Origin of the sequence: Pararhizobium polonicum, from assembly GCF_001687365.1 — a bacterium.
GTDB lineage: Bacteria > Pseudomonadota > Alphaproteobacteria > Rhizobiales > Rhizobiaceae > Pararhizobium > Pararhizobium polonicum.
The window spans coordinates 57,672-113,863 of the sequence record NZ_LGLV01000007.1 but is presented as its reverse complement, the minus strand read 5'-3'; the positions used below and the strand labels follow the sequence as shown (position 1 = coordinate 113,863).

Annotated in this window: 59 protein-coding genes (2 of these 59 cut by a window edge); 19 read left to right on the top strand and 40 right to left on the bottom strand. The window is 61.5% G+C overall.

The annotated features are described in order from the left end of the window. Positions 1-255: the end of a molybdenum ABC transporter ATP-binding protein gene (gene modC / locus ADU59_RS11410; protein WP_068954252.1), read on the top strand. Its footprint begins 813 nt before the window's first position; only the last 255 of its 1,068 coding nucleotides appear in the window; its start codon lies off the left edge, out of view; it ends in the stop codon at positions 253-255. Here the strand turns inward: modC and ADU59_RS11405 are convergent. From ADU59_RS11405 to ADU59_RS11370, 8 genes are all read right to left on the bottom strand, one after another. Beyond that, positions 230-625: a winged helix-turn-helix domain-containing protein gene (locus ADU59_RS11405; RefSeq protein ID WP_068954251.1), complete on the bottom strand. Its 396-nt coding sequence runs from the start codon at positions 623-625 to the stop codon at positions 230-232. The genes modC and ADU59_RS11405 overlap by 26 nt on opposite strands. 122 nt (positions 626-747) lie before the next feature. Then, positions 748-1,485: an SDR family oxidoreductase gene (locus tag ADU59_RS11400; protein WP_068954250.1), complete on the bottom strand. Its 738-nt coding sequence runs from the start codon at positions 1,483-1,485 to the stop codon at positions 748-750. A gap of 125 nt (positions 1,486-1,610) precedes the next feature. Beyond that, positions 1,611-2,678 (bottom strand): ABC transporter ATP-binding protein, encoded by a 1,068-nt coding sequence (locus ADU59_RS11395; RefSeq protein WP_068954249.1) that lies wholly within the window; start codon positions 2,676-2,678, stop codon positions 1,611-1,613. Beyond that, positions 2,675-3,502 (bottom strand): carbohydrate ABC transporter permease, encoded by an 828-nt coding sequence (locus ADU59_RS11390; RefSeq protein WP_068954248.1) that lies wholly within the window; start codon positions 3,500-3,502, stop codon positions 2,675-2,677. The genes ADU59_RS11395 and ADU59_RS11390 overlap by 4 nt, the downstream gene beginning before the upstream one ends. Continuing rightward, positions 3,499-4,401 (bottom strand): carbohydrate ABC transporter permease, encoded by a 903-nt coding sequence (locus ADU59_RS11385; RefSeq protein ID WP_068954247.1) that lies wholly within the window; start codon positions 4,399-4,401, stop codon positions 3,499-3,501. Before ADU59_RS11385 ends, ADU59_RS11390 begins: the two co-directional genes overlap by 4 nt. Positions 4,402-4,540: 139 nt before the next feature. Then, on the bottom strand, positions 4,541-5,773 hold the full coding sequence (locus ADU59_RS11380) for an ABC transporter substrate-binding protein (RefSeq protein WP_068954246.1): 1,233 nt from the start codon (positions 5,771-5,773) through the stop codon (positions 4,541-4,543). Between the two features lie 77 nt (positions 5,774-5,850). Beyond that, the gene (locus tag ADU59_RS11375; protein WP_068954245.1) at positions 5,851-6,753 is read right to left on the bottom strand and encodes a sugar phosphate isomerase/epimerase family protein; all 903 of its coding nucleotides are present in this window, start codon (positions 6,751-6,753) and stop codon (positions 5,851-5,853) included. A gap of 13 nt (positions 6,754-6,766) precedes the next feature. Next, positions 6,767-7,792 carry a Gfo/Idh/MocA family protein gene (locus tag ADU59_RS11370; RefSeq protein ID WP_274534645.1) on the bottom strand — a complete coding sequence of 342 codons (1,026 nt, stop codon included), beginning with the start codon at positions 7,790-7,792 and terminating at the stop codon, positions 6,767-6,769. 137 nt (positions 7,793-7,929) lie between these two features. Here ADU59_RS11370 and ADU59_RS11365 point away from each other — a divergent pair, with 137 nt between their 5' ends. Both ADU59_RS11365 and ADU59_RS11360 read left to right on the top strand, forming a co-directional pair. Next, on the top strand, positions 7,930-8,967 hold the full coding sequence (locus ADU59_RS11365; RefSeq protein WP_068954243.1) for a LacI family DNA-binding transcriptional regulator: 1,038 nt from the start codon (positions 7,930-7,932) through the stop codon (positions 8,965-8,967). A 113-nt stretch (positions 8,968-9,080) separates the two neighbouring features. Next, positions 9,081-10,412 carry an NAD(P)/FAD-dependent oxidoreductase gene (locus tag ADU59_RS11360; protein WP_068954242.1) on the top strand — a complete coding sequence of 444 codons (1,332 nt, stop codon included), beginning with the start codon at positions 9,081-9,083 and terminating at the stop codon, positions 10,410-10,412. A 9-nt stretch (positions 10,413-10,421) separates the two neighbouring features. On the opposite strand, the gene dhaK is transcribed toward ADU59_RS11360, so the two are convergent. The 18 genes from dhaK to ADU59_RS11270 form a co-directional block, all read right to left on the bottom strand. Beyond that, a complete protein-coding gene (gene dhaK / locus ADU59_RS11355; protein ID WP_068954241.1) occupies positions 10,422-11,417 on the bottom strand; it encodes a dihydroxyacetone kinase subunit DhaK in 996 nt (331 codons plus the stop codon). Between the two features lie 81 nt (positions 11,418-11,498). Then, entirely contained in the window at positions 11,499-11,909 is a 411-nt protein-coding gene (locus ADU59_RS11350) for a hypothetical protein (RefSeq protein ID WP_068954240.1), read from the bottom strand. A gap of 1 nt (position 11,910) precedes the next feature. Further along, positions 11,911-13,497: a putative PEP-binding protein gene (locus ADU59_RS11345; RefSeq protein ID WP_068954239.1), complete on the bottom strand. Its 1,587-nt coding sequence runs from the start codon at positions 13,495-13,497 to the stop codon at positions 11,911-11,913. After that, the gene (locus tag ADU59_RS11340; RefSeq protein WP_083198231.1) at positions 13,481-13,825 is read right to left on the bottom strand and encodes an HPr family phosphocarrier protein; all 345 of its coding nucleotides are present in this window, start codon (positions 13,823-13,825) and stop codon (positions 13,481-13,483) included. Before ADU59_RS11340 ends, ADU59_RS11345 begins: the two co-directional genes overlap by 17 nt. Next, positions 13,822-14,223, bottom strand: coding sequence for a dihydroxyacetone kinase phosphoryl donor subunit DhaM (dhaM, locus tag ADU59_RS11335; protein WP_068954238.1), 402 nt, complete (start codon positions 14,221-14,223; stop codon positions 13,822-13,824). The genes ADU59_RS11340 and dhaM overlap by 4 nt, the downstream gene beginning before the upstream one ends. Next, positions 14,220-14,858, bottom strand: coding sequence for a dihydroxyacetone kinase subunit DhaL (gene dhaL / locus ADU59_RS11330; RefSeq protein WP_068954237.1), 639 nt, complete (start codon positions 14,856-14,858; stop codon positions 14,220-14,222). The genes dhaM and dhaL overlap by 4 nt, the downstream gene beginning before the upstream one ends. Beyond that, complete coding sequence (locus ADU59_RS11325) at positions 14,855-16,501, bottom strand: dihydroxyacetone kinase subunit DhaK (protein ID WP_068954236.1); 1,647 nt, start codon at positions 16,499-16,501, stop codon at positions 14,855-14,857. The genes dhaL and ADU59_RS11325 overlap by 4 nt, the downstream gene beginning before the upstream one ends. A gap of 73 nt (positions 16,502-16,574) precedes the next feature. Continuing rightward, complete coding sequence (locus tag ADU59_RS11320) at positions 16,575-17,585, bottom strand: ABC transporter ATP-binding protein (RefSeq protein ID WP_068954235.1); 1,011 nt, start codon at positions 17,583-17,585, stop codon at positions 16,575-16,577. Continuing rightward, positions 17,578-18,675 (bottom strand): ABC transporter ATP-binding protein, encoded by a 1,098-nt coding sequence (locus ADU59_RS11315; protein WP_068954234.1) that lies wholly within the window; start codon positions 18,673-18,675, stop codon positions 17,578-17,580. Before ADU59_RS11315 ends, ADU59_RS11320 begins: the two co-directional genes overlap by 8 nt. 3 nt (positions 18,676-18,678) lie before the next feature. After that, a complete protein-coding gene (locus ADU59_RS11310) occupies positions 18,679-18,882 on the bottom strand; it encodes a hypothetical protein (RefSeq protein ID WP_068954233.1) in 204 nt (67 codons plus the stop codon). Further along, on the bottom strand, positions 18,879-19,832 hold the full coding sequence (locus ADU59_RS11305) for a carbohydrate ABC transporter permease (RefSeq protein WP_068954232.1): 954 nt from the start codon (positions 19,830-19,832) through the stop codon (positions 18,879-18,881). The genes ADU59_RS11310 and ADU59_RS11305 overlap by 4 nt, the downstream gene beginning before the upstream one ends. After that, positions 19,829-20,797: a carbohydrate ABC transporter permease gene (locus ADU59_RS11300; protein ID WP_068954231.1), complete on the bottom strand. Its 969-nt coding sequence runs from the start codon at positions 20,795-20,797 to the stop codon at positions 19,829-19,831. The genes ADU59_RS11305 and ADU59_RS11300 overlap by 4 nt, the downstream gene beginning before the upstream one ends. Positions 20,798-20,877: 80 nt before the next feature. Beyond that, a complete protein-coding gene (locus tag ADU59_RS11295) occupies positions 20,878-22,203 on the bottom strand; it encodes an ABC transporter substrate-binding protein (RefSeq protein WP_068954230.1) in 1,326 nt (441 codons plus the stop codon). Positions 22,204-22,634: 431 nt separating this feature from the next. Then, a complete protein-coding gene (gene purU, locus ADU59_RS11290) occupies positions 22,635-23,519 on the bottom strand; it encodes a formyltetrahydrofolate deformylase (RefSeq protein WP_068954229.1) in 885 nt (294 codons plus the stop codon). A 164-nt stretch (positions 23,520-23,683) separates the two neighbouring features. Then, positions 23,684-24,991 carry a type III glutamate--ammonia ligase gene (glnT, locus tag ADU59_RS11285; RefSeq protein ID WP_068954228.1) on the bottom strand — a complete coding sequence of 436 codons (1,308 nt, stop codon included), beginning with the start codon at positions 24,989-24,991 and terminating at the stop codon, positions 23,684-23,686. Positions 24,992-25,187: 196 nt separating this feature from the next. After that, complete coding sequence (locus ADU59_RS11280; RefSeq protein ID WP_068954227.1) at positions 25,188-26,516, bottom strand: FMN-binding glutamate synthase family protein; 1,329 nt, start codon at positions 26,514-26,516, stop codon at positions 25,188-25,190. 14 nt (positions 26,517-26,530) lie between these two features. Continuing rightward, positions 26,531-27,217, bottom strand: a complete 687-nt coding sequence (locus ADU59_RS11275; RefSeq protein ID WP_068954226.1) for a GltB/FmdC/FwdC-like GXGXG domain-containing protein — start codon at positions 27,215-27,217, stop codon at positions 26,531-26,533. A gap of 37 nt (positions 27,218-27,254) precedes the next feature. Continuing rightward, positions 27,255-28,160 (bottom strand): class II glutamine amidotransferase, encoded by a 906-nt coding sequence (locus ADU59_RS11270; RefSeq protein ID WP_068954225.1) that lies wholly within the window; start codon positions 28,158-28,160, stop codon positions 27,255-27,257. A 179-nt stretch (positions 28,161-28,339) separates the two neighbouring features. Between ADU59_RS11270 and ADU59_RS11265 the strand changes: the two genes are divergently transcribed. Together ADU59_RS11265 and ADU59_RS11260 are read left to right on the top strand one after the other, a co-directional pair. Next, positions 28,340-28,582, top strand: a complete 243-nt coding sequence (locus ADU59_RS11265; protein WP_068954224.1) for a type II toxin-antitoxin system Phd/YefM family antitoxin — start codon at positions 28,340-28,342, stop codon at positions 28,580-28,582. 23 nt (positions 28,583-28,605) lie between these two features. Then, positions 28,606-29,028 carry a type II toxin-antitoxin system VapC family toxin gene (locus tag ADU59_RS11260; protein ID WP_068954223.1) on the top strand — a complete coding sequence of 141 codons (423 nt, stop codon included), beginning with the start codon at positions 28,606-28,608 and terminating at the stop codon, positions 29,026-29,028. A gap of 19 nt (positions 29,029-29,047) precedes the next feature. Here the strand turns inward: ADU59_RS11260 and ADU59_RS11255 are convergent, their stop codons facing one another. Together ADU59_RS11255 and ADU59_RS11250 are read right to left on the bottom strand one after the other, a co-directional pair. After that, a complete protein-coding gene (locus ADU59_RS11255) occupies positions 29,048-29,743 on the bottom strand; it encodes a helix-turn-helix domain-containing protein (protein WP_068954222.1) in 696 nt (231 codons plus the stop codon). Between the two features lie 80 nt (positions 29,744-29,823). Then, on the bottom strand, positions 29,824-30,801 hold the full coding sequence (locus ADU59_RS11250; protein ID WP_068954221.1) for a GlxA family transcriptional regulator: 978 nt from the start codon (positions 30,799-30,801) through the stop codon (positions 29,824-29,826). A 91-nt stretch (positions 30,802-30,892) separates the two neighbouring features. Between ADU59_RS11250 and ADU59_RS11245 the strand changes: the two genes are divergently transcribed. The 6 genes from ADU59_RS11245 (at position 30,893) to ADU59_RS30880 (ending at position 36,725) form a co-directional block, all read left to right on the top strand. Then, complete coding sequence (locus ADU59_RS11245; RefSeq protein WP_068954220.1) at positions 30,893-32,143, top strand: sarcosine oxidase subunit beta family protein; 1,251 nt, start codon at positions 30,893-30,895, stop codon at positions 32,141-32,143. A 12-nt stretch (positions 32,144-32,155) separates the two neighbouring features. Beyond that, entirely contained in the window at positions 32,156-32,428 is a 273-nt protein-coding gene (locus ADU59_RS11240) for a sarcosine oxidase subunit delta (RefSeq protein WP_068954219.1), read from the top strand. After that, positions 32,425-35,382, top strand: coding sequence for a sarcosine oxidase subunit alpha family protein (locus tag ADU59_RS11235; RefSeq protein WP_068954218.1), 2,958 nt, complete (start codon positions 32,425-32,427; stop codon positions 35,380-35,382). The genes ADU59_RS11240 and ADU59_RS11235 overlap by 4 nt, the downstream gene beginning before the upstream one ends. Beyond that, positions 35,375-35,947, top strand: coding sequence for a sarcosine oxidase subunit gamma family protein (locus ADU59_RS11230; protein WP_068954217.1), 573 nt, complete (start codon positions 35,375-35,377; stop codon positions 35,945-35,947). The genes ADU59_RS11235 and ADU59_RS11230 overlap by 8 nt, the downstream gene beginning before the upstream one ends. A gap of 425 nt (positions 35,948-36,372) precedes the next feature. Next, positions 36,373-36,534 carry a hypothetical protein gene (locus tag ADU59_RS11225; RefSeq protein ID WP_338012929.1) on the top strand — a complete coding sequence of 54 codons (162 nt, stop codon included), beginning with the start codon at positions 36,373-36,375 and terminating at the stop codon, positions 36,532-36,534. A 50-nt stretch (positions 36,535-36,584) separates the two neighbouring features. Next, positions 36,585-36,725: a hypothetical protein gene (locus ADU59_RS30880; protein WP_162843352.1), complete on the top strand. Its 141-nt coding sequence runs from the start codon at positions 36,585-36,587 to the stop codon at positions 36,723-36,725. A 47-nt stretch (positions 36,726-36,772) separates the two neighbouring features. Here the strand turns inward: ADU59_RS30880 and hutC (ADU59_RS11220) are convergent, their stop codons facing one another. Beyond that, a complete protein-coding gene (gene hutC, locus ADU59_RS11220; protein ID WP_068954215.1) occupies positions 36,773-37,546 on the bottom strand; it encodes a histidine utilization transcriptional repressor HutC in 774 nt (257 codons plus the stop codon). 91 nt (positions 37,547-37,637) lie between these two features. Further along, entirely contained in the window at positions 37,638-38,981 is a 1,344-nt protein-coding gene (locus ADU59_RS11215) for a formimidoylglutamate deiminase (protein ID WP_068954214.1), read from the bottom strand. 101 nt (positions 38,982-39,082) lie between these two features. On the opposite strand from ADU59_RS11215, the gene hutI reads away from it, so the two are divergent. From hutI to hutU, 4 genes are read left to right on the top strand one after another with little or no spacing between them, the layout of a single operon-like run. Continuing rightward, a complete protein-coding gene (gene hutI / locus ADU59_RS11210) occupies positions 39,083-40,333 on the top strand; it encodes an imidazolonepropionase (protein ID WP_068954213.1) in 1,251 nt (416 codons plus the stop codon). Between the two features lie 49 nt (positions 40,334-40,382). Continuing rightward, complete coding sequence (gene hutH / locus ADU59_RS11205) at positions 40,383-41,918, top strand: histidine ammonia-lyase (protein ID WP_068954212.1); 1,536 nt, start codon at positions 40,383-40,385, stop codon at positions 41,916-41,918. Next, the gene (gene hutG, locus ADU59_RS11200) at positions 41,919-42,737 is read left to right on the top strand and encodes an N-formylglutamate deformylase (RefSeq protein WP_068954211.1); all 819 of its coding nucleotides are present in this window, start codon (positions 41,919-41,921) and stop codon (positions 42,735-42,737) included. It begins immediately after the preceding gene. After that, positions 42,734-44,407, top strand: a complete 1,674-nt coding sequence (hutU, locus tag ADU59_RS11195; protein ID WP_068954210.1) for a urocanate hydratase — start codon at positions 42,734-42,736, stop codon at positions 44,405-44,407. The genes hutG and hutU overlap by 4 nt, the downstream gene beginning before the upstream one ends. Positions 44,408-44,410: 3 nt before the next feature. On the opposite strand, the gene ADU59_RS11190 is transcribed toward hutU, so the two are convergent. Next, positions 44,411-44,752 carry a type II toxin-antitoxin system VapC family toxin gene (locus tag ADU59_RS11190; RefSeq protein WP_244506415.1) on the bottom strand — a complete coding sequence of 114 codons (342 nt, stop codon included), beginning with the start codon at positions 44,750-44,752 and terminating at the stop codon, positions 44,411-44,413. Positions 44,753-44,799: 47 nt separating this feature from the next. Then, the gene (locus ADU59_RS11185) at positions 44,800-45,060 is read right to left on the bottom strand and encodes a type II toxin-antitoxin system Phd/YefM family antitoxin (protein WP_068954209.1); all 261 of its coding nucleotides are present in this window, start codon (positions 45,058-45,060) and stop codon (positions 44,800-44,802) included. A 57-nt stretch (positions 45,061-45,117) separates the two neighbouring features. Here ADU59_RS11185 and ADU59_RS11180 point away from each other — a divergent pair, with 57 nt between their 5' ends. Continuing rightward, a complete protein-coding gene (locus ADU59_RS11180; protein ID WP_068954208.1) occupies positions 45,118-45,717 on the top strand; it encodes a HutD/Ves family protein in 600 nt (199 codons plus the stop codon). A 3-nt stretch (positions 45,718-45,720) separates the two neighbouring features. Here ADU59_RS11180 and ADU59_RS11175 read toward each other — a convergent pair whose 3' ends face one another. The 7 genes from ADU59_RS11175 to ADU59_RS11145 form a co-directional block, all read right to left on the bottom strand. Next, on the bottom strand, positions 45,721-46,647 hold the full coding sequence (locus ADU59_RS11175; protein WP_068954207.1) for an arginase family protein: 927 nt from the start codon (positions 46,645-46,647) through the stop codon (positions 45,721-45,723). Positions 46,648-46,649: 2 nt separating this feature from the next. Then, a complete protein-coding gene (gene solA, locus ADU59_RS11170) occupies positions 46,650-47,807 on the bottom strand; it encodes an N-methyl-L-tryptophan oxidase (RefSeq protein ID WP_068954206.1) in 1,158 nt (385 codons plus the stop codon). 21 nt (positions 47,808-47,828) lie between these two features. Beyond that, entirely contained in the window at positions 47,829-49,322 is a 1,494-nt protein-coding gene (locus tag ADU59_RS11165) for an HAL/PAL/TAL family ammonia-lyase (RefSeq protein ID WP_068954205.1), read from the bottom strand. Positions 49,323-49,324: 2 nt separating this feature from the next. Continuing rightward, on the bottom strand, positions 49,325-50,095 hold the full coding sequence (locus tag ADU59_RS11160) for an ABC transporter ATP-binding protein (RefSeq protein ID WP_068954528.1): 771 nt from the start codon (positions 50,093-50,095) through the stop codon (positions 49,325-49,327). A gap of 32 nt (positions 50,096-50,127) precedes the next feature. After that, a complete protein-coding gene (locus ADU59_RS11155) occupies positions 50,128-50,838 on the bottom strand; it encodes an ABC transporter permease (protein ID WP_068954204.1) in 711 nt (236 codons plus the stop codon). 15 nt (positions 50,839-50,853) lie between these two features. After that, positions 50,854-51,576, bottom strand: coding sequence for an ABC transporter permease (locus ADU59_RS11150; RefSeq protein ID WP_068954203.1), 723 nt, complete (start codon positions 51,574-51,576; stop codon positions 50,854-50,856). Positions 51,577-51,716: 140 nt separating this feature from the next. Then, positions 51,717-52,556 carry a transporter substrate-binding domain-containing protein gene (locus tag ADU59_RS11145; protein WP_068954202.1) on the bottom strand — a complete coding sequence of 280 codons (840 nt, stop codon included), beginning with the start codon at positions 52,554-52,556 and terminating at the stop codon, positions 51,717-51,719. A 200-nt stretch (positions 52,557-52,756) separates the two neighbouring features. On the opposite strand from ADU59_RS11145, the gene hutC (ADU59_RS11140) reads away from it, so the two are divergent. Further along, positions 52,757-53,524, top strand: a complete 768-nt coding sequence (hutC, locus tag ADU59_RS11140) for a histidine utilization transcriptional repressor HutC (RefSeq protein WP_068954201.1) — start codon at positions 52,757-52,759, stop codon at positions 53,522-53,524. Between the two features lie 54 nt (positions 53,525-53,578). Here the strand turns inward: hutC (ADU59_RS11140) and ADU59_RS11135 are convergent, their stop codons facing one another. Then, entirely contained in the window at positions 53,579-54,178 is a 600-nt protein-coding gene (locus tag ADU59_RS11135; RefSeq protein WP_068954200.1) for a TetR/AcrR family transcriptional regulator, read from the bottom strand. Positions 54,179-54,364: 186 nt separating this feature from the next. Here ADU59_RS11135 and ADU59_RS11130 point away from each other — a divergent pair, with 186 nt between their 5' ends. Beyond that, on the top strand, positions 54,365-55,585 hold the full coding sequence (locus ADU59_RS11130; protein ID WP_068954199.1) for an efflux RND transporter periplasmic adaptor subunit: 1,221 nt from the start codon (positions 54,365-54,367) through the stop codon (positions 55,583-55,585). Positions 55,586-55,624: 39 nt separating this feature from the next. Further along, positions 55,625-56,192, top strand: the 5' end (the start) of a protein-coding gene (locus tag ADU59_RS11125; protein ID WP_068954198.1) for an efflux RND transporter permease subunit. Its footprint extends 2,663 nt past the window's final position; 568 of the gene's 3,231 nt are visible here — the first part of the coding sequence; its start codon is at positions 55,625-55,627; its stop codon lies off the right edge, out of view.

Below are 56,192 nucleotides of genomic sequence, written 5' to 3'. Positions count from 1 at the left end.
ACAGTTCGCCTCCAGATCGCGGCCCGTGACGTCATGCTGGCAACCAGCAAGCCGGAGGGCCTGAGCGCGCTCAATATTCTCCCCGCGACGATCGTTGAAATCGGTGACGCCGCGCAGGGGATGGTGGATATCCGGCTCGACTGCGGCGGCGTGACGATCGTTTCGCGTATAACGGTCCTGTCGCGCGACATGCTCAAGCTGCATATCGGCAAGCCGGTTCATGCCATTATCAAGAGCGTGGCTCTGGATCTTTGACCGGTGGTGCACTGGGATCGCGATTTTCCTCCAGCCAGGCCATCTCCGCCGCAAGCGCGGCCTCTGCCTTTTCCTCCATCGCCCTGAACCGACGGATCAGTTCCTCGCCGAAAGGCGTCAGAACGGCTCCACCACCCTGCTTGCCGCCGCGCTGCGATTCGACCGCTTCCTGCATAAACATCCGGTTCAATGCGCTGACCAGCAGCCAGGCCCGCCGGTAGGACATGTCCATGGCGCGGCCGGCCGCCGAGATCGAGCCGGTTTCTTGGATATGTTCGAGCAACATGATCTTGCCCCGGCCGAGCCGCTCGGCGTGGGGAAAATCAATCCTCAGGATGGGGGTGAGAACGGTCGTATTCTTCTGGCTCATGCGGTGTGATCGTGCCTTTTCCAATTCCGAAAAGACTATAGCGCGCAACAGCCTGTGTATAGCGTCGACCGGTTCTGCCACCCATCAAACCGGCCGCCGTGAGATACGGCCGTTTCTGAAGATCACAGACTCATGCCGCCATCGATGACGTGGACATGACCGGTCGTGTAATTGGAAACATCGCTGCCGAGATAGACGGCAAGAGCTGCGATCTCCTCCGGCAGGCCGATACGGCCCATCGGCTGGCGGGCGATGAAGGCGGCGCGGGCCTCCTCGTAATTGCCCTGCGCCCTCATCCGCTCCTCCAGCGACGGCGACTGGACCGTGCCGGGCGCGATCGCGTTGCAACGGATACCCTGCTTGATGAAATCGATGGCAACCGACTTGGTGAGGCCGATGACGGCCGCCTTGCTGGCCGAATAGGCAAAGCGGTTGGGCACACCGGCGGGAACGCCGGCGACCGACGACATGTTGATGATCGAGCCGCCGCCGTTTGCGATCATGCCCGGCAGGAAGGCGCGGATCAGCCGGAACATCGACTTGACGTTGAGATCGAAGGCCAGATCATAGTCCCGCTCGCTGGCTTCGAGGATCGTTCCGCCGTGCACCACGCCGGCGCAATTGAACAGCACGTCGATCGTCCCGGTCTCGGCGGCAAAGGCCGAGATGGCATCCGCACTCATGACGTCGAGCTTGGCAACCTTCATCCCGAGAGCGGAAAGCTCGGCAAGCTTGTCCTCGTTGATATCCGTGGCCGTCACAATGGCGCCTTCCCGCTGGAAAGCTTCGGCCGCCGCGCGCCCGATTCCCTGCGCCGCAGCCGTAATCACCGCGCGCTTGCCGGCCAGAAGTCCACCCATGTCATTTCTCCCTGTCGCGGCCGCCAGCCGCTTCGATTTTCCGGACAAGGAATATCGGCGGCTTCCCGCTTGTCAAGCGCGAGAAACGTATTTTTATACAGAAAAAACGAAATCGCACCGAAGCCTCAGATTCTCAACCCCGTCTTCTCATCGAAGATATGCACATCCGCCGGGCGAACGGAGATATCGATCATATCCCCTGCCTTGACTGCCCTGCGCGAGGTTTCGACAATCGTCACCTCTGCCGCGGTCGATGTCGTGATGTAGGTCGCCGATCCGGTCGTCTCGACGACACCGACGGGAAGCCGGAAGACGCCCAGACCGGGCTCGACGAAATGCAGATGTTCCGGCCGCAGGCCGGCCGTCACCTTGCGGCCCGGTTCCAGCTGGCGGTCGAGAATGATCGTCTGCTTTTCCCCGACATCGACGGCCAGCGACCGGCCGTCTTCACCGACCGTTGCCGGCACGAAATTCATCGCCGGCGAGCCGATGAAACCCGCGACGAATTTGTTGGCCGGCCGGTCGTAAAGCTCCAGCGGTGCGCCCTGCTGCTCGATCACGCCGTCTTTCATGACCACGACATGATCGGCCATGGTCATCGCCTCGATCTGGTCATGCGTGACATAGACGGAAGTGGCCCCAAGCCGGTCGTGCAGAGCGCGGATTTCCTTGCGCATATGGACACGCAGGGCGGCGTCGAGGTTCGACAAAGGTTCGTCGAACAGGAAAGCCTTGGGATCGCGGATGATGGCCCGGCTCATGGCGACACGCTGGCGCTGGCCGCCGGAAAGCTCGCGCGGATAGCGGCCGAGAAGTTGCGACAGGCCGGTGGTCGCGGCAACCTCTTCGGCCGCCTTCTTGGCTTCGGCCTTGGCGACGCCGCGAATGCGCAGGCTGTAGGTGAGGTTCTGCTCCACGGTCATATGCGGATAGAGTGCATAGGACTGGAACACCATGGCGATATCACGCTTGCGCGGCGGCACGTTGTTCATCAGTTCGCCGGCGATCTTCAGGTCGCCCGTCGAGATGCTTTCGAGCCCGGCCAGCGACCGCAGCAGCGTGGACTTGCCGCAGCCGGACGGGCCGACGAGCGCCACGAAGGTGCCCTTCTCGATGCTAAGCTCGATATTCTTCAGCGCGTGAAAGGCACCATAGTATTTGTTGACGCCCGAGAGTTCGATCTGCTTGGTCATTTGATGGCTCCCGAGGTAAGGCCGGAGACGATTCGCCGCTGCAACAGCACGAAGATGGCGAGAATGGGGGTCACGTAGATCGTGGCATAGGCCATGATGTTGTTCCATTCATTGGTGTTCGGCCCCATGAAGGAATTGAGGCCAACGCTGGCAGGCTGCAGCTCGACCGACTGGATGATCGATTTCGAATAGACGAACTCGCCAAAGGCCTGCATGAAGATGAGGATGGCGCTGACCAGGATGCCGTTGCGGGCAAGCGGCAGCACGATGTTGAAGAAGGCGCCGACACGCGAATTGCCATCGACAAGCGCCGCCTCCTCCAGCTCCTGCGGAACGGCCATGAAGGTGGCGCGCACCAGCACGACGAAGAACGGCATGCTCTTGGCGGCGATGGCGATGATGACAGCCAGACGAGGATAATTCATCATGCCGAGCTGCGAGAATCCGACGAAGATCGGCGTGATCATCAGGGATGCCGGCAGGACCTGCAACATCAGGATCAGGAACAGGCCGATATCGACCCAGACGTTGCGATAGCGCGCCAGCACATAGGCGCAGCCGACGCCCAGCACGGTGATCAGCACCACCGATCCGAAGGCGATGACCAGCGAATTCCAGAGGTAACGCCCCATGCCCCGGCTTTCCCAGACATAGGAATAGGTGCTCCACTGCGGCACCGCCGGCCAGAAACTCGGCGGTGTGGCGAACATCTCCGAGCCGCTTTTCAGCGCAGTGACATACATCCAGTAAAGCGGAAACAGATAGATTGCAGCCATGATGATGGCGATCACCAGCATCAGGCGGTTGCGGTTGGTCTCGCTCATCCGCGCACCTCATGACGTGTGGACCGCACATAGACGACGGCTGCGATCATCACGAAGACGATCATGATGACGGAGATCGTCGCGCCCTTGGCAAAATCATACTGCCTGAATGACAGATCCCAGGCCCAGTATTGCGTGACATTGGACGAATTGTTCGGTCCACCGGAGGTGATCGCCGCGAAAAGATCGAACTGCTGCAGAGTGAAGATCAGGCCGAGCGCGATGATAGCACCGATGGTCGAGCGCATCATCGGCAGGGTGATCGTCCAGAAACGCTGCCAGGCGTTTGCCCCGTCCAGTTCGGCGGCCTCGTAGAGGTCGGTCGGAATACCCGCCAGTCCGACGGACAGGAGGATCATGTTGAAGGACGTGCCGAGCCAGACATTGGCCATGATGACGGCATAGAGCGAATAGTTCGGATCGGAGCGCCAGAAGATATTGCCGGAGATGATGCCGGTTTCCTTCAGGATGAAATTCAGCACGCCGAAATCGCCCGACAGGATCCAGTTCCAGACGGCGCCGACAACGAGACCGGGCATCACCCAGGACACGAGGAACAGGCCGCGCAGCCACGAGGCGCCGGGAAAATTTACCCAGAAGAACAGCGCCAGCCCGAAGCCGATCAGGAATTGCCCGGCGATCGAGCCGATGACGAAGATCGCGGTATTGCCGAGGATCGGCCATGTTTCCGGCTGGGTGAACAGATCGGTATAATTCTTGAAGCCGACAAAAGGGCGCAGGAACGAGCCGAGGCTGAACATGTCGACCTCCTGAAAGCTCATCAGGACATTATAGAGCAGCGGCAGCCCCGCCATCAGGAACAGAAAGCCGAGCGGGAAGGCAACGAGCACGATATCGAAACCGCGGCCATCCCGGACACTGGAAAGCAGCCTCTTCATGGGGCCTCCGATGCTCCGAACGGGGCTGCCTGGCGCATTCACGCGGGAGGCAGCCCCTTCCGGGAGGAAATATTGGATGGCGCGAGACCATCGGTGGTTTGTCTTCTCCCCGGTGGGGAGAAGAGAGAAGCCGCCAAGCTTAGCCCAATACAGCCTTGATCTTCTCGGCCGCCTGATCGAGCGCCTCCTTCGGGCTCGACTGCCCCGTCAGCGCCGCCTGAATGGCATCCTGGATCGCCTTGGAAATCTTCGGCCATTCCGGATTCGGGCCGCGCGGCTTGGCGTATTTCAGCTGTTCGAGAAAGACCTTCAGCCCGGCATCCTTGAGCGCGTGACCGGTTTCCGGGATCGAGATGTCGGAACGGGCCGGAAGCTGGCCGTAGTTCTTGAACATCTTGTCATCCTGCGAGGCGAAAAACTCGAGCGCCTTGAAGGCTTCTGCCGGATGCTTGGTCGAGGCAAAGATCGCCCAGTTGAAATCGCCCATGGCGGAGGAACGTTCGGCGCCTTCACTCGGAACGGGAAGCAGCGTCACGCCCCAGTCGAATTTGGCTTCCTGCGACATGCGGTCGAGTTCCCACGGGCCGGAGATTGCCATGGCGGCATTGCCGGAGTTGAATGTGCCCGTCGAATCCCACTGGCCGCGCGTCAGCGTATCGGGTGAGGCGAGCTTCTCGTCCATGATCGTCTTCCAGACTTCGAGCGCCTTCACGGCACCGTCGGAATTGATGTTCTGATAGCTGCCGCCACCCATCTGCGCCCATGGCAGGAACTGGAAGGTGCCTTCCTCGCTGGCCTTGGCCGAGAAAGCCAGGCCATAGACGTTGGCGGCCGAATCGGTCAGCTTGCGGGCATCCTCGACCAGTTCGTCCCAGGTCTGCGGCGGCTTGTTGGGATCAAGACCCTTCGCCTTGAACATGTCCTTGTTGTAGTAGAGCGCGATCGTATTGGTCGCCTTCGGCACACCGTAATATTTGCCATCCCATTCGACCGATTTCAGCGGCCCGGGGAAATAATTCTCCGGCTTGATCACGGTCGATTTCGAAATCATATCGGTAAGATCGAGGAAAGCGCCGCGCGACGAAAACAGCGCATGCTCCGGATTGTCGATGGCGATGATATCCGGCGCCTGGCCGGTGGCATAAGCGCGCATCGCCTCCGTCACCACATCATCGAACTGGATGAGACGATATTCGATCTTGATGCCGTTGTTCTGCGCGTTGAATTCCTTGACGAGATTCGGCGCAGGCTGGATGTCCTTGTCCAGAGACCACAAATTCAACGTCACGTCTTCCGCCTGCGCGGAAAGACCGAACATCGAGACGCCTGCCAGCGCCAGCGCACCGATAACTGCATATTTGCGGATAACCATAATTTTCCTCCTTGTGGTGATCCTGTCGGCCGTCATCCTCCATGCCGGCCTTCCTCAGTCCATTTCAGTACAGTCCCTCAGACCGGATCGACGACGAAATCGCCGCCCCGGCAAGTCTTCAGATAGTTGAGGCCATGCACCTGGCCGGTCATTTCCAGCGCGTCGCGATAGACCGGATCATGCCAGCCTTCGATGTCGATGGAGCCGGACCAGCCGGCAAGCCGCAGCTCGGAAATCACGTCCGTCCAGTTGGTGTCGCCGAAGCCCGGCGTGCGCATGAAGACGAACTTCTCCTTGCCGAAAATGCCGTGCTCGCGGATGACGTCCCAACGGATCGTCGCGTCCTTGCCATGCACATGAAAGATTTTCGGCGCCCATTTGCGGATCTGCGGCAGCGGATCGATAAGATAGACCATCTGGTGGCAGGGCTCCCATTCGAGCCCGATATTGTCATCCGGCGTCTCGTTGAAGATCAACTCCCAGGCGTCCGGATTGTGAGCGATATTCCAGTCGCCGGTTGCCCAGTTGCCATCCATGGCGCAATTCTCGAAGGCGATCTTGACGCCCTTGTCGGCGGCACGCTTGGCAAGCTCGCTCCAGATTTCCTTATAGCGCGGCAGGCTGTCGGTCAGCGGCGTGTTGCGAATGCGGCCGGTAAAGCCCGCAACGCAGGTGGCGCCGAAATGATGGGCGTTGTCGATGCAGTCCTTCCAGCCCTGCAGCGTGTCGCGGTCGATATCGGTCGTTTCCAGCGGATTGCCGAACATGCCGAGCGTCGAGATGGTGATATCGCGATCGCCGATCGCCTCGACGCAGCGCTTGCCGAGTTCGGCAAGGTTCTGTCCGTTGGTCGTCTGCCAGAAGAAGGGTTCGAAGCTCTCGAAGCCCATATCTGCCACCTTGCCGATCCGCTCGGCCGCCTTGCCTGCAGATGCGCTGATCATAGTGCCGATGCGAATGGCTTTTGCCGGATTGCTCATGAAACTGTCCTGTTCATAGGGTCACGCGCTGCCGGGTGCGGGCGCTTTCGATCGCCGCAAACACCATGGCAAGGCTGTTGATATTGTCGTTGCTGATCGTCTCCGGCTGACCGCCGGTTTGGATGGCCGCGAGGAAATCGGCGATGACGCTGGCGTGACCGTGGGTCTGCGCCTCGTTTGCCGGTTCAGGCACCGGGACGGCCTCCAGCGGCCGGAAAAAGCCCTCCGTTCCCGCAACCTGATGTGCCGTGAACGTTTCCGCGCCATCCCAGAGCAGCGTGCCCTTGGTGCCGATGATCCGCCACAGGCTTTCCCAGCTGGTATTGGCGCCTTCGGCGCACCAGGAACCGCGATAGGTAAAGGTCACGTCGTCGGAAAATTCGAAGATCGCGTTGGCCGCCGCGCCATGCGCATACCAGGAGCCGCGCGGATTGCTTTCGTGGCAATAGACGGCCATCGGCACCTTGTCGGCGATAAAGCGGGCGGCGTCGAAGGTGTGGATCGCCATGTCGAGCAGCAGCACATTGTCCATCTCTTCGCGAAAACCGCCGAAATGCGCGCCGATAAAGAAATCGCAATGGATGGCCGTCAGCTCCCCGAGCGCGCCGCTATCGACCAGACGGCGGATGCGGCGAATGCCGGAGATGAAACGGCGGTTCTGGACGATAGCGTGGACTTTTCCGGCAGCAGTTGCCTGGGCGATCAACGACCGGCCTTCCTCGATCGAGGACGCCATCGGTTTTTCGCTCAGCACATGGCATCCGTGCGCCAGCGCAGTGGAAACCACATCGTGACGGGCCGATGGAACAACCACGTCGAAAACCACGTCAGCAGACGTCTTCGTCAACACATCGCCGAGATCAGAACCGACAATCGCCTCGGCCAATCCGAACTCTTCGGCAAGCGCTTTCGCTGCCGACGGATTGACATCGACAAGCCCGACGACATCAACCGCAGAGCGAATTTCAGGGGTGTCCGCGATCGCTTTGAGCCAGCCTTTGGCCATAGCTCCGCATCCGCACAAAACTGCACGCAAAATGGGATTCTCCTCCTCGAGGTCTACGGTTTTCGCTCCTTTTCGATCGCCGTAAACGTTTACGGAACTATGAACGATTTTTGAAACGTGTCAATAGATGAGCAGCAGGGCAGCCAAATCATACGTTGAAAGCAGCTGGAATGACGGGCATACGCAGGCTTGCGCAACATCTGGATATTTCCATCGGAACGGTGTCGCGGGCGCTGAACGGCCGTCCCGATGTCAACGAGGAAACCCGCAAGAGGGTGCTCGAAGCGGCAGCCGAACTCGGCTACGTGCCCAACCAGTCCGGCCGCAGCCTGCGTCAGGGCACCACCAATATCATCGGCTTCATGATGCAGACCGGCAGCGAGATCACCGGTCAGGGCGATACCTTCTTCATGAGCGTTTTCGACGGCGTGCAGACGGTCTTTGCCCGCCATCATCTCGATCTCGTCGCCCTTCTCTGCTCGTCGGAGGAAGACCCGGACGACTATCTCCGGCGCGTCGTTGCCCGCGGGTTCGCCGATGGCCTCATTCTGTCGGCAACCCAGCGGTACGATCCGCGTTTCGAGTTTCTGGCCAAGCGCAAGATCCCATTCGTCACGCTGGGGCGCAGTCTGACCGACGTCGGCCAGCCATGGCTCGATCTCGATTTCGAAGGCATGGCGCAGGTCTCGATCGACCGGCTGGTGGCGAAAGGCCACCGCCGCATTGCCGTGACAAGGCCGCATGACGACATCAACCTCGGCTATCTCTTCGTCGATCAAAGCGCCAAGGCGCTTGCGGCGCACGGGCTGACGCTCGATCCCGATCTCATCTTCAGTTCGAAGCCGAACGAGGCTGGCGGCTATCATGTCGCCCAGCAACTGCTGGCGAACAAGGACCGGCCAACCGCGATCCTGCTGGTCAACGAAACCATCGCCATCGGCTTTTATCGTGGCCTCAGCGAAGCCGGCCTCAAGCCCGGGCGCGATATCGCCGTAATCGGACGCCAGAGCCCGCAAGCACATTTTCTATCGCCAAGCCTCACCGGCTTCACGCTGTCGCGCCGCGATCTCGGCATTGCGCTCGCAGAAGCGCTGCTGGCGACGATGCCGGCCTTCCGCCATTTCTATCCGGAGGCGGCGCTGCGAAAGATCTGGCAGGAACATCTCGTCGAAGGCGAGAGCGATGCGTTCATCCTGCCCCCTCGCTGATGGGCCTGAACGCCGTTCCCTCAATCCGCCGCGGCCACTCTTTGCGACTTGAACGCCGGCGGATTACGAGGCAAATCAGACGGAATCTCTTCTGACACTGGAAAACAGCGCCCATGCCCGGACCGACACTCGACCCGATTGAAACAGACCGGATTCTTCCGCAAAAGGCCGGCGTTGTCGTCATTGGCGGTGGCATCATCGGGGTCAGCACCGCGCTGTTCCTTGCCGAACGCGGCATCGATGTCGTGTTGTGCGAGAAGGGCGTTCTCGGCGGTGAACAATCCAGCCGCAACTGGGGCTGGGTCCGCATCATGGGGCGTGACCGGCGCGAAATTCCGCTGGCAATGGAAGCCTTGAAAATCTGGGACGGACTGGACGCACGGATCAGCGGCAACACCGGTTTTCGCCGCTCCGGCATCCTCTACATCTCCGAAACGGAGACGGATATCGCCAATCGCGATGCCTGGCTGAAACTCGCTGAGGCGCATGGGCTCGATACGCGACAGGTTGGACCGGACGAGACCACAGCGTTGATGCCGGGTGCGGCCGCACGCTACAAGGGCGCGCTTTACACCCCAAGCGACGCCCGCGCCGAGCCGCAAAAAGCCGTTCCGGCCATTGCCGCCGGTGCAAGGCGGGCGGGCGCCCGTATCCTGACGGGCTGCGCGGTGCGCGGCATCGAGAGAAGTGCTGGCCGCATCAGCGCCGTCATCACCGAGAAAGGCCGCATCGAGACCTCCGCTGTCGTGCTGGCCGGTGGCGCATGGTCGCGGCTTTTCTGCAAGGGGCTCGATGTGCGTCTGCCGCAACTGAAAGTGCGCAACTCGGTGCTGCGCACCAGCCATGTGGCGGGAGGTCCTGAAGGCGCCGGCGCCACCGCGACCTACGCCTACCGCAAACGTCTCGACGGCGGCTACACGATTGCCAATGGCGGCCTCAACACGCATGCGCTGGTGCCCGACAGCTTTGCCTTCTTCCGCGATTTCCAGCCCGCCCGGAAGGCCGAGGGAGACTCGGTGCAACTGGGCCTGAGTGCCCGCAGCTGGCAGGAATTGTTCGAAATCTCCCCTGTGCCGCTCGACCGGCCCGGCGCATTCGAGCGGCAGCGGGTTCTCGACCCGAAGCCCGATACGGGAGCTGCCTTGAAAGCCCTGCAATCGGCAGCAGATGCCTTGCCGGTTCTTCGCAACGCCAAAGTCGAACAAATCTGGGCCGGGCTGATCGACGTGACGCCGGACGCGGTGCCGGTCATTTCCACGGTCGAGAGTGTTCCCGGCCTGGTCATCGCCACCGGATTTTCAGGCCATGGCTTCGGCATCGGTCCGGGTGCCGGGCATCTCGCTGCCGACTTGGTCACGGGAAGCACGCCTATCGTCGATCCCGTGCCCTTCCGCTTCAGCCGCTTTTCCGATGGCACGCCGATCGAGATCGCACCGCCGGTTTGATGCCAGCCTCTACCACCGCAGCGATGCCGTCTGTACCGGCGCATCCCACAAAGCGGTGAGGTGTTCGTCCAGTACGGTGATCGTGATGGAGACGCCCGCCATATCGAGGGAGGTGACGTAGGTTCCAACGAGGCTGCGCGCGATGATCACGCCATGCCGCTCGAAAAAGGCACGCGCCAGACCGAACACAAGATAAAGCTCGGACAGCGGCGTTGCACCGAGGCCGTTGACGAACAGCAAAACCGATTGCCCGTCCAGCGAACCGAAATCGTCGAGAATATGCCCGCAGATCAGCGCGGCGATGGACGATGCGTCCGTCATATCGTCGCGCGAGCGGCCCGGCTCCCCGTGGATGCCGACACCGACCTCCATCTCGTTCGGTCCGAGCACGAAGGTCTCGCGTGTGGTCTGTGGTACCGTCGTTCCCTTCAGCGCCACTCCCATTGTGCGGGTCGCGGAAACGACAGCGTCGCCCAGAACCTTGAGTTCTTCCAATGCGGCGCCAGCCTGGGCGGCAGTCCCGATCATCTTTTCGACCACGAGCGTGCCCGCCACGCCGCGCCGGCCGGTTCCCCGTGCCGAGCGCTCGACAGCGATATCGTCATTGACGATGACCGTCTCGATGCGATGCGCACCGCCGGCCATCGCCATTTCGGCCGCCATCTCGAAATTCATCACGTCGCCATCATAATTCTTGACGATCAGCAATGCCCCGGCGCCGCTATCCGTCTCGCGGATGGCCGCAAGGATCTGATCGGGCGTCGGCGACGTGAAGACATGGCCGGTGCAGGCTGCATCCAGCATGCCATGCCCGACGAAGCCCGTATGCATCGGTTCATGGCCAGCCCCACCGCCGGAAATGACCGCGACCTTGGCCGGATTCAGCGACCGCCGCCGGACGTGTTTTCGCCCCTCGCCGAACACGACGATATCGCCATGCGCCGCAACGAACCCCTCCAGACACTCCTGCGCCAAAGTCGCGGCGCCGTTCATGAATTTCTTCATCTCCTGCTCCCCGCGGCAATCGTATCCGAGCAGGGCGAATTTTCCAGTGCCGCGATAGGCGGAAGGACGAAGAAGGCCATGTCAGTCTCCCTCGCCGGATATCGACACGATCTTCTGAATGAAATCCTGGATGGCTTCGTCAAGCAGCCGGTTCTTCCGCTCATCGCCGAAATCGGCGACCATCAGCGTCAATTGCCTGAGCCCACCCGCACTGCCGAGATCCGGCAACTTGCCCGGATGCGCCAGCTGATAGGCCTCGAGAAAACGGTCCTGCTCGGCCTTGCTGACATGGCAGACCTGGAAAATCGTTGCCAAATGCCGGGCCGGCAGCGGCGTCGCATATCCCGGACTGGTGATCTGGGTGACGAAGCTGCGATGTTTGCCCAAGGCCACGGCAAGACGCTGGCGCGTGCCGGACGGCCGGTTGTCGATGATCGAGGCCAGAATTGCCTTATAGGCCACGATGGCATCTTCATTTGCGTCGCGTGCCATGTCAGCCGTCCATCCCTGCCTGCATCTGCGCCGTCTTTACGGCTGCAAGCTGCGAAGGAGCAATGGAAATCTGCCGGATACCGCTGGCGATCAGCGACGACAGGTGCTCGGGATCGCCGGCCAGATCGCCACAGATGCCGATCGGCTTGCCCATGTCATGCGCAACGGCCACCGTCTGGGCGATCAGCCGCAACAAGGCTGGTACAGCCTGCTGATAGAGATCGGCAACCGTGGGGTTGTCGCGGGCAGCGGCCGTCAGGTACTGCGCCAGGTCATTGGTTCCAAGCGAGAAGAAATCGGCATCCTCGAACATATCGAGCATGATGGCGGCCGCCGGAACCTCCACCATCATCCCGATGGCCGGCATGCTGATAGCGACATGCCGGTGGGCGAGGCTTGCCGCCTCCTCTTCGAAGATCCGCCTCGTGTCCGTAACCTCGCCGGGAAAGGTTACCATCGGCAGCAGGACCTTGATCGATCCCAACGCTGCGGCGCGCAAAAGCGCGCGGGCCTGAATTCTCAGCATCGTCGGCATCGACAGAAGCAGACGAATACCGCGCAGTCCGAGAAAGGGATTGCGCTCCTCAAGACCGAAGCCGCCGAGCGGCTTGTCGCCGCCAAGATCGAACAGACGGATGGTGACCGGCCTGCCGCCGGCCCATTTCAATATCTCGCAATACAACTGGAATTGCTTCTCCTCATTGGCCAGATCGGCCGCGGAAGAGAGAAGGAATTCCGTTCGTAAAAGGCCGATACCATCGCAGGCCCCTGCATCGAGGGCGTGAATTTCGGAGATATCGCTGATATTGAACAGCACCTCGAAACCGCCCGCAGGCAGCCCCAAGGGGGAAGAGCGGTCAAATCCGGCCGGCATTACAGCGGCCGGTTTGTCGGCCCCAACTGCCGCGATGTCTGCGCCGCGTGGATCCACCACGACAAGGCCGCTGTCGCCATCGACCAGAACCGGCGTTTCCGGAGCCACGGCAAAACTGCCGATGCCGACGGCCATCGGCACGCCTTTGGCGCGGGCAAGCATCGCCACGTGGCTCGCCGTACTCCCGGCTTCTAGCGCAATCCCGCCGCCGCCTGTCCAGTCATGGGCGAGGAAAAGGCTGGGCGCCATGTCCCTGCCGACAAAGATCGTTCCTTTGGGAAAATCAGCGGCGGGCATGCCTTCGAGCGCCCGAAGGACACGATCGCGGATGTCGATCATGTCGGCTGCCCGCGCCCGGATGTCACCGTCGTCCGACTGCTCGAAGCCTGAAATATAGTCCTCCAGCGCCGCAACCCAGGCAAAGGCCGCATTCTGCCCTTTACCGATCTGTTCCGCCGCCATCTCGGCGATCACCGGATCCCGCAGCATCTCGATCTGGAATTCGAGAATATCGGCGCTGGCCGGATCCGTTTGTGCCGTCAGGGCTTCAAGCGCGGCCACGGCATGAGCAATCGCCGTGTCGAGGCGCTCGAACTCCAGCGACGGCGAAACCTGCTCTGCGTGCGGACTCAACGGTTGCGCCGGCACATAGGCCGGCCCGGTTGCGTGACCGCACCCATTGCCCTGGCCCTGCAGCCTAAGCGCCCCGGACATGCGGTCTTTCCTCGGCGAAATCATTGACAAACAAAGCTTCGAGAACCGCGATCGCCTCTTCGGCCCGCAAGCCATGCGCCCTGATCTTCAGCGTCGATCCCTTGCGGATGCGCGCACCCATCACCTTGACAATGCTTTTGGCGTTGAGCCACAGCCCGGAGCGGTTGACCTCGATCTCGATGGTGCAGGGAAAGGATTTCGCCAGCCGGGTGAAAACCACGGACGGGCGTGCATGCAGGCCGACACCATGGGTGATCAACAGCTCGACGGACGCATTGCCGCCGGCCGAACTCGTCCCTCCCAGGATGCCGTGCCGTTTCTCGGTCATGACGGGGACAGCTCCTGTGCCGTCGCAACCACCCTTGCCAGCGATGCGCCTCCCGACGCCTCGGCAGCTGCGATAACCGCGCCTTCGACGATCGGTGCGTTGCAGATGGTGATGCGGGACGCCCGCCCCTTGCCGATCATTTCGATAGCCATTTCGCTGTTGGTTTCCGCGCCGCCAAGATCGACGAAGATGGCAACACCCGCCTCCGACCACGCCTCCTCGATCGCTTTCAGGATCGCGCCCGTATCGGTGCCGAGCCCACCGGCCGGATTGCCGCCGCACCACGCCAGCGGCACGCTGTCGCCAACCATCTGGCGCACCATATCGGCGGCCCCTTTTGCCACCAGCGGCGAATGGGAGACGATGACGATGCCGACATTTTCGCGTCCGTCCGTCATGCCACACCCGCCTCCGCCAGCTCGCGGCAGGCGGTCGCGCACAGAAATGCGCAACTGGCCGCCCCCGGATCCATATGCCCGATCGAGCGCGCGCCCAAAAACGAAGCCCGCCCGCGCATGGCCTTCATGTCGATCGTCATATCGGCAAAACCCTGAATTTTCCCGGCGAGAAGCGAAAGGCGCGTGTGGTCCATCAGTTCGTCGCTGAAAGGATAGAGAACATCCAGCAATGTTTTCTCCCCCAGAGCCGACCTTCCGCGACGCGCAACAGCGGCGACGGCTTGCCGAAAGACATCGGCAAATCTTGCCGACGGATCGGCTGTCAGCCCCCTGCCGATCTCCAGGAGCAGTGTGCCATAAAGCGGCCCCGCAGCTCCGCCGATGCTCATCACCAGGATGGTACCCGCGGCACTCATCGCTTCGCGAAACGGCATTGCCGCCAAACGATGTTGCTCCGCCGCCAGTGCATCCAGCCCGCGCCGGATATTGGTGCCATGATCGCCATCGCCGATCGCACGATCGAGATCGCAGAGATAAGCCTCCTGCTCGACAATGACATCCCGGCACGCCTCGATCACACGGCCCATCAGGGCTGAGGGATCGACGGCAGGTCTGGGGTCGCGGACGACGATCATGCGGGCTCCAGAACACCGGCAACGGCTGCGAAAACCTCGGCCACGGCGTGGGCGCCGGGATCCATGACGCCGTCGAGATCGCTTTCGCCGATATAGGCGGAGCGCCCGGCCTTGGCCTTGCGCATCGCCTTGGTCGCCTCGGCTCCCTTGCGGGCCGCATCCGCTGCCGTGCGAACACCGCCGGCCGCCAGTACCTTGAGCGCGGGAGACAGCGCATCGACCATAGTGCGATCACCCGGATGGGCGCCACCGTAGAAGGTCATGCGCTCGAGCCCGGCGAGCAGGGATGCCGCAAGGCTCCCCCCATCCCCGCTCGCCTTGCCCGCCGCCGTAAAGAAGATCGACAGAAGAACGCCGCTCGAGCCGCCCATGGCCGTGGCCAGCGTATCGCCGATGACGGCAAAAAGGGCCGCCCTGTCGGCAAAGGGAAGGCTCTTCGTCAAAGCCAGAATGCTGCGGGCGCCGGTCGCGACCGTCGATCCGGTATCACCATCGCCAGCCTTGGCATCCAGCCGATTAAGCTCTGTCTCAAGCCCGATCAGCCGTTCGCAGATGGCGGCAAGCACCCGTTCCGCCCCGGCGTCATGGCTTGCAGCGGCAGCTGTCCCGGCGGCCGCAATTTTCGGGGCGGGCAGGATGGCAACGGCATGCGGCGCGACCGCCGGCGGCCATGCATGCGGCCCAACAACAGAGAGCAGCGCCTTTTCACGCTCAGTGTCGAGCCGGACAAGCGACAGGGAAAAACCGTTCATGTTCAGCGCCGTCATCAGCGGCCCCGGCCCGATCGTCAGCGCAACACACGCGGCAAACGGAGAGGCCAAGACTGCATTGGCAATCAGCGACATTTCCACCGGCGGAACGGCGCCGAGATTGTTGATGAGCAGCGCATAGTGCCCATCCGGCTTCATCGCTGCGGACAGCCGCTCGGTCATGATCGAAACGAGGCTGTCGGCCGCCTGGACGGTTATCTTTTCGACACCGGGCTCGCCGTGGATGCCCAGCCCCAGCTCCCCCTGGTTCTCTCCCAGACGGTCCTCATAGGGCTGGCCGGGAATGGAGCAGGAGGAATAGGAGACACCAAGCGAAACGATATCGGCAGCGACAGCCTTCGCAGCGGCAGCAACGGCGGCGAGACTCTCGCCGCTTTCAGCCAGATGCCCGGCTATCTTGTGGACGAAGAGCGTGCCCGCCACGCCGCGCGGCTGGTTGATATCCGGCAGTGCGATATCGTCAGCGACGATGACCATCTCGACATCGAAACCTTCGGCCCGCGCCTTTTCCGCAGCCAGACCGAAGTTCAGCCGGTCGCCGGTATAATTCTTGACGACCAGCAGGCAGCCCGGTTTGCCAGTTACCGCACGGATCGCGGTCAGAACGGCGTCGACGCTGGGCGACGCAAAGATTTCACCGGACACGGCCGCCGTCAGCATGCCCCGGCCGACGAAACCTGCATGCGAGGGCTCATGCCCTGCCCCGCCGCCGGAAATCACCGCGACGCGGGACTTGTCCCAGTCTGCCCGGACAATCACCTTGATATCGGGATAGCTGTCGAGACGGGCCAGCGTTCCCGGCGCAGACGTGCGCAGCAGGCCATCCAAGGCCTCGGTGACGATGTTGTCCCTGCGGTTGAAGAAATGTTTCATGGCACTCATCCAGTCCGTTTTTCGTTCCGCATCCTTTCGCCAAGGCGCAAGCGATGCAACCTGCTGTTTTTGGCTATACAAGCCGTTGTCCGTCACCGCCGAAATAGAGCGGATCCTTCAAGGTCAACATGATCTTGTCGCCCGGCATCACCGGTACGTAAGGATTGGCGAGCGTCACCAGCTTGTGGCCGGCAATGCGCATGTGCAGATGGCTTTGATCGCCCAGATGCTCGATCCAGTCGATCTCGGCATTCGCCGTGCCGTTCCCCGGATGGATTTCCAGATGCTCGGTCCGCGCGCCGATCGTCTTCGTGCCCTTCGGCGGCTGCCCGCCGGGCACGAGCCCTTCCGGAATGAGATTGATATGCGGCTGGCCGAGCCGAGCCGCCACATGCAGGTTGACCGGATTGCTGTAGATCTCGCGCGGCGTGCCAAGCTGGATCAGCTCGCCATCATTGAGAATGCCGATCCGGTCGGCCATGGTCATGGCCTCGATCTGGTCGTGGGTGACGTAGAGGAGTGTCGAGCCGAGCTCGCTCTGGATGCGCTTCAGCTCCAGCCGCAGCTCTCCCCGCAGCTTGGCGTCGAGCGACGACAGCGGCTCGTCCATCAGGTAGATCGACGGCTTGCGCACCAGCGCCCGGCCGATGGCGACACGCTGCATCTCGCCGCCCGACAGCCGCGTCGAGCGGTTTTCAAGCTTGTGGTCGATCCGCACCATCCTGGCGACTTCGCGGACGCGCCGGTCGATTTCATCGGCGCCCAGGCGGCGGGCTGGCGAGCGCAGCGGAAAGGCGAGGTTTTCGTAGACCGTCAGATGCGGATAGAGCGAATATTGCTGGAAGACAAAGGCGACGTCGCGACCCGCGGGAGCAGCACCCGCCATGTCCTGCCCGCCGATCGTCACGCGACCCTTGTCCGGCCTTTCCAGCCCGGCGATCAACCGCAATGTGGTCGTCTTGCCCGCACCGGTCGGGCCGAGCAGCACGACGAATTCGCCATCGCGAATGGTCAGCGTCAGGTTTCGCACGGCTTCCGATTCACCGAAGGACTTCGAGATGTTCTGGAGCGATACCTCAGCCATGACGGGCCTCCGTATAAAGGGATGATTGCACCGCGCGGCCGGAGGCGCAGTCGAACAGCGAGAGCTTTTCGCTGTTGAGTTCCAGTCCGACGGTCTCCCCGATCCGGAATGTCCGATCGGCCGGGACACGTGCCTTGAGCAGCCCCTTTCCGGTTTCCACCGCCACGATCTGGTTGGTGCCGAGATATTCGGCGCCATAGACCGAACCGCGCAGGGCCGAGCTGTCGCTGAAGCGGATATGCTCGGGGCGGACGCCAAGCGCCAGTTCGCCGACTGCCATGTCCTGATGGACTTCGGGAAGGGCAATCTCCACGCCTTCGACGGAGACAGAGCGCGTGCCCTTCTGCAATCCGGATGTGAATTTCAGAAAATTCATCGGCGGCGAGCCGATGAAATCGGCGACATACATTGAGGCCGGGCGGTTGTAGATCTCCTGCGGCGTGCCGAACTGTTCGATGATGCCGTGGTTCATGACGGCGATCTTGTCGGCCATCGCCATGGCTTCGTGCTGGTCATGCGTGACATAGACAGTGGTCGCGTGGATGCGGTTGTGCAGTTCGCGCAGCTCGTGCACCATGACCTCGCGGAACTCGGCATCGAGCGTGCCGAGCGGCTCGTCCATCAGAAAACATTTCGGCCGACGGACGATCGCCCGCCCGAGCGCCACGCGCTGCCGGTCTCCGCCGGCAAGCCCGGAGACAGACTTTTCGAGGATATGGGTGATCTGCAAAAGCTTTGCCGTCTCCTCGACCCGCGCCTTGATCTCGGCCTTCGGCACGCCCTGGGACAGCAGCGGAAAACCGATGTTCTTGCGCACGTTCATATGCGGGTAGAGCGCGAAAAGCTGAAAGACGAAGGCGATATCGCGTTCGCTGGCCCTATTGAAGGTCACGTCCTCGCCGTCGAGATAGATCTTGCCGCTGGTCGGCAGTTCGAGGCCGGCGATCATCCGCAGCGTCGTCGTCTTGCCGCAGCCGGACGGGCCGAGCAGCGCCAGGAACTCCCCGTCCTCGACGGTGAAGCTCGAATCCTGCACCGCGACGAAATCGGCAAATTGCTTGCGCAGGTTCTCAATCCGGATTTCAGCCATGGGTCACTCCGGAAATTTCGAAACGATGATGAACATCACGGTGCCTGCCAGAAGCGTCACCAGCGAATAGGTGTAGAGCACCAGCGCAAACGGCTGGAACAGCATCAGGAAGCCGATGGCGATCAGCGCCGTTGCGATGTTTTCCATCGGTCCGCGACGGAAAAAGAACGGCCGCTTCTTGACGGTTTTTGTCGTGTCCAGGGTCATTTCCGCACCGCTCCGAAGGTTATGCCGCGCAACAATTGCTTGCGCAGGAGGATCGTGAAAACGAGGATCGGCACAAGGAAGATCGTCGTTCCGGCAGCCACCGCCGGCCAGTCCTGCCCGCCCTCGCCGATGATCGTCGGGATGAACGGCGGCGCTGTCTGCGCCGAGCCGGATGTCAGCAGCGCGGCGAACGCATATTCGTTCCAGGCAAAGATCAGGCAGAAGATGGCCGTGGCTGCGATCCCGGTCGTTGCCTGCGGCAGCACAACCTTCCAGAAGGCCTGTAGCCTCGTATAGCCGTCGATCATCGCCGCTTCTTCATATTCCCGGGGGATCTCGTCGATGAAGCCCTTGAGCAGCCAGACGGCAAGCGAGACGTTGACGGCGGTATAGAGCAGGATCATGCCGAGCGCCGTGTCGGACAGGCCAAGCTCGCGGTACATTAGGAAGATCGGGATCGCGACCGCGATCGGCGGCATCATCCGGGTCGACAGGATGAAAAACAGCAGATCATCGGCCAACGGCACCTTGAAGCGCGAGAAGCCATAGGCCGCCAGTGTGCCCAGAAAGACCGCGAGGAATGTCGAGCCAAAGGCGATCACCAGCGAATTGATGAAACGCGGCAGGAAATTGGAAGGGCCGGCGATCACCATGTTGCGCTTGCGCGTGACCTCGTCGCAGGTGCTGGTCGGCGCCGGCAGCGCGGCGATATAATCGGGCGTCTGACGCGTGCGGGTGGTGAAGAGATTGCAATAGCCTTCGAGTGTCGGCGAAAACAGGATTTTCGGCGGATAGCTGATCGAATCCGGTGGCGACTTGATACTGGTGAGGAAGATCCAGGCCAGCGGCACCATGGTAATCAGCGCGTAGAGGATGACGATCGCGCCGGCGATGCGTTTGGTGGTGAGGCTCGGTTCGACAACCGAATGGGCTGAATTGACGGAGCTCATCGCTGTTTCACCCTGTTAAGTGCCTTGACATAGATGTTGGCGAGACCGAACACCGCGACGAAGAGGACGATGGCGAAGGCCGAGGAGCGTCCGGTTGCCCAGGTCTCGAAGGCCTGCCGCTTCAGCGTGATCGAGGCGACCTCGGTGACGGAGCCCGGCCCGCCGCCGGTGAGCAGCGTCACCATGTCGAACATCTTGAAATTCTCGATACCGCGAAACAGCACGGCCAGCATGATGAAGGGCAGCGCCATCGGCACGGTAATCGACCAGAACTGCCGCCAGGCGGACGCGCGATCAACCTCGGCCGCCTCATAGATATAGTCGGGGATCGAGCGCAGGCCGGCAAGGCAGATCAGCATCACATAGGGTGTCCACATCCAGGTATCGACGATGATGATCGCCCAGGGCGCCAGCGAGACATTGCCGAGCATCTGGATCTGCGTCGTCGGAATACCGCTCAGGAACGACACCGCATAGGCGAAAAGCCCGATCTGCGGCTCATAGAGAAAGCGCCAGAAATTGCCGACCACGGCGGGAGACAGCATCATCGGGATCAGAACGATGGTGGTCCAGAAGGCATGGCCGCGAAATTTCCGGTCGATCAGATAGGCCAGCGCAAAACCGATCAGCATCTGCAAAAGAATCGTCCAGAAGACGAAATGCGCCGTCGTCTGCATCGCCTGCCAGATATCAGGATCGTTCAGAACACGCTGGTAATTGCGAAAGCCGACACCTTCCACCACCGCATTCGGCCGGTTGGCGCGGAAATTGGTGAAGGACAGATAGACGGCCCAGAGCAGCGGGAAAATGTTGATCGCCAGCAGAAGCGTGATGGCCGGCGCGATGAAGAGCCAGGCGATCGCCCTGTCGGACAGGCCTCGCACCCGGATCGCGATCGGTACCGGCGTTGCCTTCGCAGCGGCCTCGGCCGCCTTGTCGACGATGGAAGAATTAGAAAGTGTCAAGATATCACCCGGTCTTCATGGACATGATCGTTGGCGGCCCAGCCCGGTTTGAAGACCGGGCCGCCATCTGCGGGAGAACCCTAGATCTTGCCGTCGTCCTGGAAGGTTTCGGTCCAGTCCTTCACAAGCCCGTCGAGAGCTTCCTTGGCCGTTCCGTTGCCGGCAACCACATAATTATGGACGCGCTTCTGCATGGCCTGGAGCAGCGGCGCATAGCTGGGCTCCGCCCAGAAATCCTTGACGATCGCCATGGAGTCGAGGAAGGCCTGCGCATAGGGCTGGCTGGCGGCAAAGCCCGGCGCATTGACGACCGCATTGAGGCAGGAATAACCGCCAAGCTCCCACCATTTTGCCTGCACGTCAGGCTGGGCGAACCACTTGATATATTGCAGCGCCTGCTCCTGTTTGTCGGAATAGGAGACCACCGAGATGCCCTGCCCGCCGAGCTGGGCGAAATGCGCCTTTTCCGCCGGATTGGGGAAGAAGCCGATCCGGTCGCCGCCCACCTTTTCATCCTTGTAGAGGCCGGGCCAGGTAAAGGCGAAGTTCATCTGCATCGCCACCTGACCGGATTTGAAGGCATCGGCCGATTCCGTCATGTAGACGTTGGAACTGCCGGGCGGCGTGCAGCAATCATAGAGGGACTTGTAGAACTCCAGGCCGGCCACCGCATCGGGCGAATTGACGAAGCCTTCCATCTCGTAGGGCTTCTTCGGATTGTCGTACTGGAAGCCCCAGTCGTACAGGACGTTGGTGACGCCCATGGTGATGCCTTCCGAACCGCGCTCGGTATAGATCGAGGCACCGTAGACCGTCTGACCATCGACCTTGCGGTTCTGGAAGAACTCGCCGATCTGCTTGAGCTGGTCATAGGTTTTCGGCGCATCCAGCTTCCAGCCGTATTTTTCCTGGAATTCCTTCTGCAATTCCGGCTTTTCGAACCAGTCCTTGCGGTAGGTCCAGCCGACCACGTCACCCATGGCGGGCAGCGCCCAGTAGTTCGGGGTATTCTTCGGCCATTCCGAATAGCCGACGACCGTCGCCGGCACGAAGTCATCCATCTTGATGCCTTCCTTGTCGAAAAAGTCGTTCAGCTTGACATAGTGACCGTTCTCCGCCGAACCGCCGATCCACTGGCTGTCGCCGATGATCAGATCGCACAGCTTGCCGTGCGAGTTGAGTTCGTTGAGAAAACGATCCGCATAGCTCGTCCACGGCACGAATTCGAATTTCATGTCGATCTTGGTCTTGGCCGTGAAATCCTTGGACAGTTCGACCAGCGCATTGGCCGGATCCCAGGCCGCCCAGCACAAGGTCAGTTGCTCCGCCTGCGACACGGACGGTAGGGCCGCCGAAACCGTCAGAGCCGTTGTTGCCCCCAAAAGGGCCTTGGTGATTTTCCGCATGTATTCCTCCCAGATACAGAAGCCGGCACCACGCCGTCTTCGGGAATTCCGGCTGCTTTGGCGCCGGCGGCATCCCTCCTCACGGGAGAAACACACCGGCGCCATCGTCACCTGTCGGGGACCGCATCAAATTTGGAACTTACGGGGCTCCCCGCCCTTCGCCCAGCCGGCCTCACTCCGCCGTGTTGAGCAATATGTTTAGTGATATCCAATTTACTCAACATGACAAGAGATAATCGTTGCTGCACCGCAACCATTGCGCCGCATCATGAAAGGATGGGATTGGGGTGAAGGAGAATTATATTCGACTAAACAATATGTTCAGTCCGGCCATTTCCCAAGGACGCCTGAAAACAAAACATCCCCGAAAGCGCGAAGCTTCCGGGGATGCAAGGAACAGTCGAGGGAAAATGCCGCGGAACCGCGTGGAATCAGCCCATGCGCTCCGAAGCATAGGAGCCCGGGCTTGCCGGGAAGACGACGGTGCGGTTGCCGTTGATGAAGGTGCGGTGGTGGATATGGGCATGCACCGCGCGGGCCAGAACCTGGCTTTCGACATCGCGGCCGATCGAGACGTAATCCTCGGCCGACTGCGCATGAGTGATGCGGGCGATGTCCTGCTCGATGATCGGACCTTCGTCGAGATCCGCCGTCACATAATGCGCCGTCGCGCCGATCAGCTTCACGCCGCGCTCATAGGCCTGCTTGTAGGGGTTGGCACCCTTGAACGACGGCAGGAAGGAGTGGTGGATGTTGATGATCCTGCCCGACATCTTCTGGCACATCGAATCCGAGAGGATCTGCATATAGCGGGCGAGCACGATCAGCTCGGTACCGGTCTGCTCGACCACGTCCATGATCCGGGCTTCGGCCTGCGGCTTGTTGGCCTTGGTCACCGGGATATGATGGAACGGGATGTCGTGATTGACGACGACCTTCTGGTATTCGAAATGATTGGAGACGACGCCAACGATCTCGATCGGCAGGGCGCCGATCTTCCAGCGGTAGAGCAGGTCATTCAGGCAATGGCCAAACCGCGACACCATCAACAGCACCTTCATCCGGTGCTCGCTGTCGAGAATATCGGCGATCATGCCGAAGCGCGTCTTGACCGCCTCGAAACCGGCCGTCAGCTTGTCGAGCGTCGCACCTTCCTGGCTGATGAAGGTCAGCCGCATGAAGAACAGGCCCGTCTCCATATCGTCGAACTGCGAGCTGTCGGTGATGTAACAGCCCTCATCGGCCAGATAGCCGGTGATCGCCGCGACGATGCCACGGGTGGATTTGCACGAAACAGTCAGCACATAGCTCTTCATGGTCTCAAGTCTCTCACTTTAAGGTCTTGGGCTGGCCCTCCCGGCCCAGCATCGTGGAACGGAAGCTAGCGCGGCGCCGGCCCGCCCGTCCATCCGTTTCGCGACATCGGATAGCAGGAACAGGCCATGCCGTCTCTTCTGATCTTTCAACCCGCAGCCGGCGCTCAGATATCGAGCGTCGTCTGCCGCTCCCATTCGGTGAAGTGGGAGGCGTAGGCGTTCCACTCCTGATGCTTGAGCTTCAGGTAGGCGCTGGAGAAGCTCTGTCCGAGTGCGGCCTTCAGCTCCTCGTCCTTGTCGTATTCCCTGAGCGCATCGAGCAGGTTCAAGGGCAGGCGCGGCGCGTCCGTGACAGTGTGGCCTTCCTTGTACATGTCGATGTCGTAGTGACGGCCCGGATCGGCATTGGCGCGCACGCCGTTGAGGCCGGCGGCGATGATGATCGCCTGCAGGAGATAGGGATTGACCGCACCGTCGGGCAGGCGCAGTTCGAACCGGCCGGGACCGGGCACGCGGACCATGTGGGTGCGGTTGTTGCCCGTCCATGTCACCGTGTTGGGTGCCCAGGTGGCGCCCGAAATGGTGCGTGGCGCGTTGATGCGCTTGTAGGAATTGACCGTCGGATTGGTGACGGCGGCCAGCGCGGACGCGTGCTTCATAATGCCGCCGAGGAAGGTCTTGCCCTTGGCCGAAAGCCCGAACGGCATTTCCTTGTCGGCAAAGGCATTGGTCTTGCCGTCGAGATCCCAGACCGAGATATGGGCGTGGCAACCATTGCCGGTCAGCCCCTTGAAGGGCTTGGGCATGAAGGTGGCGCGAAGGCCATGCTTCTCGGCAACCGATTTCACCATGAACTTGAAGAAGGAGTGCTTGTCGGCCGTCTGCAGCGCATCGTCATATTCCCAGTTCATCTCGAACTGGCCGTTCGCATCCTCATGGTCGTTCTGGTAGGGCTTCCAGCCGAGTTCGAGCATGTAGTCGCAGATTTCAGCGATGACGTCATAGCGGCGCATGACCGCCTGCTGGTCGTAGCAGGGCTTTTCGGCCGTATCGAACTCGTCGGAAATCTTTGATCCATCCGCCGAAATCAGGAAGAATTCCGGCTCGACGCCGGTCTTGACGCGCAGGCCCTCCTTGGCGGCTTCCGCGATCAGCCGCTTCAGCATCACGCGCGGCGCCTGTTCGACCGGCTGGTCTTCCATGACGCAATCGGCCGCGACCCAGGCCACATCCTTCTTCCAGGGCAGCTGGATGACGGAGGATGCATCCGGCAATGCGAAGAGATCCGGATGGGCGGGGGTCAGGTCCAGCCAGGTTGCAAAGCCTGCAAAGCCCGCGCCGTCCTTCTGCATGTCGGCGATAGCCTCGGCCGGAACGAGCTTTGCCCGCTGGCCACCGAACAGGTCGGTATAGCTGATCATGAAATATTTGATGCCACGGTCCTTGGCAAAGGTAGCAAGATCGAGTGTCACTGTGTTCCCCTTTGGATTATTCAGACACTTGTTTGTAGCTTTGGACGGAAAGCGCTGATCGGTCGCGGAGCGCTCCCTCCCCCTTGTGGGGAGGGTTGGGGAGGGGCCTTTCCATTTCAGCAGAAAGAACCCCTCCCCTCCGCTTCGCTCCGACCCTCCCCACAAGGGGGAGGGTTAAACCGAGATCGCCGTAAATTCAGAAGCCTCCCTTGCCGGGAATCCAGCTGGTGCCGGCAAGCGGCACCTGCGCCATGGCGGAGGCTTCGAGCGTCAGCGCCACGAGGTCTTCCGGCTCCAGATTGTGCAGATGGTTCTTGCCGCAGGCACGCGCGATGGTCTGGGCCTCGAGCGTCATCACCTTGAGGTAATTGGCAAGGCGGCGACCGGCGGCGACCGGATCGAGACGCTTGGAAAGCTCGGGATCCTGCGTGGTGATGCCGGCCGGATCCCTGCCTTCATGCCAGTCGTCATAGGCACCGGCGGTGGTGCCGAGCTTCCGGTATTCCTCTTCCCAGTGCGGATCGTTGTCGCCGATGGCGACAAGCGCTGCCGTGCCGATGGCAACGGCGTCGGCGCCGAGCGCTAAGGCCTTCGCCACATCGGCGCCCGAGCGGATGCCGCCCGAGATGATCAGCTGCACCTTGCGGTGCATGCCGAGATCCTGCAACGCCTGGACGGCGGGCCGGATGCAGGCGAGCGTCGGCATCCCGACATTCTCGATAAAGACGTCCTGCGTTGCCGCCGTGCCGCCCTGCATGCCGTCAAGCACCACCACGTCGGCACCGGCCTTCACCGCAAGCGCGGTATCGTAATAGGGACGCGCGCCGCCGACCTTCACATAGATCGGCTTTTCCCAGTCGGTGATCTCGCGCAGTTCGAGGATCTTGATTTCCAGATCGTCCGGGCCGGTCCAATCGGGATGACGGCAGGCCGAGCGCTGATCGATGCCCTTGGGCAGATTGCGCATGTTGGCGACGCGATCGGAAATCTTCTGGCCGAGCAGCATGCCGCCACCGCCGGGCTTGGCGCCCTGGCCGACGACGATCTCGATCGCATCGGCGCGGCGCAGATCCTTCGGGTTCATGCCGTAACGCGACGGCAGGTACTGGTAGACCAGCGTCTGGCTGTGGCCGCGCTCTTCATCCGTCATGCCGCCGTCACCGGTGGTGGTCGAAGTTCCGGCGATAGTTGCACCGCGCCCAAGCGCTTCCTTGGCATTGCCCGATAGAGCCCCGAAGCTCATGCCGGCAATGGTAATCGGCGTCTTGAGGATGATCGGCTTCTTGGCGTGGCGCGCGCCGAGTACGACGGATGTGTCGCATTTCTCGCGATAGCCTTCGAGCGGGTAGCGCGAGATCGAGGCACCGAGAAACAGCAGGTCGTCGAAATGCGGAACCTTGCGCTTGGTGCCGGCACCACGAATGTCATAAATGCCGGTTGCCGCAGCCCGGCGGATTTCGGCCAGCGTATAATCGTCGAAGGTCGCTGACTTGCGCGGCGGGGTATAGGGGTTGTGATAGCTCATATAATGTCCCTGCCTTAGTACGCGTCAGCGTTATCGATGTTGAAATTGTAGAGTGTGCGGGCCGAGCCGTAGCGCTTGAATTCCTGCGGCTTGACGTCGGTGATGCCTGCCTTCTCCAGCAGCTCGGCGAGCTTTTCGATATGCTCGGGCCGCAGTTCCTTCTGGATGCAATCGGCACCCAGGCTCTTGACCTCACCGCGCACGAACAGCTTGGCCTCGTAGAGCGAATCTCCCAGTGCATCGCCGGCATTGCCAAGCACCACCAGATGGCCCGACTGACCCATGAAGGCCGACATATGGCCGATATTGCCTTGAACGACGATATCGATGCCCTTCATCGAGATACCACAGCGCGAGGCTGCATTGCCCTTGATGACCAGCAGACCGCCACGCCCCGTCGCGCCCGCATACTGGCTGGCATCACCTTCAATGACGACCGTTCCCGACATCATGTTTTCCGCGACACCGGGACCCGCGGACCCATGCACGGTGACGGAGCCGCCGTCATTCATGCCGGCGCAATAATAGCCGACGCTGCCGCGCACTTCGACGCTGACCGGCTGATCGATACCGACGGCGACGGAATGGCTGCCGCGCGGATTGACGACCTCGAAATTCGTATCATTGGCGCCGGGGGCAATGGTGTGCAGCGCGCTGTTCAGTTCGCGCAGCGGTACGGTGGCAAGATCGAATACGCGCATCGCTTCCAGACTTTCTCGTTTTACGCTGACATCCACTTTAGGCAGCCTTCTCATGATCCCAGAAATAGACAGTGGCAGGCTCCGGCTCCCATACGCGGGCGTCCTCGATGCCCGGCAGGTTGACGAGCGCGCGGTATTCGGAGCCGAAGGCGATATATTGGTCGGTCTCGGCCATCACGGCGGGCTTGCAGGCGATGGGATCGCGCACCACGCCGAAACCGGATTTCGTTCCGACGACGAAGGTGAAGAAGCCGTCGAGATCGTCGAGCGCGCTGGTGAGCGCCTGCCCGAGATCCTTGCCCTTGGCCATCTCGGCCGTCAGATAGGCGGCGGCGACTTCCGAGTCGTTCTGCGTCTCGAAGGTCATGCCTTCGCGCACCAGTTCGCGGCGCAGATTGTTGTGGTTGGAGAGCGAACCATTGTGCACCAGGCACTGATCGGCACCGGTTGAGAACGGGTGGGCGCCGAGCGTGGTAACGGCTGATTCCGTTGCCATGCGGGTATGGCCAATGCCGTGCGTACCGCCCATCGCGCGAATGCCGAAGCGGGAAACCACGTCCTTCGGCAGACCGACTTCCTTGTAGATCTCGACACTATCGCCCGAGCCCATGACACGGATACCGGCCCGTTCCTGCGCCAGCAGATCCCGCACGACCGAAGCCTTGTCGGCGCTGGTTTCGATAACCGCGTGCGTGCTTTTCAGCTCGACGGTTACGCTGGAATCGACTGGCTTCAGAAGCGCCTCAAGACCCACGAAATCGGTCGCCGGTTTGGCAGATTGAACCGTGAGTTTCGCGCGACCGTCGGTGGGCGCACCATAAATCGCGATCCCGGCGCTATCGGGTCCGCGATCCGTCATAATGACGAGCATATCGGACAGCATGGCGCCCAATTGCGGCTCCAGGCTCTTGTCCTTCAAAAACAATCCGACAATTCCGCACATGGGGACAATCCTTCGTTTCGTTGCTGAAAAGATGGATAGCAGCTGCCGTTTCTGATTTCAACTGAGAAGAAAGTTATTTTCTTTTAAAGCAATATTTTCGATAAGGCACTGATGCGTGCATTCGTTGCATCAAATGCCGGAAAATGCTACATGACCAACTCGATGGTCAGGAGATTGAAATGAAGTCGCTTAATCTTGCCGATGCCAAATCGCACCTGAGCGAACTCGTCAGCCAGGCGGAGGCTGGAGAAACCGTGCGGATCCTTCGGCGAGGAAAACCTGTTGCGCAGCTGACGGCGATTGCCGCCGCGCAAAAACCCATCGATCTTGCCTGGCTCGCTTCGGTTACAGAAGAGATGCCATTACAGGAAGAAAGTGCTGGCGACTTCATCCGCGCGATGCGCGATAGCGATCGCTATTAAGACGATCCGATCAAGGTCAGCCTATGCTTTATATTGACACCTCAGTTCTTGTGGCCGCGTTGACGCCAGAGACCGGTACCGTGAGGATACAACAATGGTTGGCGCAACAAAGTGCCGATCAGTTGACGACCAGCGACTGGACGATCACAGAATTTTCATCGGCGCTCTCGCTAAAAATGCGTACCGGCCAGTTACAACTCGAGGGGAGAAATCGGTCACTAACTGCCTTTCGCCAGCTCATTTCGGAATCCTTTACCCTCCTGAGCATCTCGGCTCTCCATTTTCGCGCCGCTGCACGGCTGACCGATCATTTTTCGCTGAACCTGCGGGCGGGAGATGCGCTGCATCTGGCCGTAGCGATGGAACATGGCACCACTCTGTGCACGCTTGATCAGCGACTGGCTGCTGCCGGGCCAGAACTCGGTGCCGAAACTTTATTTTTGTAAGCAGGACAAGCCCACCCGCCTACATCCCGCCACGTGTCTGCGGATACGAGATGATCGAGAGATAACGGATCGGCAACTTCACCAGTTCCTCCGGACCATGGCGCGCATCGGCGTCGAAAAATAGGCTATCGCCCGGCTGCATGGTGAAAAGCCGGTCGCCGTGCCGGTACACCACCTCGCCCTCCAGCATGTAGAGAAACTCCATACCTTCATGCTGGAAAGCCGGGAACGTATCAGAATCCGCTGTCAGCGTGATCAGATAGGGTTCGACCACGACACCGGCCGTATTGTTGTCGATGTGCCCAAGCAGATTGTATTGATGCCCCGCACGCGTGCCGCGTCGCTCCAGCTCGACGCCCTCACCCGCCTTGACGAAAACCGCGTTGCGCGGCTCCTCGTATCGGCGGAAGAAGGCGGTGACCGGCACGCCGAGCGCCCGCGACAAAGATTGCAGCGTCGTCAGCGACGGCGAGATATTGCCGTTCTCGATCTTCGACAGCATGCCGAGTGAAATGCCGGTGGCGGTGGCAAGGTCGGTGACGGTGATGCCGAGCTTCTTGCGGAAGGCCCGCACCTCGTGGCCGATGGCGATCTCGAGATTGTTTTCCTTCGGTTCGCGCAGCGCATGCGGGTCCTGCAGGAAAGCGGCCTTCAGCGCCGGCCGCTCATCGTCGGTTGTCCGGCCGATATCGATTGCCGCTGATTTTTTCGCCATGCTCGCCCATCTCCCTCGGTGCTCTTCGTCAAAACAGGCTATCCTGAGAGTGAAATTTTCTCAACCGGGAAGAATATTGTTCAGGATGTTCCCGCACCGCCGGTCTGCCGCTGGGAACGCGGTGGCTCGCCGAACGCCGCACGATAGCTGCGTGAAAAATGGCCGGCGCTGGAAAAGCCGGTGGCAAAGGCGATCTCGGAGATCGAAAGCGGGCTTTGTTGCAACAGGCGGCGGGCGTGATCGAGCCGGAGCTTGTGATATTCGGTCAGAAAGCTGGAGCCCATCTGGCTGGAGAACAGCCGGTCAAGGTGGCGCGGCGACACGCCTGCCAATGCCGACATCGTCTGGCGGTCGAGCGGCGCCTCAATCGTTGCCTCCATCTTCTCGAGCACGGTCAACAGACCGGGGTGATGGACGCCGTAGCGCTCGGCAAGCGAGGCCCGCTGCGGCGCACCCGAACTTTCCACATGGGTATGAAGATACCAGTCGCTGACCCGGCGGGCGAAATCCGATCCCATCCGCTCGGAGATCAGCGCATGCATCATGTCGAGCGGCGCCACGCCGCCGCCGCAGGTGATGCGGTTGCCATCCAGGACGTAGCGCGCCTGACGCGGAACTAGGCCCGGAAAGGCCTCCATCAATGCCGGAGCATGCTCCCAGTGAATGGTAAAGTCGCGGTCCTCAAGCAGACCCGCCGCAGCCATGACATAAGGACCGCCGGAAATGCCGCCGATGCGCACCCCTTCGCGGGCAAGCTGGCGCAGGCAGGCCAGAACCGCCGGGACATTCCAATCGACCGGTGTGCCGCCTGCGCAGACGAAGACGGTGTGCAGGCCGGCTCCTCGCCCGGGCAGCGGCGACGAGGGAACGGGAATCCCCGAAGATGTCTCGGCCACATCGCCTTCGGCGGCATGGGAGGACAAGGTATAGATGTCTCTCCCCGCCAGAAGATTGGCAGCCCGCAGCGGCTCCACCGCTGAAGCATAGGACATCAGCGCAAATCCCGGAATGAGGATAAAGCCGATCTTCTGCACGTTTTTTAGCTCATCTGCCGCCATGACCTGATTATGGCTTATTCCGTCTCTTTTCTGCAAGTGACGAAAAACAATCCTGTCATGATCGCCGCCAGTCACCCGGGATCACATCGCCATGCGCTACTCCGCTTTTTCTGTTTTTCTCAATGCCCTGCGTGGCAACAAGGGCTGGAAACCAGCCTGGCGCAGCCCGGTCCCGAAAAACCATTATGATGTCATCATCATCGGCGGGGGCGGGCATGGTCTGGCCACGGCCTACTATCTCGCCAAAGAATTCGGCGTCACCAATGTCGCCGTGCTGGAAAAGGGCTATATCGGCTCCGGCAATGTCGGCCGCAATACGACGATCATCCGCTCCAACTACCTGCTTGAAGGCAACAACCCCTTCTACGAACTGTCAATGAAGCTCTGGGAAGGGTTGGAGCAGGACTTCAACTTCAACGCCATGGTCTCGCAGCGCGGCGTGCTCAACCTCTATCATTCCGACGCACAGCGCGACGCCTACACCCGGCGCGGCAATGCCATGCGCCTGCACGGCGTCGATGCCGACCTGCTGGACCGCAATGCCGTGCGCCAGATGTTGCCCTTCCTCGATTTCGACAATGCCCGTTTCCCGATCCAGGGTGCCTTGATGCAAAAGCGCGGCGGCACCGTGCGGCATGACGCGGTCGCCTGGGGCTATGCCCGAGGGGCAGACATGCGCGGCGTCGACATCATCCAGAATTGCGAGGTCAAAGGCATCCGCCGCGAAAACGGCCGCGTCGTGGGCGTCGAGACCAGCCAAGGCTTTATCGGTTGCGGCAAGCTGGCGCTGGCGGCGGCCGGCAACTCCACCACCGTTGCCGATATGGTCGACATGAAGCTGCCGATCGAAAGCCATGTGCTGCAGGCCTTCGTCTCGGAAGGCTTGAAACCCTTTATCGACAATGTCGTCACCTTCGGCGCCGGACATTTCTATGTTTCGCAGTCCGACAAGGGCGGCCTCGTCTTCGGCGGCGATATCGACGGCTACAATTCCTACGCCCAGCGCGGCAATCTGGCGACCGTCGAGCATGTCGCCGAGGCAGGTGTCGCGATGATCCCGGCCCTCTCACGCGTCCGGGTTCTGCGCTCCTGGGGCGGTGTCATGGACATGAGCATGGACGGCTCGCCGATCATCGACCGCACCCCTATCGACAATCTCTATCTGAACGCTGGCTGGTGCTACGGCGGCTTCAAGGCCACACCCGCTTCCGGCTTCTGCTACGCCCATCTGATCGCCAGAAACGAACCGCATGAGACAGGACGGGCCTTCCGCCTCGACCGCTTCGCGCGCGGTAGGATGATCGATGAAAAGGGCGTCGGCGCCCAACCCAATCTGCATTGAGGACCTCACGAGATGGCCAGCCTGATCGCCTGCCCCCATTGCGGGCCCCGCCCCAAGGAAGAGTTCACCGTTCGCGGCGATGCCGGCATAACCCGTCCGGCACCCGATGCCGGTGAGGATGCCTGGTACGCCTACGTCTACCTGCGCGACAATCCGCGCGGCCGCCATAGCGAACATTGGCACCACACATCCGGCTGCCGCCGCTGGCTGATCGTCGAGCGCGATACGATGACCCACGCGATCTATACCGTGTCGGATGCCAGCGCTGAGGGAGAGACCGCATGACATCCTATCGTCTTCCCAAGGGCGGCCGTATCGACCGCGCCAAGCCGCTCGACTTCACCTTTGACGGCAAGCCGATGCAAGGGTTTGCCGGTGACACGCTGGCCTCAGCGCTGCTGGCCAACGGCCGCCAGCTTGTCGGCCGCAGTTTCAAATATCACCGCCCGCGCGGCATCCTGACGGCAGGGGCCGCCGAGCCGAACGCGCTGGTCACGGTCGGCGAAGGTGGCCGCACCGAAGCCAACACCCGCGCCACGCTGGTTGAGCTTTACAGCGGCCTTACTGCCAAGAGCCAGAACCGCTGGCCGTCGGTCGATTTCGACCTCGGCGCCGTCAACAGCTTGCTCTCGCCCTTCCTTGGCGCCGGCTTCTACTACAAGACCTTCATGTGGCCGGCGGCCTTCTGGGAAAAGGTCTATGAGCCGATCATCCGCAAGGCCGCCGGTCTCGGCCGCGCGACCTACGAACCGGATCCGGACAGCTATGAAAAGTGCTGGGCACATTGTGACCTGCTGGTGATCGGTGCCGGCCCCGCCGGGCTTGCAGCAGCGCTGACCGCCGGTCGCGCCGGAGCGCGCGTGATCCTGGCCGACGAAGGTTTCGAACCCGGTGGCTCGCTGCTCTCCGAAACGGCACCCATCGGCGAGCAGAGCACCACCGATCTGCTCGTACAAACGCTGGCCGAACTGGCCAGTCTGTCCAATGTCCGGATCTTCTCCCGTACCACCGTCTTTGGCTGGTATGATGGCAATGTCTTCGGCGCGGTCGAAAGCGTGCAGAAGAATACGGCGACCGTCGATCCATACCGCCCGGTCGAGCGCATCTGGCGCATCGCCGCCAAGCACGCCATCCTCGCCTCCGGCGCCGAAGAACGGCCGCTGGTCTTCGGCGGCAATGACATTCCCGGTGTGATGATGGCCGGCGCCATGCGCTCCTATCTCAACCGGCAGGCAATTGCGCCGGGAAAGAGCACTCTCGTCTTCACCAACGATGCTTCGGGTTATGCGACGGCCGCCGATCTCGAAGCCGCAGGCCTCGACGTGACCGCGATCATCGACAGTCGCCCGGATGCCGCCCATACATGGTCCGGCAAGGCGCGCGTCCTGCCCGGCGCTGTGGTTGTGGATGCCAATGGCGGCAAGAGCCTCAAGGGCGTCTGCGTCCTCAACAACGGCCGCCCGGAGACCTTAGCCGCGGACGCGCTTGCCATGTCCGGTGGCTGGAGCCCGATCATCCATCTCGCCTGCCATCGCGGTGCCAAACCGGTCTGGTCGGACACCAAGGCAGCCTTCCTCGCTCCGGAAACGCTAGAAGGGTTGACGATCGTCGGCGCCGCCGCTGGCCTCGGCAGCCTTGAAGCCTGCCTTGCGGATGGCGCGGGAAAAGCGCTGTCCGTTCTGCAAGCGCTCGGCTTTTCCAACCCATCCGCCGCCTTCGCCCCGGCAGCCGACACGACAATCGTTTCCAGGCCACTCTGGCGCGTGCGTGGATCGAAGGGCAAGGCCTTCGTCGATTACCAGAACGACGTGCACCTGAAGGATCTCGGCCTCGCTGTGAGTGAAGGCTACGGCCATGTGGAGCTTGCCAAGCGCTACACCACCAACGGCATGGCGACCGATCAGGGCAAGCTGTCCAACATCAATGCCATCGGCATTCTGGCCGAAGCGCGCAAGGTGTCGCCCGCCGATGTCGGCACGACGACCTTCCGCCCGTTCTATACGCCGCTCTCCTTCGGCGCGCTGACCGGCGCCTCGAAGGGCAAGCATTTCCAGCCGGTGCGCAAGTCGCCGCTGCATGATTGGGCGAAGAAGAACGGCGCGGTCTTCGTCGAAACCGGCCTGTGGTATCGTTCCTCCTGGTTCCCGCAAGCGGGCGAAACGACCTGGCGCGAAAGCGTCGATCGCGAAGTGCTGAACGTGCGCAAGAATGCCGGTATCTGCGATGTCTCCACCCTTGGCAAGATCGAGATCTACGGCAAGGACGCCGCCGAGTTCCTCAACCGCATCTATTGCAACGCCTTCCTAAAGCTGCCGGTCGGCAAGGCGCGCTACGGGCTGATGCTGCGCGAAGACGGCATGATCTACGATGACGGCACGACGAGCCGCCTCAGCGAAAACCATTTCTTCATGACGACCACTACGGCCTATGCCGCCGGTGTGATGAACCATCTGGAATTCTGCGCCCAGGCACTCTGGCCCGATCTCGACGTGCAGTTCGCCTCGTCCACCGATCAGTGGGCACAGATCGCCGTGGCCGGGCCGAAATCGCGGGCGATCCTGCAGACACTCGTCGATGAGGACATCTCGGACGCAGCCTTCCCCTTCCTCGGCGCCAGGGAAGTATCGCTCTTTGGTGGAAAGCTCACCGGCCGCCTGTTCCGCATCTCGTTTTCCGGCGAACTGGCCTATGAGCTGGCAGTTCCAGCCGGTTATGGCGAAGCGGTTGCTGATGCCATCATGGAAGCGGGCAGCCTGCACGGCATCTGCCCCTATGGCGTCGAGGCGCTCGGCGTCATGCGCATCGAGAAAGGCCATGTCACCCATTCCGAGATCAACGGCACGGTCATCCCGTCCGACCTCGGTTTTGCAAAGATGGTATCCACGACCAAGCCGGACTTCATCGGCAAGGCGATGCTTTCTCGCGAGGGCATGGTCGCGGACGACCGGCTCTCGCTTGTCGGTGTCAAACCGCTCGATCCTTCGACGACCTTCAAGACCGGATCGCACATCCTTTCCGACGGCGTCACACCCTCGCTCGAAAACGATCAGGGCTATGTGACATCCAGCTGCTACTCGCCGAATCTCGGTTCGACCATCGGGCTGGCCCTCGTCAAGCATGGCCCGAAGCGCCACGGCGAGCATGTCACGGTCTGGAACGACCTGAAAAACGAATACACCAAGGCCGTGCTGTGCAGCCCGGTCTTCTTCGATCCGGAAAACGGAAAACTCCATGGTTGATTTTGCTCTCCTTCATCGCCCCGCGCTTGCCGATGCAAAGTCCGGCTCCTTCGGTGCATCGTCGGCCGGTTCCCGAATCACGCTTGAAGCGCTGCCGGAAGGCCACGTGCTGCAGGTGCTCGGCTCCAGGGGAAGTGCAAGCTTTGAAGACCTGATCCGGCAGATCGGCGACGGCAACCCGGCCTCCGTCCGCGCCTATGGCCCCGGACAGTGGTTCGTCGTCGGCGACAGCCCGCTTTCGCCCCCGGACATTGCCGGCAAGACAGTGCTGCTTTCAGGCAAGGCCTCCATCGCCGACCAGAGCCATGGCCGCGTCCGGATCGGCATCAGCGGCCCACCCGTCGAAGCCGTTCTCGCCAAGGGCACGGCGGTCGATCTCGATCGGGCGAAGTTTCCGATCGGGCATTCAGCGATGACCCTGATCGGCCATATCTCCGCGCTTATCACCCGTATCGGAGAGAAGAACTTCGAAATCCTCGTGCTGCGCGGTTTCGCCGAAAGTCTCTGGAACGAACTCATTGAGATGGGCGCTGAATTCGGCATCGATGCACGGGTGAAAGGTTAAGGTATCTGCGTTGCCCCACGCCGAGCAGCCTCAATTAAACCGTATTTGACGCTAACCTGAACAGTAATCGTTCTTTGGCCAAAGCTTGGCTATTCGCGGCGTCAGAGGTTTCCGGCCCGTCAATCTCAATCCAAATTTTCGATTGTTTCGACCGGCATTACCCACGGAAACGAGACAGCTATTCGACGTGATTTGAACCAATCCGGCCGATCGCTCGGCAGGAATTGACTACGGATTGACTGGCAGTTTCCCGACCCGGCAGACGCTCCTTGAAAAAAGCGGACATGACCAAAGCGGGGCCAGGCTCCGCTTTTTCATTCCCCGCCTATCATGCAAGGAGAACGGCCATGCCTACAAACTCCTCCCCTCCCAGAGGGCAGCCCAAATCCCGCCTCCACCGGTTTTCCGTCGGTCAGAAGGTCCGGATGAGAAGTACCATCGGTTTGTCATTGCGCGACGAAACGATTTTCCGCATTCTCGCGACATTGCCTGTCCGGGATGGTTCGCCGCAATACCGGATTCGCACCGAGGGCGAGACCTACGAACGGGTAACGACGGAAGACAATCTCGAAGACGCCAAGGGATAGAAGCCGCAAGCGGTCGCGTTCCCATAATTTGACAGAGGAAGGACATCACCATGGCCAAGGGACAAGCAAAGAGCAACAAGGAAGTCAGGAAGCCGAAGAAGGACAAGGTCGCCGCAAAGGCACCGACGCCATTCGGCTCGCTGGTCAAGCAGGCGGAGACATCGAAGCCCGCCGGCAAGCCGAAAGGCTAAAAACCCTTCGCTCGATACGGAAGCCGGCACCCAAAGCGCCGGCTTTTCTATTTCGGCTGTGACGGCGTGAAATTGGCGACAAGCGCATGCCGGTCGCCAGGATAGATCAGCCGCACATGCGTTATGTAGGAGCCATTGCTCCATGTCCGCCGCTCGACGGTCAGACAGGCTGCTCCGGGTGCGATGCCAAGTGCCGCCGCGACGGCATCATCGGCTGATGCCGCCCGGATCGTATGCTCGGCAGCGCTCCACGGAACTCGGTTCAACAGCCAGGGGCCCGGCGCCGTCTCCTCGAAACTTTCGGCTTCCGCTTCCGGCACGGCATTCAGGTTGATCAACCGTTCTTCGAGGCAAAAAGGCCGGCGCCCGGCAAAATGCCGGCACGTAACATCGAGGATCGAAACCGGAGATGTGAGACCAAGCCGCAGACGGTCGTCAGCATTGCTCCTGCGTTTGGTTTTGGCCATGAGGCTATAGTCATAGGGCAGGCCGAGCGACTGTACTTCCAGCTTGATATCGCGGATTTCCAGCACCGCCGACTGCGCCCGCGGCTGTGTCACATAGCTGCCGGATTTGCGCCGCCGCTCGATCAATCCGGTCTTCGCCAGCTGGGTCAGCGCCTTGTTCACGGTCATTCGCGAGCATTTGTACTGCTCGGCAAGATCGACCTCGAACGGGATGCGGAACCCCGGCTGCCATTCGCCGGAGAGGATACGGTCCTCGATATCGCCGAGGATGCGCTGATGCAGCGACAGATCGCCTGTCGCTTCGACAAGCGCTTTGCCTGCCTCCAACTCTGCATCACCCTGCGATTTCACCATTCTCTCGACTTTCAAAGCATTCTAGTCCGGTCCTAGCAGAATTCAGACGCCGCCGCTTGCCTACAATAGGGGCGGCGCCGGATTGGACCGGTCAGGCCAGCAGGTCGTTCATGGCCGCCCGGAAGCGCGACGATATCGCATCGCGCCGGGCATGACGGCCACCCGCAACCTGCTTGCGGCCCGCAACCCAGACGCAATCCGGCCTGGTACCATTGGCAAACAGCCAGGAATCCAGAACGACATCATCGCTCTGACCACCAATGTCCGGCACCATCAGGCTAACGAAATCCGCCGGATTGCCGACGCCAAGCTCCGCCTTCGATGCCAAGGCAATCCCGCCACCTTCGAGCGCGCCATCAAACAAGGCACGGCCGGTCGACTGCCCGGGCGCCGCCAGAACATTGCGCGAGCGATGCGCCAGGCGTTGTGAATATTCGAGCTGGCGCAACTCATCGGGAATACCGATCAGGACATTGGAATCCGAGCCGATGCCGAACTTGCCGCCCGCCTCGCCGAACACGACCGCATTGAACGTGCCATCGCCGAGATTGGCCTCCGTGATCGGGCAAAGGCCGGCAATCGCCTTGCTCTTTGCCATACGGCGGGTTTCGTTGTCGGTCATGTGCGTCGCATGGATCAGGCACCAGCGGCCATCGAGCCCCGCATTGTCGAGCAGCCATTCGACCGGGCGCGCACCTGACCAGCTTATGCAGTCCTCCACTTCCTTGACCTGTTCGGCCACATGGATGTGGATCGGCCCGTCTTTCGCCATCGCAACGACGGCGGCAAGCTCGTCCGGCGTCACCGCCCGCAGGCTGTGCGGCGCCACGCCGACCTTTCCATCCGCAAGATCCTTGACCGCACCCCGGCAGCCATCAAGCAGACGCTCGAAACTGTCCACCGTGTTGATAAACCGGCGCTGTCCCTCGTTCGGGGCTGCACCGCCGAAGGTCGAATGGGCGTAGAAGACCGGAAGCAACGTCAGGCCGATGCCGGTCTGCGATGCGGCCGCTGCAATCCGCTGCGCCATCTCGGAAATATCGGCATAGGGGCCGCCATCAATATCGTGGTGGAGATAGTGGAATTCGCCGACGCGGGAAAATCCGGCTTCCAGCATCTCCATATAGAGCTGGCTGGCAACGGCCTCGACATGATCCGGCGTCATCGACAGGGCAAAGCGATACATCACATTGCGCCAGCTCCAGAAGCTGTCAGCACCGGGGCCGCGCACTTCGGCAAGGCCCGCCATGCCGCGCTGAAAGGCGTGGCTGTGCAGGTTCGGCATGCCCGGCACGACGATATCATGGCGCTCGTCGCCCGCCTGTGCCGTGACACCCGTTTCGACGGAGGCGATCTGGCCGCCCTCGATCGTCAGCCGCACATCCTTCTGCCATCCTGCCGGCGTCAGAGCCGATTTTACATGAATGCTGGTCAAGGCCTCATCCCTTCCTGACAGTCGTCACACCAAAAAAATCACTTGCGCTCATTTTCTTTATGTCTATACATAATAGCACGAAAAGGAAAGGCGAGAAATCGATGTCTTCCATAAAATCGAAACCCGACAGCGCCCGGCCAACCGCCTGCGACCGCCTCTGGCGAAACGCGCGGCTGGCAACCCTGAACCCGGCTCTGCCCGGTCTTGGCCTTGTCGAAGACGGTGTGATCGCCGTGCAGGACGGCCGCATTCTTTACGCTGGGAGCGAAGCCGGGTTGCCCTTTTCCACCGACGATGCCGGTGAGGTGATCGACTGCGAAGGCCGCTGGATCACGCCTGGCCTGATCGATTGCCACACGCACCTGGTCCATGCCGGCGACCGCGCCAATGAATTCGAAATGCGGCTTGCGGGCGCAAGCTATGAGGAAGTCGCACGTGCCGGCGGCGGCATCGTTTCGTCCGTCCGCGCCCTGCGCGAAGCCAGCGAAGACGCACTTGTGCAACAGTCCCTGCCCCGGCTCGACGCCTTGATGGCCGAAGGCGTGACCACCATCGAGATCAAATCCGGCTATGGCCTCGACCTCGAAAATGAGGCGAAGGCTCTGCGCGCCGCCCGCCGCCTCGGCGAGGAACGCGACGTTGCCGTCCGCACCACCTTTCTCGGCGCACATGCCTTGCCGCCGGAATTCAAGGACGACAAGGCCGGCTATATCGCCAAGGTCGCCCATGAAATGCTGCCCGCCATCGCCGCCGAAGGGCTGGCCGATGCGGTCGATGGCTTCTGCGAGGGCATCGCTTTCTCGACCGACGAGATGCGGCGGGTATTCGAAGCGGCCAAGGCACATGGCCTGCCGGTCAAGCTGCATGCCGATCAGCTCTCCAACCTGCACGGCGCGGCCCTTGCCGCCGAATATGGCGCATTGTCTGCCGATCATCTCGAATATACCGATGAAGCCGGCGCACAGGCGATGGCCAAAAGCGGCACCGTGGCTGTCATCCTGCCCGGCGCCTTCTATTTCATCCGCGAGACCAAGAAACCGCCGGTCGATCTGTTCCGCAAGGCGGGTGTCGCCATGGCGATCGCCACCGATAGCAATCCCGGCACCTCGCCGCTGACCTCACTGCTGCTCACCATGAACATGGCCGCGACGCTGTTTGGCATGACGGTCACCGAATGCATTACCGGCGTCACCCGCGAAGCGGCGCGCGCATTGGGTCTCGTCGACGAGGTGGGGACGCTCGAACCCGGAAAATGGGCCGATTTCGCCATCTGGAATATCGAGCGGCCCGCTGAACTCGTCTACCGCATGGGCTTCAACCCGCTGCATGCGCGCGTCCGCAACGGACATTGAAATTTTAAGACGCGTGAGCCGGGCTCCGCGCATTGGTGAGGACCGATCTATGACTCTACTTCTTCAGCCGGGCTCCGTCCCGCTTTCGACCCTCGAAACCATCTACTGGACCGGTGAGCCAGCACGGCTCGATCCCTCGTTCGACAAGGGCATCGAAAAGGCCGCTGCCCGCATCGCGGAGATCGCCGCCGGCAATGCGCCGGTCTACGGTATCAACACCGGCTTCGGCAAGCTGGCGAGCATCAAGATCGATGCCGCCGATGTCGCCACCCTGCAGCGCAACCTGATCCTCTCCCATTGCTGCGGCGTCGGCCAGCCGCTGGCTGAAAATATCGTCCGCCTGATCATGGCGCTGAAGCTGGTTTCGCTCGGCCGTGGCGCATCGGGCGTCCGGCTCGAACTCGTCCGGCTGATCGAAGGCATGCTCGAAAAGGGCGTTATCCCGGTCATCCCTGAAAAGGGCTCCGTCGGCGCCTCCGGCGACCTTGCGCCGCTCGCCCATATGGCTGCGGTGATGATGGGTGAAGGCGAAGCCTTCTTCAACGGCGAACAGCTTGACGGCCGCACCGCTTTGGAGCGCGCCGGTCTGACACCGGTGGTGCTGGCGGCCAAGGAAGGTCTGGCGCTGATCAACGGCACCCAGACGTCCACGGCTCTGGCACTGGCTGGCCTGTTCCGTGCCCACCGCGCCGCCCAGTCGGCACTGATCACCGGCGCACTCTCGACCGACGCCGCCATGGGCTCTTCGGCGCCGTTCCATCCGGATATCCATACGTTGCGCGGCCACAAGGGCCAGATCGACGCGGCGGCTGCCCTGCGCGGCCTGCTCAAAGGCTCGGTGATCCGCGAAAGCCATATCGAGGGCGACGAACGCGTCCAGGATCCCTATTGCATCCGCTGCCAGCCGCAGGTCGACGGCGCCTGCCTCGATCTCTTGCGCTCGGTCGCCCGCACGCTCGAAATCGAAGCCAACGCCGTCACCGACAATCCGCTGGTTCTCTCGGACAATTCCGTCGTCTCCGGCGGCAATTTTCACGCCGAGCCGGTGGCTTTCGCCGCCGACCAGATCGCCCTTGCCGTCTGCGAAATCGGCGCCATCTCCCAGCGCCGCATCGCGCTGCTGGTCGATCCGGCTTTGTCCTACGGTCTGCCGGCATTCCTCGCCAAGAAGCCGGGCCTCAACTCCGGCCTGATGATCGCGGAAGTCACCTCGGCCGCGCTCATGTCCGAAAACAAGCAGATGTCGCATCCGGCATCGGTCGATTCCACCCCGACCTCGGCCAACCAGGAAGACCACGTTTCCATGGCCTGCCACGGCGCCCGCCGTCTGCTGCAGATGACCGATAACCTCTTTTCCATCATCGGCATCGAAGCGCTGACGGCCGCGCAGGGCATCGATTTCCGCGCACCGCTCGTTACCAGCCCGGAACTGACCAGCGCCATCGCCGCGATCCGCAAGGTCGTCCCGCCACTGGAAATCGATCGCTATATGGCCAATGATCTCAAGGCGGCAACCGACCTTATCGCTACCGGCGCGCTGAACGCCGCTGTGTCCGCTGGCATTCTCCCGGTTTTGGAGGCGTGAATGAGCACTTTCGAGGTTAAACAGGGCTCATCGCCCGTCATTCTCGGCTTTCCCCACACCGGCACCGATGTTCCGCCGGCGATCTGGGACCGGCTGAACGACAATGGCCGAATTCTCGCCGACACCGACTGGCATATCCACCACCTTTATGACGGATTGCTGCCGGAAGTGACGACGGTGCGTGCCACATTCCACCGCTATGTCATCGATGCCAACCGCGATCCGGAAGGCGTCAGTCTCTATCCCGGCCAGAACACCACGGGCCTCATTCCCGGCACCGATTTCGATGGCGTGTCGATCTGGAAGGACGGCGAAGAGCCGACGGAGGCCGATATCGCCGCACGGCTTGCCGATTTCCATGCGCCCTATCATGCGGCGCTTGCAGCCGAGATCGAGCGCGTCAAAGCAATCCATGGCGTCGCCGTGCTCTACGATTGCCATTCGATCCGCTCGGATATTCCGTTCCTGTTCGAAGGCATCCTGCCGGATTTCAACATCGGCACCGATAGCGGCAAGACCTGCGATCCCACCATCCAGAACGCAACGGTCGACGTCGTTCTGAACGCACAGGGCTATACCAGCATTCTCAACGGCCGCTTCAAGGGCGGCTGGACGACGCGCCATTACGGCCGGCCCGAAACCGGCGTGCACGCCATCCAGATGGAACTGGCGCAGTCCACGCACCTGACCACCGAAACGCCGCCCTTCGCCTATGACGAAGACAAGGCGGCCAGACTTCGCATTCACCTGAAAGACATTCTCACGCGCATCGAAACATTCGCGCTGACACTGGCACAACAAACAAGGGGAACCAAATGACCAATCCTCGTCACAATATCCGCGACGTCCGCGCCGCCCGTGGCACCGAACTGACCGCAAAATCCTGGATGACCGAAGCGCCGCTTCGCATGCTGATGAACAATCTCGACCCGGAAGTGGCCGAGAACCCGCATGAGCTGGTGGTCTATGGCGGCATCGGCCGTGCCGCCCGCACCTGGGCCGACTTCGACAAGATCGTCGAAACGCTGCGGGATCTCAACGAAGACGAGACGCTGATGGTGCAGTCGGGCAAGCCGGTCGGCGTGTTCCGCACCCACAAGGATGCGCCGCGCGTGCTGATCGCCAACTCCAACCTCGTGCCGCACTGGGCGACCTGGGATCATTTCAACGAGCTGGATAAGAAGGGTCTCGCCATGTACGGCCAGATGACCGCCGGCTCGTGGATCTACATCGGCTCGCAGGGCATCGTGCAGGGCACCTACGAAACCTTCGTCGAAGCCGGCCGCCAGCATTACGGCGGCAGCCTCAAGGGCAAATGGGTTCTGACCGGTGGCCTCGGCGGCATGGGCGGCGCCCAGCCGCTGGCAGCCGTCATGGCCGGCGCCTGCTGCCTGGCCATCGAATGCAATCCGGATTCGATCGATTTCCGCCTGCGCACCCGCTATGTCGACGCGCGCGCCGAAACGCTCGATGAAGCCATGGAAATGATCGAGCGCTGGACGGCTGCCGGCGAGGCCAAGTCCGTCGGCCTGCTCGGCAACACCGCCGACATCCTGCCGGAAATGGTCCGCCGCGGCATCCGCCCCGACATGGTGACGGACCAGACCTCGGCCCACGACCCGATCAACGGCTACCTGCCGAAGGGCTGGACGATGGGAGAGTGGAAGGAAAAGCGCGAAAGCGACCCGAAGGCCGTCGAAAAGGCAGCCCGCGCCTCAATGCGCGAGCATGTCGAGGCGATGATCGCCTTCCAGGACATGGGCATCCCGACCTTCGACTACGGCAACAACATCCGCCAGGTCGCCAAGGACGAAGGCCTCGAAAATGCCTTCGCCTTCCCGGGCTTCGTCCCGGCCTATATCCGCCCGCTGTTCTGCCGCGGCATCGGTCCGTTCCGCTGGGCCGCCCTTTCCGGCGATCCGGAAGACATCTACAAGACCGACGCCAAGGTGAAGGAACTCACCCCCGGCAACACACATCTGCACAACTGGCTGGACATGGCCCGCGATCGCATCGCCTTCCAGGGCCTGCCGGCGCGCATCTGCTGGGTTGGCCTCGGGGACCGCCACCGCCTCGGCCTCGCCTTCAATGAAATGGTCAAGAACGGTGAACTGAGCGCACCGGTCGTCATCGGCCGCGACCATCTCGATAGCGGCTCCGTCGCCTCGCCGAATCGCGAGACCGAAGCGATGAAGGATGGCTCCGACGCCGTGTCCGACTGGCCGCTGCTTAACGCGCTCCTCAACACCGCATCGGGCGCCACCTGGGTATCGCTGCATCACGGCGGCGGCGTCGGCATGGGCTTCTCCCAGCATTCGGGCGTCGTCATCTGCGCCGACGGCACCGACGATGCCGCCCGCCGCCTGGAGCGCGTTCTCTGGAACGACCCGGCCACCGGCGTCATGCGCCACGCCGACGCCGGCTACGAGATCGCCGTCGATTGCGCCAAGGAAAAAGGGTTGCGGTTGCCGGGCATTCTCGGGAACTGACGCTTAGACCGGCGGATATTTCGGAAGACCGGGATATCGAAGAACGACATCGTCGACGGTTATCAACGGAACCCCTTCGATCATGGCCTGAGCAATCAGGATGCGGTCGAAGGGGTCTTTGTGAAGCAAAGGCAAACCCGCAATCGCGATTGCATGTTCGCTGTTGATCGGAAGCTCGATGTATCCGTTTTCGAGCAGGCGATAACGGAGGACAAAAGGATCCGTTCGAAAATCGGCACGGCCCAACCCATGTTTTATCGCCGTTTCCCAGATACTGGCCGGACTGGAGAGAGAAGCTCGCTGTTTATATCTTTGATGACATGGCCCCCCGGGGAGCCGATCGATATCGCCCACAGTTCAGATGAGGATTTGCGTATCGAGCAGAAGTCCCGTCAGTCTTTGAACTTGTCCGGATTGCGGTAGAATATCTCTTCGATCTCATCGGCCATCATCGTATCGAGATCGTCCCGCGTCTTGAATATGCCCTTCATAAGCCCGATGCGGTTTTTTTGGGGGGCTTCCGCATCGTCCAGAGGCACCAGCTTGCCGATCGGCTTGCCGGCTTTGGCGATGATGAAGGTTTCACCCTTGGACACCTTTTCCATCAGGCGTGAGAGATGCGTCTTCGCTTCGTGTATATTGACGGTTTCCATCATCACTCTCCAGCGGACTTAGTCCACTAAACTTAGTTCACTTCATCGAGGTTTACAATGTCCGGTACACGGCAGCCCAACCCCAACCACCCGCTGGTTTTAAAAGCCGATACCTACCGTCGCATGCCCTGGAAAAACGGCGGTGGCGAAACCGTGGAGATTGCGGTGTTTCCGCCCGAGGCCGATCTTGCCACGTTCGGCTGGCGGATCAGCATGGCAACGGTTGCAAGCGACGGCCCGTTCTCCGTTTTCCCCGGGATAGACCGAACCTTGTCCATCCTTGAAGGGCAAGGGATGGAGTTGGACATCGCTGGCAGGGCACCTGTCGTATTGACGCAATTTTCCGAACCGCTGGCTTTCCCCGCGGATGCCGCGACGTCCGCCCGGCTCGTTTCGGGCACTATCGTCGATCTGAACGTCATGACCCGGCGCGGCCAGTGGACGCACCAGGTCGAGAAGCGGATTGTCGAAGGAGAGCACCATCTGGATGCCGAGGGCGGCGTCACGATGCTTCTGTCGCTGGGCAATCTACGGATCGACAGCGGCGACCACGCCGAAGAGCTCGGCCGGCTCGATTGCGCCATCCTCAAGGGCGTTGTCTCCATCACCTCCGATATGCCGACAGAGGCCTACCTCATCCGCCTCGCCGCGAGCTGAGACCTATGTTCTGCGGGCCAGATGGCCAAGCACGTGGCAAATCAGGCGGCCGACAACGGTCGCGGTCATATCGTTGACATCGTTTTTCGGCTGGAGTTCGACAATCGAAAACCCGGCAAGCGTGCGGCCGGTCATGGCTGAGGCAATGAGATCCGTCACCTCATCCAGCCACAGACCACCGGGCGACAGCGCGTTGACACCAGGGCAAATCGACGGATCGAGCGCATCGACGTCGATATGGATCAGCAGCGTGCCATCGCGCGGTATGGCATCGGCGATGTCTGCCATGCCACTGGCCCGCACCTGCCGCACCGTCACCAGCCGCGAACCCCATGCCCTCGTCGCCTCGACCTCTTCCCGCCGGGCGCTGCCGACAGCGCGGATGCCGACCTGGGTCATCGAGCGGACAAAAGGAAGCTCCGAGGCCCGCCGCATCGTGCTGGAATAGCCCAGCGTCTCATCGCTGATCCGGTCACGCCAGTCGATATGCGCGTCGATCTGCAGAATGTGCAGGCGATCGACATCGGCAAGCCCCTGCATGAAGGGGATGGCGGCCGAATCGTCGCCGCCGATCAGGATCGGAATGGCTCCCGCCATGCGGATGTCGCGTGTGACCGCTTCGATTGCGGCGCGATTGCCGGCATTGTCATCCGGTTTCGTCGCGACATCGCCGAGGTCGACGACCTCCAGGGCGCCGTCATTCAACAACGGGCCGTCGAAATCAAAATCCCAATGATCGATATGCACGGAGGCTTCGGTGATTGCCCGACGGACGACATCCGGCGGCGATAGGCCCGATATGTCATGAATGCTGCCGGGATAGGCCGTTCCATGCACGGCCCCAAAAATCGCGACGGAACCCGCGTGGGCTTCACTCGCGGCCGGCAGGTCAAAGAAGGTTTCGGACGCAGGCACGAGCTTATAGGTCATGATCAAGCCCCCTGCGCCGCCAGAAACCGGTCCATGGCGTCAAACGAAAAAGCCCCGACCGGCAGATCCGTGCCGCCATCCAGCGCCAGATCAGCCAGAATTTCACCGACGACACTGGTGAACTTGAAGCCATGGCCGGAGCAAGGCGATGCCACAACGATACGCTTGTCGCCGGGCAGGAGATCGATGAGGAAATCCTCGCTTGGCAGCATGGTGTAGCGGCAGGTGGTGGACCGGACACGCAGCCCGGCAGCGGCTGGAAGGCGCCGCTGGATAAAACCGTCGAGGAGATCGGTATCTCTGCCGTTCACCGGCGGATTGGGCTGGTTCGGATCGATCGGCTCGCGAAAATGCGCGTGACGGCCAACCTTGACGCCATCGACGCCGATCGCCGGAAAGCCGAAGAACGAGCCGTTTTCACCTTCGTCGCGGATGAAGACCGGCATGCGTTGCGGAGCGGTGATGAAGCCGTCCACCGGCTGATACCAGGAGACGACCTGCTTGATCGGCACCGCATGCTCGCGCAACACCGGTACCAGCTCCCCGATCCAGGAGCCGGTCGCAACGATGACCTTGCCTGCGCTGTAGCGGCCCGTATCCGACACGATGACGACGCCGCTTTCGCCCGGCTCGATGGCAACGACCTTCTCTCCGAAATGCAGGACGGCGCCATCACCGGCGGCAAGCTTGAGATGGCCCATGACGGCCACTTCCGGCCGCAGATAGCCGCCCTGCGGATCAAGCAACGCGACCTCGTCGCTATCCAGCGAAAACACCGGAAACCGGCGGCGCATCGCCTCCGGGTCCAGCGTTTCCAGCGGCAGGTTGTGCAGGGCGCAGGATTTCCGGGTACCGCTGACAATCTTGCTGTCCGGCTTGCCGATCTGCAGCACGCCGGTGATCGTCAGCACGTCCTCGCGCAGCCGCGCCTCCAGTGCCCGCCAATTGTCATAGGCGCGCTGCAGCAGCGGCACATAGGACGGATCCTCGAAATAGCCGAGCCGGATCAACCGGCTGTCGCCATGAGACGAACTCAGCGCATGCGCCGGATAATAGGCATCGATGCCGATCGCCTTCACGCCGCGCGCGGCCAGATGCGCGATGGCGGCACTGCCCATGGCGCCAAGACCGACAACGGCAACGTCAAAATGGGCGGTCATGGCAATGTCCTTTCAGGGATTTCAGACGCCGGGCGGCGGCGATCCACGCAGCAGATCGCGGGCCTTTTCCAGATCCCAGCCGAGCGGCCGGTCGTCGGCATAGGTTGGCACGGTAGCGCGGATATGGCGGTAGAGCGCATCCGTGCCGTGGGCTCGCGGCGCGACGCTGGCCTTGAAATCCTGCGCCTGTGCGGCCGCGGCAAATTCAATGCCCAGAATTTGCTCGGCATTGTCGATGACCGCCAGCAACTTGTTGGCCGCTGCCGTCGGATGTCCAAGGAAATCCTCTTGCAGCGCCGACGTGATGCCGCCATCGAGGCTGGCCGGTGCGCCGAGACGCCGGTTTTCAGCGGCAAGGGCCGCCGCTGTGTATTGCGCGATCATGAAACCGGACCCTGCACCGGGATCGACAGCCAGGAATGCCGGCAGACCACTGACCAGCGGATTGACCAGCCGGTCGATCCGACGCTCGCTCATCGCCGAAATCTGGGCAATGGAGATGGCAAGGCTATCGAGCGCCTGTCCGAGAGCGGGCGCAACGGCATGCGCCTCAGACGAGACGACGGGTACGTCCGGCGTGCCGGATACGGCCGGATTATCGGTCACGGAAGCCAATTCCTGATCGACGATCGCGCCGGCGAATTCGAAAACATCCCAGCCCGCGCCATGCGCATGGGGAACGGAGCGAAGACTGAGCGCGTCCTGTGTGCGTGCTCCCCTGGCCGCCTCTATGAGACCGCTGCCAGCGAGGCGCTCGCGCAATGTTTTGCCGACCGTTTCGATCCCCTTCGACTTGCGAAGCGCAAGCACCGGCGCATCGAAGGCCGTCATCTGCCCGCCAAGCGCTTCGATGGTCAGCGCCGCGATGGCATCGGCCCATTGCAAAAACCGTTCGGCCCGCGCCAATGCCACCGATCCAAGCCCGGTAGAGCATGCCGTCCCGTTGACGAGGCTGAGGCCTTCCTTGGCCTGCAGCACCAGCGGTTCGATACCGAGCGATTTCAAAGCTTCCGCGCCGATGACGGGCTTTCCCTTCAGCCGCGCCCTGCCCTCGCCGATCAGCACCAGCGCAATATGGGCATTGTGGGTCAGATATCCGGCAGAACCTTTTGATGGCACATCGGGAATGCAGTCTTCGCGCAGGAACGCCTGCAACGCCTCGACAATCGCCAACCGCACGCCGGAATGACCATGCGAGAAATTGGCGATCTGCGCCGCGATGATGGCCCGGACTTCACGCGCCTCCAGCAGCGGACCGACGCCGCAGGCGTGGCTAAGGATGATATTGCGCGACAGGCGGCTCTGCGACGGACGATCGACCACCGTATCGGCCAGTGCGCCGACGCCAGTGTTGACGCCATAGGCCCGCACGCCGCTTTCGACGATCGCTGCAACGATACGGCTGGCCGTCTCGATCCGTTGAGACGCTTCAGCGGACAACGAAAGTTTGGCACCTTTGGCAACTCCAGCCACGGCGCGCCAGTCAAGCACCGTCTCCAGCACGATATCCTGCACGCTCAGCCTCCGAAATTGCCGATGAACTGGCGGAAGCTCGGCGAGCCGCCCTGGCCGAACAGCTCTTCCGGTGAACCATCGCTGTCGATCTCGCCGGATTTCATGAAGATCACCCGGTTGGAGACATTGCGGGCAAAGCTCATCTCGTGGGTAACGACCAGCATGGTCATGCCCTCTTCGGCAAGCGCGCGCATGACGCGCAGCACTTCGCCGACAAGCTCCGGATCGAGCGCGGACGTCGGCTCGTCGAACAGCATCACCTTCGGCTTCATTGCCAGAGAGCGGGCGATCGCCGCGCGTTGCTGCTGACCACCGGACAGGTGTGCCGGATAGGCATGGCGTTTTTCGGCGATGCCGACTTTTTCCAGCAGCGCTTCAGCTTCGGCGATGCATTCAGCACGTGGGCGCTTGAGCACATGCACGGGGCCCTCGATAATGTTTTCGAGGATCGTCATGTGGGACCAGAGATTGAAGGACTGGAACACCATGCCGAGTTCCGAGCGGATGCGATCCACCTGACGGCGGTTGGCAGGAACGTTCCGGCCACCGCGTTCCACCATCTGGATCAGCTCGCCATCGACGGAAATCTCGCCATGGTCGGCGATTTCCAGAAGGTTGATACAGCGCAGGAATGTCGATTTGCCCGAACCGCTGGCGCCCAGCAGCGAAATGACGTCGCCGTCGCGCGCCTCGAGCGAGATGCCGCGCAGCACCTCATGCGTACCGAAACTCTTGCGGATATTGCGGACGGAAAGCCGGGTCGTGCCTGCCATGGTCGTTCCAGTCTGGTTGAGGATCGTCGGGTTCATCGCTGCGGCACCGGAAACAGGGGCGCTGCACGGCGGTGCGGGGTCAGCTTGTATTCCAGCAGGGACATGGCCTGCAGGATCAGGAAATTCAAAAGCAGGTAGATGATGGCGGCGCACAGGAAAACTTCCATCGTGCGGTAGGTCTGCGAAATCAGCCGCTGGGCGACCCCGGTCACTTCCCAGACCGTCACCAGACTGGCCAGTGCGGTCGATTTCACCATCATCACCACTTCGGTCGAATAGGCCGGAAGCGCATGGCGAAAGGCGATCGGCGCCAGGATGCGCCGCGTCAGGAGAAAGCCGGACATGCCGACGGAACGGGCCGCCTCGATCTCCTTGGCCGGAATGGCGCGCAGGCCGAAGCGGAAGATTTCAGCCGTGTAGCCGGCCGTGCACAGCGCCAGCGCCAGCACCGCGCAGACAAAGGGTTCGCGCAGCGCCGGCCAGAGGAAACTGTAGCGGATGAAACCGAACTGCCCGAGGCCGTAGAAGATCAGGAACATCTGGATCAGCAACGGCGAGCCGCGGAAGATGAAAATATAGCCCTTGGCGAAATTACGGGCGACGGCATTGCCGCTCACCCGCATCCAGACGATGACGAGCGCCAGTATTCCGCCAAAGAAGACGGAAAAGGCAAACAGCGCCAGCGTCATCGGCAATGCGGCCAGCAGCGTTTTCATGGTCTCGAACATGAAGGCGATATCCATCGCGCGTCTCCTTGATCAGGCCTGGCCGAGACTGGTCGGCATGCTGCGATTGGCGCGCTTTTCGGCGCTGGTGAAAATGCGGTCCGAGAAGCTGGTGAGGATCAGGTAGAGGCAGCCGCCGACGATGAAGAACAGGAAATGCTGCCGTGTCGATCCGGCGGCGACCTGGCTGGTGCGCATCAGGTCCGCCAGACCGGTTACCGATACGAGGGCCGAATCCTTCAGGCTGAGCTGCCAGACATTGCCGATGCCCGGAATGGCGAACCGGAACACCTGCGGGCCGATGATGCGGCGAAAGCGCAGTCGCCTGTTCATGCCGATCGCCTGCGCCGCTTCCAGCTCACCCTTGGGAATGGCAAGGTAGGCGCCGCGAAAGACTTCGGCCTGATAGGCACCGGAAATGATGCCGACGGCAAGCGCGCCGGCGGCAAAGGACGGAAGGCCGAGAAAGCCCTCATAGCCCATCGCCGTACCGATGGCGGTGACCGCGCTCGATCCGCCGAAATAGACGAGATAGATGATCAGCAGTTCAGGGACACCGCGAAACACCGTTGTATAGGTGCCACCGATCGTCCGCAGTATCCGGCTGCCCGACAGCTTGGCCCAGGCGACCAGCGAGCCGAGAATGGCGCCGATCAAGAGCGCCACGCCGGTGACGCACAGCGTCATCAGGGCAGCGACCAAAAGCAGCCCGCCCCAGCCGGTGGGGCCAAATCCGATCATTTGAAGTAGTGCCATGCCGCAGGCGCCCCGTCGTTTCCGGCCCAGCCGGTTTCCCGATCGTCAAGTGATATGGCAGGCCGCACCGATGAGAAACGGCCCGCCGCAGCAAGTGTGCCCGCCGCAAGCGAAATAGCAAGCGGCGGGCGAATGCGGAATCAGGGGGTAACGTCGGTCTTGAACCACTTCATCGACAGGGTCTTGATCGTACCGTCGTCGAGGGCAGACTGGATGGCCTTGTTGAACATGTCGCGCAGGTCGGTATCGGCCTGGCGGATACCGAGGCCCTCGCCGCTGCCGAAGATCGTGCCGCCGATTTCCGGGCCGGTGAAGGCCATGGTATCGTTGGACTTTTCAAAGGCGGAGATCAGGTAGACGGCATCGTCAAAGACGAGATCGATGCGGCCGCTTTCGAGATCCAGGTCGCGCTCGGCGCCGGTCTTGTATTCGCGCACCGTGGCAACATCGCCGAAATTGTCATAGATGAACTTGGAATAGACGGTCGCAGCCTGGATGCCGATGGTCTTTCCGGCAAAGGCTGCCTTCATCGCCTCGACATCCTTGACGCCCGTCGCGCCCGGATCGAGCTTGACGACAGTGCCGGTGCCAGCGGCATTGGCCAGCGGGCTATCCTTGAGCGTCGCGAAAGCCGCGTGCGTATGGGCGTAGGGAATGGTGAAATCGATGATCTTCTTGCGCTCTTCGGTGATCGACAGCGCATCCATGATCACATCGAACTTGCCGGCATTGAGCGCCGGGATCATGCCATCCCAATCGGAAGCGACCAGCGTGCACTCGACCTTCATATGATCGCAGAGATACTTGGCGAGTTCCGGCTCGAAACCACCCAGCGTGCCGTCCGGATTGGTGATGTTCCATGGCGCATAAGCACCTTCGAGCGTGATCGTGACGGTCTTCCAGTCCTTGGCCTGAGCCTGCGGAGCCGCAAGCGTTGCAAGCACGACGGCGCCCGCCGTCAAAAATTGAGACAGATTCATTCCATTTCTCCTCTGAGAATTTACCTTCGACAACGCCCGCCGATCTTGCGCCGGCTCTACCAATTCCATGATGGATGACAAGGCCTCAAAAATGATCCTGTGCGCCCATGTTGTATATGGTACCATATGCGAATTTTTATGGTATGCAAGTGGTCGGCCGTATTTGGATGCAAATTTAATTTCGCCCAAGGAATAAGCATATGAAGCGCAGCACCGAACAAAACGCGATTCTGAAATGGGAAACGGTCGAAGGCGACAACGCGCCGCTTTATGCCGGGGTCAAACAGATGATCCTCGACCGCATCCAGAGCGGCGAGTGGCCCCCGAAACATCGCGTCCCCTCGGAGAACGAACTGGTTGCCGAACTGGGCGTCAGCAAGATGACCGCCAACCGGGCGCTGCGCGAACTCGCAAACGAAGGCGAACTGGTGCGCATCCAGGGCGTCGGCTCCTTCGTTGCCGAACGCAAAGGCTACTCCGAACTCTTCGAAGTCCGCAACATTGCCGAGGAAATCGACGAGCGGGGCCATACGCACCAGGCATCTGTGATCGTTCTGGCGCAGGAGACGGCGGCCCCTGACGTGGCGGATGCACTCGGCCTGCCGATCGGTGCACCGGTATTTCATTCGCTGATCGTGCACAGTGAAAACGGCGTTCCCGTCCAGATAGAGGATCGTTTCGTCAACCCGGAAGCCGCCCCCGGCTATCTCGATCAGGACTTCACAACACTGACGCCGAACGCCTACCTCACCGCCGAAGCCCCCTTGAGCGGCTCCGAACATATCGTCGAGGCAGCCATGCCGCAGCCATGGGAATGCAAGCTGCTGGTGATCCTGCGTACCGAGCCCTGCCTGCTCATCCGGCGGCGCACATGGTCGTCCAAACGCGTCGTCTCCTTTGCCCGGCTCGTCTATCCCGGCAACCGCTATCGGCTCGAATCGCGCAACGGAAAGATGTCCGAGGACTGATCTTTCTGCGAAACACTCGTCATGTTGTATATGGAACTTAAATCGTGAATATAATCAGCCGTTTCGAGCGGCAGACACCGGCCAGAACTGCAGGGCCATGTCGATGACGCGATAAAGCGCCGCGCGATCCGCGCCGGACGCCGCCTGAATGGCCGTTCCCTGCGAGATGGTCATGACATATCGGGCGAGATCGTAGGGCTCCTGCCCCGCAGGCAGGTCGCCCTCCTGTGCGGCACGCTCGAACCGCCGGCCGAGATCCCGCTCGCCGCGATGGCGGTTTTCAATCAGACATTTCTGGATTTCGGCCGCCGCTTCGCTGCAGGCAAGCGCACCATTGATTCCCATGCAGCCGCTGGGACCGGTTTCAGCCGTCTGGGAATCAGCAAAGCCCCTGAGAATCTTCTCGGCGACATCGCGAGCCTTCGGCTCCTTGAGCGCTTCATGAAAGAAGTTCATCTTGGTGCGCTCGTAACGCTCCAGCGCTTTCAGAAAGAGACCTTCCTTATTGCCGAAGACGCCGTAGAGGCTTGGCTTGGTGATGCCCATTCCTTCGGTCAGGTCAGTGAGAGACGTGCCTTCATAGCCCTTTCGCCAGAACAGCTCCATGGCCGTCTCAAGGGCATCATCGACATCGAACTCTCTTGGCCGTCCCATGGGGTGGGCCCTCCCGAATTTTTTTATACCGATCGGTACATAATTCGATTGACAGCGATCGGCTGGTGAACCTATTTCTATACCGAACGGTATTGAACGTCAATGCAACCTTTGCCCAAATCCCTCGCCTCCCACGACGGACTGATGGGCCGCCCTCCTCCCGAGGCATAATTCAGGATAACCGCCATGTCATTCGGAACTTTCAGAACCAGACTTCTCACCACTGGCCTCGTCCTTGCCGTGGCAACCGTCGCGCCGACGATCTTCTTCAGCCTTCAGGGCAGCCCGTCCGGCAGCGGCAACGCGGCCGACGCATCCACCGCAGCCCCTGTTGCTGTTCCCGTTTCCGTCGCGCTCGTCGAGGCGAGATCAGTGACGCAATGGAGCGAATTCTCCGGGCGCCTTGAAGCGATCGATCATGTCGAACTGCGCTCGCGCGTTGCCGGTGCCATTCAGTCGGTCCATTTCCAGGAAGGCGCCATCGTCCAGAAGGGCGATCTGCTCGTCACCATCGACCCGGCCCCCTTCCAGGCCGAAGTCGCCCGCGCGCAGGCAAGCGTTACCGCAGCTGAAGCCCGCGCCTCTCTTGCACGTATTGAGCTGAAGCGCGGCCAGCAGCTGCTGGCCTCCAACGCCGTTTCGCAGAGCGAAGTCGACCAGCGCATGAACGGCCTGGCCAGCGCCGAGGCCGATCTGGAAGCGGCCCGTGCCGTGCTGCAATCGGCAGCGCTCAATCTGGGTTACACCGAAATCCGCGCCCCGATCACCGGCCGCGTCGGCAAGATCGAGATCACCGCCGGCAACCTGATCGCCGCCGGTCCTTCCTCGCCGATCCTCACCAGGCTCGTCTCGCTCAGCCCGATCTATGCCAGCTTCGAAGCCGACGAACGGATCGTCTCCGGTATCCTCGCCGAACTGCCGGAGGGCGAGAACGCCCGCAACTTTATCGACCGCGTTCCTGTCCGCATGGATGTCGCCGGTCAGCCGAACGTCAAGGGCAAGCTTCAGCTGATTGACAACAGCGTCAATCCGGATAGCGGCACGATCCGCGTGCGCGCCGTGTTCGACAACGCCAACGGCGCCTTGATACCGGGGCAGTTTGCACGTCTAAGCATGGGTCAGGCCAAGTCGGAAGACGCCGTGCTCGTCCATGAACGGGCCATCGGCACCGACCAGAACAAGAAATTTGTGATGGTCGTCAAGCCGGACAACACCACCGAATATCGCGAAATATCCGTCGGCATGAAATCCGATGGCCTGCGGGTGGTAACGGCGGGTCTGAAAGCCAATGAACGCATCGTCGTCAATGGCCTGCAGCGCATTCGTCCCGGCGCGCTCGTGGCACCTGAAATGGTCTCCATGAACCCGGCTGCCAATCCGCAGCAGCAGGCATCGATAACCAATTAAGCCTTTCTCCGGCACTTAAGAACAAGGGCGGATCACGCCATGAATATCTCCAGATTCTTCATCGATCGCCCGGTCTTCGCGGGCGTGCTTTCTTTCATCATCTTCCTTGGCGGCCTGATCGCGATGACGATCCTGCCGATCTCGGAATATCCAGACGTGGTGCCGCCGTCCGTCGTTGTGCGAGCCAACTATCCCGGTGCCAACCCGAAGGTGATCGCCGAAACGGTGGCAACGCCGCTGGAGGAGTCGATCAACGGCGTCCAGGACATGCTCTACATGAGCAGCCAGGCAACCACCGACGGCCTGATGACACTGACCGTCACCTTCAAGCTCGGCACGGATCCGGATCAGGCACAGCAGCTCGTCCAGAACCGCGTCAGCCAGGCCGAGCCGCGGCTGCCGGAAGAGGTCCGCCGCCTCGGCATTACCACCATCAAAAGCTCCCCTGACCTGATGATGGTCGTGCACCTGACCTCGCCCCAGGGCCGCTATGACATGACTTATCTGCGCAACTACGCGCTCATCAACGTCAAGGACCGGCTCGCCCGTATCGACGGCGTCGGTCAGGTGCAGCTGTTCGGCTCCGGCGACTATTCGATGCGCATCT

Bases quoted from the DNA above. Each gene is read 5' to 3' on its own strand.
- ADU59_RS11275 (WP_068954226.1), bottom strand. From the start codon at position 27,217: ATGCGCGTATTCGATCTTGCCACCGTACCGCTGCGCGAACTGAACAGC.
- ADU59_RS11135 (WP_068954200.1), bottom strand. From the start codon at position 54,178: ATGGGACGGCCAAGAGAGTTCGATGTCGATGATGCCCTTGAGACGGCC.
- hutU (WP_068954210.1), top strand. From the start codon at position 42,734: ATGACCAATCCTCGTCACAATATCCGCGACGTCCGCGCCGCCCGTGGC.
- ADU59_RS11405 (WP_068954251.1), bottom strand. From the start codon at position 625: ATGAGCCAGAAGAATACGACCGTTCTCACCCCCATCCTGAGGATTGAT.
- ADU59_RS11250 (WP_068954221.1), bottom strand. From the start codon at position 30,801: ATGGCGGCAGATGAGCTAAAAAACGTGCAGAAGATCGGCTTTATCCTC.
- ADU59_RS11360 (WP_068954242.1), top strand. From the start codon at position 9,081: ATGCCCGGACCGACACTCGACCCGATTGAAACAGACCGGATTCTTCCG.
- ADU59_RS11245 (WP_068954220.1), top strand. From the start codon at position 30,893: ATGCGCTACTCCGCTTTTTCTGTTTTTCTCAATGCCCTGCGTGGCAAC.
- ADU59_RS11350 (WP_068954240.1), bottom strand. From the start codon at position 11,909: ATGGCACGCGACGCAAATGAAGATGCCATCGTGGCCTATAAGGCAATT.
- ADU59_RS11305 (WP_068954232.1), bottom strand. From the start codon at position 19,832: ATGAGCTCCGTCAATTCAGCCCATTCGGTTGTCGAACCGAGCCTCACC.
- ADU59_RS11325 (WP_068954236.1), bottom strand. From the start codon at position 16,501: ATGAAACATTTCTTCAACCGCAGGGACAACATCGTCACCGAGGCCTTG.
- ADU59_RS11310 (WP_068954233.1), bottom strand. From the start codon at position 18,882: ATGACCCTGGACACGACAAAAACCGTCAAGAAGCGGCCGTTCTTTTTC.
- ADU59_RS11240 (WP_068954219.1), top strand. From the start codon at position 32,156: ATGGCCAGCCTGATCGCCTGCCCCCATTGCGGGCCCCGCCCCAAGGAA.
- ADU59_RS11260 (WP_068954223.1), top strand. From the start codon at position 28,606: ATGCTTTATATTGACACCTCAGTTCTTGTGGCCGCGTTGACGCCAGAG.
- ADU59_RS11390 (WP_068954248.1), bottom strand. From the start codon at position 3,502: ATGAGCGAGACCAACCGCAACCGCCTGATGCTGGTGATCGCCATCATC.
- ADU59_RS11380 (WP_068954246.1), bottom strand. From the start codon at position 5,773: ATGGTTATCCGCAAATATGCAGTTATCGGTGCGCTGGCGCTGGCAGGC.
- ADU59_RS11180 (WP_068954208.1), top strand. From the start codon at position 45,118: ATGTCCGGTACACGGCAGCCCAACCCCAACCACCCGCTGGTTTTAAAA.
- hutI (WP_068954213.1), top strand. From the start codon at position 39,083: ATGTCTTCCATAAAATCGAAACCCGACAGCGCCCGGCCAACCGCCTGC.
- ADU59_RS11400 (WP_068954250.1), bottom strand. From the start codon at position 1,485: ATGGGTGGACTTCTGGCCGGCAAGCGCGCGGTGATTACGGCTGCGGCG.
- ADU59_RS11315 (WP_068954234.1), bottom strand. From the start codon at position 18,675: ATGGCTGAAATCCGGATTGAGAACCTGCGCAAGCAATTTGCCGATTTC.
- ADU59_RS11160 (WP_068954528.1), bottom strand. From the start codon at position 50,095: ATGGCAGGCACGACCCGGCTTTCCGTCCGCAATATCCGCAAGAGTTTC.
- ADU59_RS11225 (WP_338012929.1), top strand. From the start codon at position 36,373: ATGAGAAGTACCATCGGTTTGTCATTGCGCGACGAAACGATTTTCCGC.
- solA (WP_068954206.1), bottom strand. From the start codon at position 47,807: ATGACCGCCCATTTTGACGTTGCCGTTGTCGGTCTTGGCGCCATGGGC.
- dhaM (WP_068954238.1), bottom strand. From the start codon at position 14,223: ATGACGGACGGACGCGAAAATGTCGGCATCGTCATCGTCTCCCATTCG.
- dhaK (WP_068954241.1), bottom strand. From the start codon at position 11,417: ATGAAGAAATTCATGAACGGCGCCGCGACTTTGGCGCAGGAGTGTCTG.
- ADU59_RS11375 (WP_068954245.1), bottom strand. From the start codon at position 6,753: ATGAGCAATCCGGCAAAAGCCATTCGCATCGGCACTATGATCAGCGCA.
- ADU59_RS11295 (WP_068954230.1), bottom strand. From the start codon at position 22,203: ATGCGGAAAATCACCAAGGCCCTTTTGGGGGCAACAACGGCTCTGACG.
- ADU59_RS11230 (WP_068954217.1), top strand. From the start codon at position 35,375: ATGGTTGATTTTGCTCTCCTTCATCGCCCCGCGCTTGCCGATGCAAAG.
- ADU59_RS11340 (WP_083198231.1), bottom strand. From the start codon at position 13,825: ATGACCGAGAAACGGCACGGCATCCTGGGAGGGACGAGTTCGGCCGGC.
- ADU59_RS11235 (WP_068954218.1), top strand. From the start codon at position 32,425: ATGACATCCTATCGTCTTCCCAAGGGCGGCCGTATCGACCGCGCCAAG.
- ADU59_RS11385 (WP_068954247.1), bottom strand. From the start codon at position 4,401: ATGAAGAGGCTGCTTTCCAGTGTCCGGGATGGCCGCGGTTTCGATATC.
- ADU59_RS11145 (WP_068954202.1), bottom strand. From the start codon at position 52,556: ATGAATCTGTCTCAATTTTTGACGGCGGGCGCCGTCGTGCTTGCAACG.
- ADU59_RS11175 (WP_068954207.1), bottom strand. From the start codon at position 46,647: ATGACCTATAAGCTCGTGCCTGCGTCCGAAACCTTCTTTGACCTGCCG.
- hutH (WP_068954212.1), top strand. From the start codon at position 40,383: ATGACTCTACTTCTTCAGCCGGGCTCCGTCCCGCTTTCGACCCTCGAA.
- ADU59_RS11185 (WP_068954209.1), bottom strand. From the start codon at position 45,060: ATGGAAACCGTCAATATACACGAAGCGAAGACGCATCTCTCACGCCTG.
- ADU59_RS11320 (WP_068954235.1), bottom strand. From the start codon at position 17,585: ATGGCTGAGGTATCGCTCCAGAACATCTCGAAGTCCTTCGGTGAATCG.
- ADU59_RS11255 (WP_068954222.1), bottom strand. From the start codon at position 29,743: ATGGCGAAAAAATCAGCGGCAATCGATATCGGCCGGACAACCGACGAT.
- ADU59_RS11270 (WP_068954225.1), bottom strand. From the start codon at position 28,160: ATGTGCGGAATTGTCGGATTGTTTTTGAAGGACAAGAGCCTGGAGCCG.
- ADU59_RS11150 (WP_068954203.1), bottom strand. From the start codon at position 51,576: ATGGCACTACTTCAAATGATCGGATTTGGCCCCACCGGCTGGGGCGGG.
- purU (WP_068954229.1), bottom strand. From the start codon at position 23,519: ATGAAGAGCTATGTGCTGACTGTTTCGTGCAAATCCACCCGTGGCATC.
- hutG (WP_068954211.1), top strand. From the start codon at position 41,919: ATGAGCACTTTCGAGGTTAAACAGGGCTCATCGCCCGTCATTCTCGGC.
- ADU59_RS30880 (WP_162843352.1), top strand. From the start codon at position 36,585: ATGGCCAAGGGACAAGCAAAGAGCAACAAGGAAGTCAGGAAGCCGAAG.
- dhaL (WP_068954237.1), bottom strand. From the start codon at position 14,858: ATGATCGTCGTCCGCGACCCCAGACCTGCCGTCGATCCCTCAGCCCTG.
- ADU59_RS11155 (WP_068954204.1), bottom strand. From the start codon at position 50,838: ATGGATATCGCCTTCATGTTCGAGACCATGAAAACGCTGCTGGCCGCA.
- hutC (WP_068954215.1), bottom strand. From the start codon at position 37,546: ATGGTGAAATCGCAGGGTGATGCAGAGTTGGAGGCAGGCAAAGCGCTT.
- ADU59_RS11265 (WP_068954224.1), top strand. From the start codon at position 28,340: ATGAAGTCGCTTAATCTTGCCGATGCCAAATCGCACCTGAGCGAACTC.
- ADU59_RS11130 (WP_068954199.1), top strand. From the start codon at position 54,365: ATGTCATTCGGAACTTTCAGAACCAGACTTCTCACCACTGGCCTCGTC.
- ADU59_RS11395 (WP_068954249.1), bottom strand. From the start codon at position 2,678: ATGACCAAGCAGATCGAACTCTCGGGCGTCAACAAATACTATGGTGCC.
- ADU59_RS11280 (WP_068954227.1), bottom strand. From the start codon at position 26,516: ATGAGCTATCACAACCCCTATACCCCGCCGCGCAAGTCAGCGACCTTC.
- ADU59_RS11365 (WP_068954243.1), top strand. From the start codon at position 7,930: ATGACGGGCATACGCAGGCTTGCGCAACATCTGGATATTTCCATCGGA.
- ADU59_RS11345 (WP_068954239.1), bottom strand. From the start codon at position 13,497: ATGTCCGGGGCGCTTAGGCTGCAGGGCCAGGGCAATGGGTGCGGTCAC.
- hutC (WP_068954201.1), top strand. From the start codon at position 52,757: ATGAAGCGCAGCACCGAACAAAACGCGATTCTGAAATGGGAAACGGTC.